Source organism: Marinicella sediminis, from assembly GCF_002000055.1.
In the GTDB taxonomy this organism is placed as follows: Bacteria; Pseudomonadota; Gammaproteobacteria; order Xanthomonadales; family Marinicellaceae; genus Marinicella; species Marinicella sediminis.
On sequence record NZ_MVBD01000010.1, the window covers coordinates 57,672 to 115,342 of the forward strand.

43 protein-coding genes (2 of these 43 cut by a window edge) are annotated in these 57,671 nt (G+C 46.7%); 17 read left to right on the top strand and 26 right to left on the bottom strand.

Going from position 1 to position 57,671, the window contains the following annotated elements:
• Positions 1–1,323, bottom strand: partial view of an FAD-binding oxidoreductase gene (locus tag B0475_RS13550; protein WP_077412414.1) — the 5' portion only. Its footprint begins 60 nt before the window's first position; 1,323 of the gene's 1,383 nt are visible here — the first part of the coding sequence; the start codon lies at positions 1,321–1,323; its stop codon lies off the left edge, out of view.
• 54 nt (positions 1,324–1,377) lie between these two features.
• Between B0475_RS13550 and serA the strand changes: the two genes are divergently transcribed.
• On the top strand, positions 1,378–2,610 hold the full coding sequence (gene serA / locus B0475_RS13555) for a phosphoglycerate dehydrogenase (RefSeq protein WP_077412415.1): 1,233 nt from the start codon (positions 1,378–1,380) through the stop codon (positions 2,608–2,610).
• 12 nt (positions 2,611–2,622) lie between these two features.
• Positions 2,623–4,377: a DUF885 domain-containing protein gene (locus tag B0475_RS13560; RefSeq protein ID WP_077412416.1), complete on the top strand. Its 1,755-nt coding sequence runs from the start codon at positions 2,623–2,625 to the stop codon at positions 4,375–4,377.
• Positions 4,378–4,461: 84 nt separating this feature from the next.
• Here B0475_RS13560 and B0475_RS13565 read toward each other — a convergent pair whose 3' ends face one another.
• The 3 genes from B0475_RS13565 to B0475_RS13575 all read right to left on the bottom strand — a co-directional run bounded on the left by B0475_RS13565 (position 4,462) and on the right by B0475_RS13575 (position 7,186).
• The gene (locus B0475_RS13565; RefSeq protein ID WP_232781895.1) at positions 4,462–4,671 is read right to left on the bottom strand and encodes a YgaP family membrane protein; all 210 of its coding nucleotides are present in this window, start codon (positions 4,669–4,671) and stop codon (positions 4,462–4,464) included.
• A gap of 137 nt (positions 4,672–4,808) precedes the next feature.
• Positions 4,809–6,323, bottom strand: a complete 1,515-nt coding sequence (locus B0475_RS13570; RefSeq protein WP_077412418.1) for a DUF5666 domain-containing protein — start codon at positions 6,321–6,323, stop codon at positions 4,809–4,811.
• The gene (locus tag B0475_RS13575; protein WP_077412419.1) at positions 6,320–7,186 is read right to left on the bottom strand and encodes a DUF6502 family protein; all 867 of its coding nucleotides are present in this window, start codon (positions 7,184–7,186) and stop codon (positions 6,320–6,322) included. Before B0475_RS13575 ends, B0475_RS13570 begins: the two co-directional genes overlap by 4 nt.
• Before the next feature lie 170 nt (positions 7,187–7,356).
• Between B0475_RS13575 and B0475_RS17825 the strand changes: the two genes are divergently transcribed.
• Both B0475_RS17825 and B0475_RS13585 read left to right on the top strand, forming a co-directional pair.
• Positions 7,357–8,961 carry a hypothetical protein gene (locus B0475_RS17825; RefSeq protein WP_198538295.1) on the top strand — a complete coding sequence of 535 codons (1,605 nt, stop codon included), beginning with the start codon at positions 7,357–7,359 and terminating at the stop codon, positions 8,959–8,961.
• A gap of 63 nt (positions 8,962–9,024) precedes the next feature.
• On the top strand, positions 9,025–9,360 hold the full coding sequence (locus tag B0475_RS13585) for a hypothetical protein (protein ID WP_157892964.1): 336 nt from the start codon (positions 9,025–9,027) through the stop codon (positions 9,358–9,360).
• A gap of 10 nt (positions 9,361–9,370) precedes the next feature.
• On the opposite strand, the gene B0475_RS13590 is transcribed toward B0475_RS13585, so the two are convergent.
• The 3 genes from B0475_RS13590 to B0475_RS13600 all read right to left on the bottom strand — a co-directional run bounded on the left by B0475_RS13590 (position 9,371) and on the right by B0475_RS13600 (position 13,615).
• Complete coding sequence (locus B0475_RS13590) at positions 9,371–10,855, bottom strand: DUF5666 domain-containing protein (RefSeq protein ID WP_157892965.1); 1,485 nt, start codon at positions 10,853–10,855, stop codon at positions 9,371–9,373.
• 4 nt (positions 10,856–10,859) lie between these two features.
• Positions 10,860–11,696, bottom strand: a complete 837-nt coding sequence (locus tag B0475_RS13595) for a DUF6502 family protein (protein WP_157892966.1) — start codon at positions 11,694–11,696, stop codon at positions 10,860–10,862.
• Between the two features lie 158 nt (positions 11,697–11,854).
• Positions 11,855–13,615, bottom strand: coding sequence for a S8 family serine peptidase (locus tag B0475_RS13600; protein ID WP_077412483.1), 1,761 nt, complete (start codon positions 13,613–13,615; stop codon positions 11,855–11,857).
• A gap of 350 nt (positions 13,616–13,965) precedes the next feature.
• Here B0475_RS13600 and rnt point away from each other — a divergent pair, with 350 nt between their 5' ends.
• Positions 13,966–14,583 (top strand): ribonuclease T, encoded by a 618-nt coding sequence (rnt, locus tag B0475_RS13605; RefSeq protein WP_077412484.1) that lies wholly within the window; start codon positions 13,966–13,968, stop codon positions 14,581–14,583.
• A 61-nt stretch (positions 14,584–14,644) separates the two neighbouring features.
• Here the strand turns inward: rnt and B0475_RS13610 are convergent.
• The 11 genes from B0475_RS13610 to B0475_RS13665 form a co-directional block, all read right to left on the bottom strand.
• Positions 14,645–15,999, bottom strand: a protein-coding gene (locus B0475_RS13610; protein ID WP_379876335.1) for an IS3 family transposase whose coding sequence is annotated in 2 segments (ribosomal slippage) — positions 14,645–15,661 and positions 15,664–15,999 — 1,353 coding nt in all. Because the reading frame shifts where the segments join, the coding sequence is not laid out codon by codon here.
• A 162-nt stretch (positions 16,000–16,161) separates the two neighbouring features.
• The gene (locus B0475_RS13615; protein ID WP_077412425.1) at positions 16,162–16,998 is read right to left on the bottom strand and encodes a sulfotransferase family protein; all 837 of its coding nucleotides are present in this window, start codon (positions 16,996–16,998) and stop codon (positions 16,162–16,164) included.
• 2 nt (positions 16,999–17,000) lie between these two features.
• Positions 17,001–18,230 (bottom strand): hypothetical protein, encoded by a 1,230-nt coding sequence (locus B0475_RS13620; RefSeq protein WP_077412427.1) that lies wholly within the window; start codon positions 18,228–18,230, stop codon positions 17,001–17,003.
• A 17-nt stretch (positions 18,231–18,247) separates the two neighbouring features.
• Positions 18,248–20,392, bottom strand: coding sequence for a hypothetical protein (locus B0475_RS17510; RefSeq protein ID WP_157892967.1), 2,145 nt, complete (start codon positions 20,390–20,392; stop codon positions 18,248–18,250).
• A 535-nt stretch (positions 20,393–20,927) separates the two neighbouring features.
• Positions 20,928–24,164, bottom strand: a complete 3,237-nt coding sequence (locus B0475_RS13635) for a choice-of-anchor Q domain-containing protein (RefSeq protein ID WP_077412430.1) — start codon at positions 24,162–24,164, stop codon at positions 20,928–20,930.
• 156 nt (positions 24,165–24,320) lie between these two features.
• On the bottom strand, positions 24,321–27,011 hold the full coding sequence (locus B0475_RS13640) for a serine/threonine-protein kinase (RefSeq protein ID WP_077412431.1): 2,691 nt from the start codon (positions 27,009–27,011) through the stop codon (positions 24,321–24,323).
• 7 nt (positions 27,012–27,018) lie between these two features.
• On the bottom strand, positions 27,019–27,552 hold the full coding sequence (locus tag B0475_RS13645; protein ID WP_077412432.1) for an ECF-type sigma factor: 534 nt from the start codon (positions 27,550–27,552) through the stop codon (positions 27,019–27,021).
• Positions 27,553–27,767: 215 nt separating this feature from the next.
• Positions 27,768–28,658, bottom strand: coding sequence for a 3-hydroxyisobutyrate dehydrogenase (mmsB, locus tag B0475_RS13650; RefSeq protein WP_077412434.1), 891 nt, complete (start codon positions 28,656–28,658; stop codon positions 27,768–27,770).
• Positions 28,659–28,673: 15 nt separating this feature from the next.
• Positions 28,674–29,780, bottom strand: a complete 1,107-nt coding sequence (locus B0475_RS13655) for an enoyl-CoA hydratase/isomerase family protein (protein ID WP_077412435.1) — start codon at positions 29,778–29,780, stop codon at positions 28,674–28,676.
• Positions 29,780–30,940 carry an acyl-CoA dehydrogenase family protein gene (locus tag B0475_RS13660; protein WP_077412436.1) on the bottom strand — a complete coding sequence of 387 codons (1,161 nt, stop codon included), beginning with the start codon at positions 30,938–30,940 and terminating at the stop codon, positions 29,780–29,782. The genes B0475_RS13655 and B0475_RS13660 overlap by 1 nt, the downstream gene beginning before the upstream one ends.
• 11 nt (positions 30,941–30,951) lie before the next feature.
• Positions 30,952–32,448 carry a CoA-acylating methylmalonate-semialdehyde dehydrogenase gene (locus tag B0475_RS13665; protein ID WP_077412437.1) on the bottom strand — a complete coding sequence of 499 codons (1,497 nt, stop codon included), beginning with the start codon at positions 32,446–32,448 and terminating at the stop codon, positions 30,952–30,954.
• Positions 32,449–32,771: 323 nt separating this feature from the next.
• On the opposite strand from B0475_RS13665, the gene B0475_RS13670 reads away from it, so the two are divergent.
• From B0475_RS13670 to B0475_RS13690, 5 genes are all read left to right on the top strand, one after another.
• The gene (locus B0475_RS13670) at positions 32,772–33,005 is read left to right on the top strand and encodes a hypothetical protein (RefSeq protein ID WP_077412438.1); all 234 of its coding nucleotides are present in this window, start codon (positions 32,772–32,774) and stop codon (positions 33,003–33,005) included.
• A 29-nt stretch (positions 33,006–33,034) separates the two neighbouring features.
• Positions 33,035–35,860, top strand: coding sequence for a golvesin C-terminal-like domain-containing protein (locus B0475_RS13675; protein ID WP_077412439.1), 2,826 nt, complete (start codon positions 33,035–33,037; stop codon positions 35,858–35,860).
• Positions 35,861–35,962: 102 nt separating this feature from the next.
• Positions 35,963–37,570, top strand: coding sequence for a cation:proton antiporter domain-containing protein (locus B0475_RS13680; RefSeq protein ID WP_077412440.1), 1,608 nt, complete (start codon positions 35,963–35,965; stop codon positions 37,568–37,570).
• Positions 37,567–39,336, top strand: a complete 1,770-nt coding sequence (locus B0475_RS13685) for a tetratricopeptide repeat-containing diguanylate cyclase (protein WP_077412441.1) — start codon at positions 37,567–37,569, stop codon at positions 39,334–39,336. The genes B0475_RS13680 and B0475_RS13685 overlap by 4 nt, the downstream gene beginning before the upstream one ends.
• A gap of 137 nt (positions 39,337–39,473) precedes the next feature.
• A complete protein-coding gene (locus B0475_RS13690) occupies positions 39,474–40,916 on the top strand; it encodes a GGDEF domain-containing protein (RefSeq protein WP_077412442.1) in 1,443 nt (480 codons plus the stop codon).
• A gap of 165 nt (positions 40,917–41,081) precedes the next feature.
• Here B0475_RS13690 and B0475_RS13695 read toward each other — a convergent pair whose 3' ends face one another.
• From B0475_RS13695 to B0475_RS13705, 3 genes are read right to left on the bottom strand one after another with little or no spacing between them, the layout of a single operon-like run.
• Positions 41,082–41,441 carry a hypothetical protein gene (locus B0475_RS13695; protein ID WP_077412443.1) on the bottom strand — a complete coding sequence of 120 codons (360 nt, stop codon included), beginning with the start codon at positions 41,439–41,441 and terminating at the stop codon, positions 41,082–41,084.
• 23 nt (positions 41,442–41,464) lie between these two features.
• Positions 41,465–41,857: a roadblock/LC7 domain-containing protein gene (locus B0475_RS13700; protein WP_077412444.1), complete on the bottom strand. Its 393-nt coding sequence runs from the start codon at positions 41,855–41,857 to the stop codon at positions 41,465–41,467.
• Positions 41,847–42,377, bottom strand: a complete 531-nt coding sequence (locus B0475_RS13705; protein ID WP_077412445.1) for a GTP-binding protein — start codon at positions 42,375–42,377, stop codon at positions 41,847–41,849. Before B0475_RS13705 ends, B0475_RS13700 begins: the two co-directional genes overlap by 11 nt.
• Before the next feature lie 610 nt (positions 42,378–42,987).
• Here B0475_RS13705 and B0475_RS13715 point away from each other — a divergent pair.
• Positions 42,988–43,878 (top strand): LysR family transcriptional regulator, encoded by an 891-nt coding sequence (locus tag B0475_RS13715; RefSeq protein WP_077412447.1) that lies wholly within the window; start codon positions 42,988–42,990, stop codon positions 43,876–43,878.
• Positions 43,879–44,023: 145 nt separating this feature from the next.
• Here B0475_RS13715 and B0475_RS13720 read toward each other — a convergent pair whose 3' ends face one another.
• The 3 genes from B0475_RS13720 to katG form a co-directional block, all read right to left on the bottom strand.
• Positions 44,024–45,355, bottom strand: coding sequence for a S41 family peptidase (locus B0475_RS13720; protein ID WP_077412448.1), 1,332 nt, complete (start codon positions 45,353–45,355; stop codon positions 44,024–44,026).
• A gap of 4 nt (positions 45,356–45,359) precedes the next feature.
• On the bottom strand, positions 45,360–45,794 hold the full coding sequence (locus B0475_RS13725; protein ID WP_157892968.1) for a MarR family winged helix-turn-helix transcriptional regulator: 435 nt from the start codon (positions 45,792–45,794) through the stop codon (positions 45,360–45,362).
• A gap of 443 nt (positions 45,795–46,237) precedes the next feature.
• Complete coding sequence (katG, locus tag B0475_RS13730) at positions 46,238–48,409, bottom strand: catalase/peroxidase HPI (protein WP_077412450.1); 2,172 nt, start codon at positions 48,407–48,409, stop codon at positions 46,238–46,240.
• 330 nt (positions 48,410–48,739) lie between these two features.
• Here katG and B0475_RS13735 point away from each other — a divergent pair, with 330 nt between their 5' ends.
• From B0475_RS13735 to B0475_RS13765, 6 genes are all read left to right on the top strand, one after another.
• On the top strand, positions 48,740–49,564 hold the full coding sequence (locus tag B0475_RS13735) for a hypothetical protein (RefSeq protein ID WP_077412451.1): 825 nt from the start codon (positions 48,740–48,742) through the stop codon (positions 49,562–49,564).
• Positions 49,565–50,341: 777 nt separating this feature from the next.
• The gene (locus tag B0475_RS13745) at positions 50,342–50,803 is read left to right on the top strand and encodes a DUF3429 domain-containing protein (RefSeq protein ID WP_077412453.1); all 462 of its coding nucleotides are present in this window, start codon (positions 50,342–50,344) and stop codon (positions 50,801–50,803) included.
• A 50-nt stretch (positions 50,804–50,853) separates the two neighbouring features.
• Entirely contained in the window at positions 50,854–51,597 is a 744-nt protein-coding gene (locus B0475_RS13750; protein ID WP_077412454.1) for a DNA-3-methyladenine glycosylase I, read from the top strand.
• 78 nt (positions 51,598–51,675) lie between these two features.
• Positions 51,676–53,139, top strand: coding sequence for a S8 family serine peptidase (locus B0475_RS13755; RefSeq protein ID WP_077412455.1), 1,464 nt, complete (start codon positions 51,676–51,678; stop codon positions 53,137–53,139).
• A gap of 34 nt (positions 53,140–53,173) precedes the next feature.
• A complete protein-coding gene (locus tag B0475_RS13760; protein ID WP_157892969.1) occupies positions 53,174–53,713 on the top strand; it encodes a hypothetical protein in 540 nt (179 codons plus the stop codon).
• A 112-nt stretch (positions 53,714–53,825) separates the two neighbouring features.
• Positions 53,826–54,269, top strand: coding sequence for a hypothetical protein (locus B0475_RS13765; protein WP_077412457.1), 444 nt, complete (start codon positions 53,826–53,828; stop codon positions 54,267–54,269).
• A 12-nt stretch (positions 54,270–54,281) separates the two neighbouring features.
• On the opposite strand, the gene B0475_RS13770 is transcribed toward B0475_RS13765, so the two are convergent.
• Positions 54,282–57,401 (bottom strand): efflux RND transporter permease subunit, encoded by a 3,120-nt coding sequence (locus B0475_RS13770; RefSeq protein ID WP_077412458.1) that lies wholly within the window; start codon positions 57,399–57,401, stop codon positions 54,282–54,284.
• Between the two features lie 2 nt (positions 57,402–57,403).
• Positions 57,404–57,671, bottom strand: the 3' end of a protein-coding gene (locus tag B0475_RS13775; RefSeq protein ID WP_198538296.1) for an efflux RND transporter periplasmic adaptor subunit. Its footprint extends 836 nt past the window's final position; 268 of the gene's 1,104 nt are visible here — the last part of the coding sequence; the start codon falls outside the window, past its right edge; the stop codon is at positions 57,404–57,406.

The window sequence follows — 57,671 nt, forward strand, 5'->3', positions numbered from 1 at the left end:
AGCCTGCATCAGCCGAATTTCCTCAGCAGATTTTGAATAAGGCAAAAATGGTTTTTTGATTAAACCAACACCGTGTTCAGCTGAGATGCTACCGGAAAACTGTTGAATCAAGCCATAAACATGGACATTGACCTGTTCACATTGGGCTTTGAATTCAGCGGTGTCCATGTCTGCAGGCTTTAATATGTTCAAGTGCAGGTTGCCATCGCCAATGTGCCCAAACCAAATGGTTTCAAAATCAGGGTATTCAGCAGCCAGAATGTCTTCCAACTGCTCCATGAATGCCGGCACCAAAGAAATCTTCACAGAAATGTCATTCTTATATGGCGTGTAATGAGCAATGGATTCAGAAATGCCCTCGCGGTATTGCCACAATTGAGTGGCCTGATCGAGGCTTTGTGCAATGATGCCATCATTGACCCAGCCAGATTCCATACCTGACTCAAAGACATCCATCGCAGCGGCTTCATTTTCATCAAACTCCAGCAGCACATAAAAGGGATGCAGCTCATCAAATGGATTGTCGAAACCACGGTGTGCCATCACCCGCTTTAGAGAACGGTCTGAAAAAAACTCAAAAGAGGACAAAACCAAAGATTTCCTCGCCAGTGCAAACACCGACATAATTGCCTCCAGTGAAGTCAAGGCCAACAGCATCACGGATTGATTGGGAGGCTGGGCAAGCAACTTAATTTCTGCTTCAATCACCACGCCCAAGATGCCTTCTGAGCCGATGAACAGGTGGCGAAAATCCAACCCACTGGCATTTTTCACCAGACCTTGGTTGAGGTGCAGGATTTCTCCGCTGCCGGTTACCACAGTTAGACCCAAGACATAATCACGGGTCAGCCCGTAGCGCAGCACGCGGATACCACCGGCATTGGTGGCGATGTTACCGGCAATATGACTGGACCCTGAAGAGGCAAAATCCACAGGATAGAATAATCCCTGATCTGCAGCAAACTGTTGCAATTGTTCGGTGATTACCCCGGCGCCAACCTTAACCGTCTGATCGATTGGATTGAAGTCGCTGATGGCATTAAAACGCACCATTGAAATCACCCACTCTCCACCGGTAGCAACGGCACCCGCACTGTATCCTGTGCGCCCTCCGGATGGGATAACCACCTGACCGGTTCGGTTGGCCAGCCGGATGATCTGTTGTACTTCTGCGATGTCATTGGGGAAAAACACCACCGACGCATCAGGTTGATGAAAACGGGTCCAGTCCTGACCAAATTGTTCCAGGTCACCGGGCTGCATGGACCAGGCCAGGCCGCTGAGTTCGGTTTCCAGTAAAGAAGACAGTTCGTTGGCTTGCATATCTGTTAAAATCCTGTTTTCAATAAAACATCACTGCTCAAAGGCGCAAAGAATATGACCAAATTGTCCCTAAGTAAAGAAAAAATCAAGGTAGTTTTACTGGAAGGTGTACACCCTGATGCCGAAACCTTGTTCAGACAGGATGGCTACCACAACATCCATATATATAAGAGTACGCCTGCTGATGATGAGTTGCAAAACATCCTCAGCGACACCCACATCCTTGGCATTCGTTCACGGACCCAGCTGAAAGGAGCCAATCTGGCGGCTTGCGAAAAACTGATGGCGGTGGGGACCTTCTGTATTGGCACCAATCAAGTCGACCTGGAATCCTGCACAAGCAAAGGTATTCCGGTGTTCAATGCTCCATTTTCCAACACCCGCAGTGTGGCTGAACTGGTGATGGCTGAAATCATTTTGTTGTTACGCGGTATACCTGAAAAAAATGCCAAAGCCCATCGGGGTCAGTGGCATAAATCAGCCCTTCACTCCAACGAAACCCGTGGAAAAACCCTCGGAATTGTCGGTTTTGGCCACATCGGCTCACAACTGTGCATCCTCGCTGAAGCCATGGGCATGCAGGTCAAATACTTCGACATTGAGAACAAACTACCATTGGGCAACAGCATGGCCGTCAGTTCTCTGGAGGATTTATTGCCTCAGGTCGATGTACTCAGTTTACATGTGCCTGACACCGAACTGACCCGCCAGATGATTGGTGCCAAAGAACTGGCCTTGTTACCCAAGGGGGCTTTTCTGGTCAATGCTGCACGGGGACTGATTGTTGACATTGATGCATTGGCAAACAGCTTGCGCATCGGCCACCTCAATGGAGCAGCCATTGATGTGTTCCCCGAGGAACCAGCCAGTAACAACGACCCTTTTGAATCACCTTTGCTTGAATTTGACAACGTCATTCTCACCCCGCACATTGGTGGCAGTACACAAGAAGCACAGGTCAACATCGCCAATGAGGTGGCTGACAAACTGATTAAATACTCCAATAATGGCAGTACCTCTTCCGCAGTAAATTTCCCCGAAGTTTCTCTGCCGGCCTTGCATGCAGATCTGACACGGGTGATGCACATTCACGAAAATAAACCAGGCATGTTGGAGCAAATCAACCATTCTTTCTCCAGTCAGAAAATCAACATTGCAGCCATGTACCTGCAAACCCTGGGTGAAATTGGCTATGTGATCATGGACGTCAACTGTGAGTCATCTGACCCCATCGTCAATCAACTCAAAGACATCGAGGGCACCATCCGGGTGCGGGTATTACACTGAAACAGGAATAACATGATAAAAATACACCCACTGCTGATACTGCTGGCCTTTTTGTTCAGCCAACAAGCCGACGCCAACAGAACCAGTAAACAACTACATAAAATCCTGGATGAAGTGATCGAAGTGCAGAAAGCGTTGAGCCCGCAACTGGCCGCTTATCTGGGTGATAAGTCCCGGGCTGGCCAGTTGGATGACCAGTCTGCTGACTTTTATCTGGAACAAAACAACCGTTTGCAACCCTTGCTTGATCAGCTGAACAAACTCAACAAAAACAAACTGAGCTTTGAAGATCAGGTTTCGCTACAGATGCAGCAGGCTTTTTTACAACAAACCCTGGCAGATAATCGCTACAAAGAGTATCAGATACCCATCACCGCAGAGGGCTCCTTTCACGTGAATCTGGCTACCATGCATCGCTATGCCAGTTTTAACACCGCTGAAGATTTCCAGTCGCATCTGCAAAAAATGAAGCAGATACCCCGAGTCATACAACAACACATCGATAACATGCGTGCTGGTCTGGAGCGCGGATTCACTCAACCTCAGGTGATCATTCAGCATTATCCTCAATTCATTCAAACCTATATCACTGAGGATGTCGAACAATCGACTTTTTACCAACCGTTTCACAAACAACCAAAACACCTGGATGATCAGGCATTCACTGACTTCCAGCAGCAAGCAAGAACCATCATCAAAGAGGCCATAAACCCAGCTTACCGCCAATTCAAAAGTTTCATGCAAGAGACTTATATTCCAGGAGCCAGAACGACCATTGGTGCACACCACCTACCAGATGGACAGGCATATTACCAACAACAGATCAAAGAGTATACGACCCTGGACCTGACCGCCGATGAGATCCATCAAATTGGCTGGCAGGAGGTAAAACGCATTCGACAGGAAATGGAACAAATCATTGCCAAGCTGTCATTTAACGGGAGCTTCGCTGAATTTTTACAGTTTCTGCGCACTGAGCCACGTTTTTATGCCACTACACCAGATGAATTACTGACCACCGCCCGCGACATTGCCAAACGCATGGACGGCGAATTGCCCAAATTATTTACCCGTTTACCCAGACAGCCTTATGCTGTGAATCCGGTTCCAGCGGGCATCGCGCCGAACTACACCACCGGGCGATATGTACCAGCTCCCCTTGACTCTAACCGACCAGGACAATACTGGGTTAATACCTACGCCCTTGAAAAACGTCCGCTGTATAACCTTGAGGCGCTCACTTTCCATGAAGCCGTACCTGGCCATCATTTACAGATAGCACTGTCCAAAGAACTGACACATTTACCCAAGTTCAGACAAAATGCTTATATTTCTGCCTTTGGCGAAGGCTGGGGACTTTATACTGAAAAACTGGCCAAAGAAGTGGGCTTTTATCAGGATCCGTATGCAGACTTTGGTCGTCTGACCTATGAGATGTGGCGCGCCATGCGGCTGGTTGTAGACACTGGGATGCATGCCAAAGGGATGAGCCGGGAAGAAGCCATTCAATTAATGGAAGACAACACCGCACTGTCTAAACACAATGTCCGTACTGAAATTGATCGCTACATTGCCTGGCCGGGTCAAGCACTTTCCTACAAACTGGGAGAAATCAAAATCTGGGAATTACGTCAGCATGCTGAACAGGCGCTGGGGACAGATTTTGACATCCGCACCTTTCATGATGCGCTGCTGGGTAGTGGCTCAGTACCATTGGATGTGCTACAGCAAATCGTTGAACGCCACATCAACACCGTTCATCAATGAAAAAAAAAACCACCCTGATGAAATGTTCATCAGGGTGGTTCACGGGAGTCAACAAAAGCTGACTGTGGGTAAGCGACATTCTGGTTACTCTTTCACCCCTGCTGCCTTAAGGATTTTAGCCAGCGGACAAAACCCTGTGAAACTGTATTGGAATAAATTCAGCCCCACAAACAATGCAAACCACAACCAACTGATCCGGGACAGATCAACCTGCCCCGTCAGATGAGCCAGGCTGAGGCTGAGGACAACAAACAGGCCGGCAAACATGTTCACCATTCTTGATACATTCATCATTGTGCTCCTTGGTTCAATGCGGTCATTGTATTAGATTCTTCTTATATTAGCAATGACTAATTTTACTGGCAAAAAAAAACGGCCACCCAAAATGACCGTTTTCATTGCTGCACAGAGCAGCAGTTCAGTTGACTGCTTTACTGAACATCAAAGGAACCCACAAAGATCACATCAGGCAAACTGGTCATGGTACCAATACCCAATGCACCGGTTGAACCTTCAGGCGTGCTCAGCGATCTGCCCTGAGCTGCATCTTCATCTAAAAACAGATTGCCGCCGGAAAGTACCTGACTGTTGTTCTCCCAGACTGCCAGTTCCATGCTGACTTCAGAGCCTACTTCAATTTGCGCAAAAAAGGCATTGGCATTGATCGGTTGTCCCGTACCATCGAAAAACAGACTGGTTGTGGCATCAACTGTGACACCCTGGATTTCGAGCATGGGTTGATTGACTGCGGTAACCGCACCATCGGCACTGACGTCAGTTTCATCGGCATTACCCCGATCTCTGACCCGGGTCATGAAGAACTGCCCCTGACGATCTGTGAATCCCCTGACTTCCACTTGAGCAGCAGCAGCCAACCCCTGGGAAAGAATGTTGTCTTCATCACGCATTTGGGGAGTGACCACAACAGTCTGACCCAAAATGGTGATTGATTCTTCAATCAACACATCTACAGGTTCAACCGGGGCTTCGAATTTGAACCGCACTTCAATGAACTCAACCACATCCGCAGAAATGTTACCGGTGATGGTATCCAGCAAGCCTTCAACTTCAACCTTCACACCCACATCAATGTCATCCGCTTCCCCATTAAGAAAGGTGGTGCCAGCATTGATGAGGATGGTTTGACCGGCAATCGTAAACAAGTCATTCATATCGAGGTCTTCAAAGTCAATAATCCCCTCAAGTGCAACGGGAATTGTGCCATCAGGCGGGGTAACCAACTCTTCTGGCACACAGGTGACATCTGTGACGGTGTTCAGGACAGAACCGGTGGTAAATACCGGGTCTGCCGTCGCAACGACTTCAACAAAATCTCCGTCAAGCAGGGTTCCATCACAATCAACCGGAGTGACAGCACCCATGTCCACAACCTGCTCCTGAATATTAAAGACTGAACCAGAAAGTTGACTCACATAACCTGACAATTTCCAGTCTGTTAATGGTTGATCAAGGGCCTCAACCCGGGTCACCATCAAAGCTCCGTTGCTGTCTATAAAGCCACTGATCTTGAAATCATCACCCAAAATGATGTCTTGTAAACTCAAGTCATCTTTGAAAAATGTATCTGCTGTTATCAGACCATCAATGTTGAAAATCCTGAAAGGATCGGTGGATAAAACCGGGCCTTTATGGGTATTGATCAGATTGATTTCTTCAAGTGTTCCCTCAGTCAGGGTCGGGTTAACATCTGCCGCCACACGATAACGGATTTTATAGCCTGTACCACCTTGTCCGCGTGTTCTTGGTACCACCACACCATCTTCCAGCATGACGGTATTCTGATCCACGGTGAAGTTCCTCTGATAATTGATGGTTAAACCGGTACCACCTTGTCCGGTAATCACAGGCTGTGGTTTTTCTGCCACTACATTGAGAGAAAACACCATCAGCATGATGGCAACTGAGTTGAGTATATGGCGATTCATGAGTTTACTCCGGTGAGTTGTGTATGGACTTCAGAAGACTGATCAACTGATTCCCCGTTATAAAAATAAAGCCCAACGCCCACGTAAGGAATCAGGTCATCCTGCTGGCTGTTGTCAGCATGTTGAATGAGGTGGGCCAGGTACTCATCCACTTCGTTGGCCAGCGACTGGCAACGGGACCTGACAAATGACTCAGCAATGTTGTAAAGACTGGCTGGTAATCCTTCATGATAGACAATGCGCTGAAATTTTGGCCCTGGTCGTTCTGGGTCTATGTTGTGATCGATGGTTTCCAGCAGGTATTGGGTTGAGACTCCCAGAAAATCAATTTTTTGAATGTCATCATCATCATTCTCTGTCAGGTAGTAGGGCTTGATCAGCTGCACTTGACCGTTTTTCACTTTAACTGAACCGGATAACAATAAATCATCCAGTATAGAACGGTATGTGGCACCACCGGAATAACGATCTACCAGGGTTTTGAAATCAGTTTCATCAGAAGACTCCAAAGGGATGATACTGGCATGTCCCTGAGGGTCGAGAAACGCTTCATCTTCAACCCATCCCGTGAGTACCCTGACCGCCCGATGCCACTTATTGGGTTGTTCATCTTCATCAAACAAATCTTTTTTGATTTGGATATCTACCTGAGTTCTTGATAATCCGGTTATGACGGACATTCTTGACTTGGTGGGCGGCTTTCCATTGATCCCAAAATGACGATCGGCAACATCCACATAAGTCCACCTGAGTACATCAGCTGCTTCATGGAATGGCACATTCAGCCGAAGCATGATCCGGACCAATGGTCTGAAAACCTGGATCAGCATTCTTCTGATGGCGTTGTTTAAGGTGTTTTTCATCGGCAATCCCCTGCTATTTGTGATCAATATAGCATCTTATGAATTTATTTGCAATATTTGTTGCATATATTTAAATTTTATTTTAATGTGTTTGCATTATTTGCAATTTTTATTTCAAATATACGCATACTTAACAGCATTTCACTGAGTCATTCAGTAGCGAGGAACACATGAGAACACGCACATTCAATCTATATATAATGATGGCACTGGCCTTGCTGGCCACTTTCAACAGTCACGCCAATGATTTGATCATCACCAAGAGCTTTACCGGGGGCTGGTATGACCCAGCCAAAGATGGTCAGGGTTTCTTGCTGGAAGTCATTAAAACCAACAACCAAAAAAGAGCCCTTGCCACCTGGTACACTTATGACCAATCAGGCCAACAACTCTGGTTGATTGGAGTGGGAGACATCAACGGGCAATCCATTACATTGACCATGGCCATGACCAATGGCGGTCAATTCGGTGATGCCCATGATCCAAATGCCATCACCCGCTCAGAATGGGGAACAGTTACATTCACTTTCACCGACTGTAACCACGGAATGGCCTCATGGAACCCCATCGTAGGCGGCTTCAGTGCAGGCTCTATGCCCATCGAACGCAACACAGCCATCAATAACCTCAATTGCACCGGAGGATTATTTGATGAATTGGGAGACACCTTAACCAGCACCGACATCACCACCCCACTGGTAACCACAGGTGTTGACCCTGATGCCAATGGCAAAACCAGGTACGAGCAGGAAACCGATCGCATTGATTACTCAGTTGAAATTGAAGATGTACCCATTGGATTATATGAACTGCATGTAGCCGGCATTTACAGGGGTGACATCGAAGTCAATGAAATCATTCCCGGAGTCACTGAAGGTGAAATTGAATTCAGAGATCCGGTGGAACCCGGCAAAATTCTATTGGATTTTGATCCCACAGGCCAGGAAGTAGAGATCATACAAAATGCTGTGGTATATTTAACCTCAGATACCACCGGAAATGGCGGTGGTAATAACAACACCAGTCCTGATGCACCTCCTTTTGGTAACAGTGAAACTGAAATCTATCTGACCAATCTGGGGTTGTTCCCATTGGGTGAAGCAAAAGCAGAACTGGAACAAAGGGCTGACCGGGTTGACTTTAAAGTGGAAGTTGAAGACGTGGACCCTGGTTTTTATGATTTCAGTGTTGACGGTGATGTCAAAGGCATCATTGAAGTGGTACAAACCGTAGCCGGAATAGAAGGTGAGCTGGAATTCAGAAACCCAGTAGAACCCGGTAAGTCTTTACTTGACTTTAATCCGCTGGGTGCACTGCTGGAAGTTTCTCAAGGTACACAGGTTTATTTCAGTGCAAACTTCCCAAGTGATCCAGGTTCTGGTGGTTCTGGTGGTTCTGGTGGTTCTGGTGGTTCTGGTGGCTCTGGTGGCTCTGGTGGTTCTGGTGGTTCTGGTGGCTCTGGCGGAAATGTTGAAATTGAAGTTGATTTTACCAACACCGGTCTGGATCCCGATGCCAGCGGATCCGTTGATTACGAAGTCAGATCAGATCGCAGGGATTTTAAAGTGGAAGTTGAAGATCTGGCGTTTGGAGAATATCAGTTATTTGTGGGTGGTGTTGAGATCACTTCATTCACAGTTAACATGGCAGAAACTGAACTTGAGTTCAGAGATCCGGTTGAGACAGGCAAGCTGTTGCTTGATTTTGATCCATTGAACCAGGTGATTGAAGTCAGACAAGGAACCGATACTTATCTCACCGCTGTGCTGCAATAATTGATCATGTGGACTGATTCGGAACCGCAGTTGCGAATCAGTCCACAGGACAGTATTTATGTCATGAATATTTATTCCGTTCAACAGAATCAAACCCAAACCAATGAAGAACCGGGGCTCCACCTGTGGATATCTATGGATATGTATTTGGGACAATGCCTGGATGATTTCTTATTCAAACTCCACGGGACTGATCAACTGGTTTGGATTCCACAAGAAGCAGTGAATACCAGTCCAAAAGAAGATAACCGGTACCTGATAACACTGCAACGAAAATCCATGTATTGTTGCGCCAGAATCAACATCAGCAATACCATTCGCATGTGTCTCGTTGACCAACACAGGGTAAGCGGCACTGATCTGCTCAATTACATGCAGAGTCCAGTGTGGTCAGCGTGAATCCAATACCTCAGTCAAATGAACCGATGAAAATCACATCAGGTATGCCACTGATGGTACCCACTCCTCTGACTCCAGTACCCCCCTGAGCCCTGACGTTTAATGATTGCTCTGTTGTATCTTCCGGCAATTCAATTAAGCTCAACAGACCTCCGGACATCACCCCGGTCAGCGCATCCAGTGAAGCATCTTCGAGTTCGACCTCAGCACCAGCCACAATTAAATTAAAAAATGCATTTGCTGTTAAAGGCAAACCATCCTGATCAAAAAGCAGTGAGCTTGTGGTATCAATCTGTACACCAAACACTTCCAGAAATGGTTGATTGATCATGCTGACTTCACCATTCAGACTGACTTCGTCATAATTAACCTGACCGAGGTTATTTATTTGGGTGATGTAAACCTCCCCTGCACCATAATCATACCCCCTGAACTGAATTTGTGTGGCTGTGGTCAAATTATTCAGCACACCATCTGGATCTTGGGTTTGAGGGGTTACCGTCAACACAATACCTGCAACCTGGAACTGGTTGCCTGTCTGATCTTCTGGTGTCACTGGAACGGTGAGGTTTACCCGAGGATCAATGAAGCGAATTTTATCTGCCAGCACATCTCCAGTCAGGTTATCAGCAGTCCCTTCTACCACCAATTGGATTCGTTCTTGCACATCCACGGCTTTACCCCGGATGTATATGGTTTGAGGACCCACGTCAATGAACTGTCCGGCAATGAAAAAATCATCATCTGATTCAACCAGGTCAACCACCCCTTCGATGATCACCACACCATCATCTTCCTCAGGCAATACCTGCCGTTCAACACAGCCAATCCCGATCACAGAATTCACCGGGTCGCCGATGGCGAAGTTGTCAACAGGTGATGCCAAAACTTCCACAAAATCCCCTTCCAGCAAAGCACCGCCACAATCAACAAGATCAGCTGGCTGATAATTCACCAGCTGCTGACCGATCGTGAATGATGAACCAGTTACCTGACTGACTGGTCCACTGAGTTTCCACTCATTGATGCTGTTGTCTCGTTCCAATCGGGTCATCAAGACCAATGACTCGGAATCAATGAAACCACTCACTTTGAGTTGATCGCCCAGTTTCAATTGATCCATGCTTAATTCATTATGCCAAACTGTTTTGCCCGTCATCAGGTTGTCTACATTGAATATCCTCAGAGGTGATAATGACACCACAGGACCTTTATATATGTTAATGAGATTGACTTCGCTTAAGGTCCCAGACAACAGGTTCGGGCTGGTTTCGGTCACCCGGTATCTGATCTTGTAACCGGTTCCACCCTGGGCTTCAGTTCCCGAAACCGGATCACCATCTTCCAGAAAGACCGTGTCCTGATCGACTTCAAAAGACCTGAGGTCGTTGATTTGATAGCCCGTTCCACCCTGCGCCCTGCTGGCATCGGTGGCTTGTGCAGATGATGCGCTTACAGTGAGGAAGAACAGGCAAAATAATTGTGTATTTTTCATGGTTTTATAAAGGATTGTCATCATCATCGGCTTTGTAAAAATAAATACCCACTCCTATGTATGGCACCGTTTCCTGGTCTTCTTCAAGATCAGAATGCTGAATGAGGTGTTCAATGTATTCATCAATGTCGTTGGCCAGTTCCTGTGATTTTTTCCGGGCATAAGATTCTGCCAGGTTAGCCAGTGACTTAGGCAGCTTATCGTGTAATACGATGCGTTGAAACCGCGGAGCATCTCTCTCCGGATCGATGTTATGATCAATGGTTTCTAACAGGTATTGAGTTGACAGCCCGAGAAAATCAACATTCTGCATGTCATCGGGGTCATTTTCAGTCAGGTAATATGGTTTGATCAGCTCTACATTCTGCCCGACATCCACCACCACAGCCCGTGCCTGTAATAGCTCATCAAGTATTGATTTATAAGTAGCTCCACCGGAATAAGTCTCGACCAGGTTCTTGAAATCAACACAACTGTCAGATTCTATGGGAATGATTTTGGGCTTACCATATTGATCCTGATAGTTCTTGTCTTCAATCCACCCTGTCAAAACCCGTCCGGCCCTGTGCCATTTTCGGTGGCTGTTGTCAGGACTGAACATATTCAGCTTTAACTGTTGATCAACCTGTACCCTTGACAAGCCGGTGATCACAGCAATACGGGATTTGGTCGGTTTCTTGCCATGCAAACCAAAATACCTGTTTGACACATCCACATAGGTCCACTTCAAGATATCGCTGACCACATGAAATGGTACGTTTAACCTGAGCAGAATCCGTACCAATGGCCGGAAAATCTGAATCAGCATTTTCTTAACGATGTCTATCAATTCTGCCGTCATAGCAACTCTGTGAATACCCCTTTGATGTGCCCGTTATTGTAAAAAAGCTACCAAACTATAATTGATCCTGACCAAAATAGTAAGAATAATTTCATCTAAATAAAAAAAACCCCGCCGAAGCGAGGTTTTTCCACCTTCCCCCAAATGTTATGTACCGGTCAGAGGGTAATCTCGTTGGTACATACGGATGTTGAGCCTTCTTCACAGACCTGGAACGTATAAGAGGAGTTCTTGTTCACAGAGTATGAAACAGACCCATCATTGTTGGTGGTGTTGTTATACACACCGTTGATATATACATCAACATTGGTTGTGCTGCCACCAGTCCATGACAGGTTGGCCTGACGACCACCTTTCGAACGATCACCATTCAGTGCCATCTCACCGGTTGGTGGCTCAGGATCGGTACCACCGCCCTGACAACCATTGGCGGTCAGATAATCACTGGCGTCTTTGGCTTTCACAATACCGTAGCCGAAATACACGTCTTTACCAGCGGCACCGGCATCAGCTGCCGATTGTTTCAGGGCATCCCTGATTTCCTGACCGGTACAAGTCGGGTGATTCGACCAAACCAAGGCTGCTACGCCAGCCACAGCAGGTGTGGCCATAGACGTACCACTCATATAGCCATAATCACTGGCTCCGACTGAAACAGTAGCTGTTGAAGCACCCACTAAGTATGTACGGTCTTCCAAAGCAGCACCCACAGCAGGGATGCTGGTATTGTTGGGATCACCTAAAGTACCATACAGCATACCAGGTTCATTGTTGATGATGATAGCACCCACACCGCCAGAGTTTTCACAGTTGGCCACTTTGTCATGAAATGAGATGTTGCCACGATCGATCATACAAATCTTACCGTTGGCGCCACCATCAGTGGCTTCAGCGGTACCCATGAAGTACGTTGAACCACTGGCAAAACCCAGATTCTCCATGGCCGATGAAGCCACTCCAGCACCGTCAGCAGTGGCTGCAGACAAAGTTGCCATACCTGCTGGGTATGTGGATAAAGTATCCACACCGCCTGCAGTGACTTCAACACAGATGTTTTCATCATTGCGAACATTTTTACCACGACCAGTTTCACAGCTTGGGAATTGAGAAAAATCAGCGATGTTGTTATCGGCGTCATTGGCACCGATCATCATCACTGATGAATATCCAGCAGGATATGAACGGACAGAGTTACCATCGTTACCAGCAGCTGCCAGGACCAGACCACCGTTGGCGATGAAGGAATCAAAAGCATTTTCTTCAACCGAATTAGCGCCACCGCCACCCAAACTCATGGTGATGATGTTGGCCCCGGCATCGGTACATTTTTGTGCGGCATGGGCCAGATCTGATGAATAACCCCAGCCTGCTGCATTGAATACTTTGATGATGTGCATGGGTACGCCAGGGGCCATACCGACCACGCCGACGTTGTTATCTTCAGCACCGACTGTTCCAGCCACATGGGTACCATGCGGGCCACCATTGTCGAACCAGTTACCTGTACCCGGATCATTATCTCCAGTGATAACGCTCCAATCAAAATCATTGTTAGTGGCATCCAGACCTGAATCAATCACACACACTTTTTGTCCTGATTGCAGGTTAAGCTGGTCAGCCTGAGACTGATACACTGCATAAGGTGTCAATTGTTGCAATGTGGGATCTCCCGCGTCATCGTTGTAGACAGACAATGCATAACGTATGGCATCGGCTTCCATTTTCTTGAATCCACCTTTACCACGCATGGCGCTTTTACCATTTTCATCGAGTTCAACAGCAAACCAACCGTCACCTTCAACCAACACCTGGTGGCCGTTTTTCAGACCTTGTCCATTGTTGTCGTAGGAAACAATCATACGCTCGGCTTGAGCGAAAGTACCCAGTGCCAGCATGGTAGCGACACAGGTTTTCTTCATCGTGAATTTCATTAATTAACCTCTCTCTATATTGAATTGAATGCGGTTTTGAAGCGTTGTTATGGTTGTTGTTTTCAAAACGGCATATGGGGTGCCTGTTAAGGCCGGAAGTGATTAAATCAATAAAAATTCTAAATTTCAAGCGATAATTGCCAATTTTGGAATATTTTTTACATTTTCAGACGTATAAACGTTCATCTGATGGATAAGAAAAGCTAATCCGAAACCAAATGGCCTTTCAGACGTCCGTATGACTGACTCAATAGTGAATGATTGCTTTTCAAGTCAGCCGGCTTTCATTATTCCCATGGGTCTTTTACAATAGACCCTTTCTGCTTTTTCAGGACACCATGCCCACCATCAAAGACCGATTCAGAGGATTTTTACCCGTCGTTGTAGACGTAGAAACCGGCGGCTTTAATAACCAGACCGATGCATTGCTGGAAATCGCTGCAGTCATCATTGAAATGAATGATGAGGGCCTGTTGATACCTGGTGAAACCGTCAATGCCTATGTCACCCCGTTTGAGGGATCCAACATCGATCCCAAGGCGCTGGAAGTCACGGGCATTGATCTGAATCATCCGCTGCGGGTGTCGCAAGAGGAAAATGCGGCGCTGGGGAAAATCTTCACCCCCATCAGAAAAGCCATCAAAGACAGCAGTTGCACAAGAGCCATTCTGGTCGGTCACAATGCTCACTTTGATTTGGGGTTTGTTCACGCAGCAGCTGATCGTGCCGGTATCAAACGCAACCCATTCCACCCATTCAGCTGTTTTGACACTGCCACCCTTTCGGCGCTGGCTTTTGGACAAACCGTACTGGCCAGGGCGATCAATGCCGCGGGCATCAAATGGGAATCAGAACAAGCGCATTCAGCGTTGTATGACACCGAAAAGACCGCAGAGCTGTTCTGTCATATTTATAACCATGCCCACCACACCGGCATGTACATGCCCAAAACCTGACCATTGAGCAGTCGCCGCAGCTGTACGTCTTCAAATCATTTTGGACCAGTAGTCAGTTAATTTAAGAGACAGATTGGTTCACTTTGTTTAAGTTATCATGGTGTAATTGTCGCCTCAAGGCGATGGTGTTTTGTTTGATCAGTTTTCTTTGTTTCAATACCTCCTGACCTCTGCCGTAATAGACATCAGCCGGTGTTAAATTATCCAGGGATTCATGATACCGTTCATGGTTGTAATACTGCACAAATCGCTGCATTTGGTTTTTCAGTTCGCTGGGCAAATAATAATGATCAAGCAGTATCTGATTTTTCATAGATCGGTGCCAGCGTTCGATTTTACCCTGGGTTTGTGGGTGATAAGGTCTGCCACGGGTGTGGCTCATGCCTTGGTCTTTGAGGTAATCAGCCAGTTGTCCAGATATGTAACATGGACCATTGTCGCTGAGCAATCGAGGCTTGTGGTCCACATGAACTTGATCTAGCCCTGTGAAGGCCAAAGCATCGTCCAATGTATCGGTCACATCAGATGCAGCCATGGTGGTACACAATCGCCAGGCAACGATGAACCTGGAGTAATCATCCAGAATGGTAGACAGGTAATACCAGCCCCAGCCAATGATTTTAAAGTACGTAAAGTCAGTCTGCCACAGTTCATTGACCCAGGCACTGGGTTGGTCAAATTTGTCACCTGCCTGCATCAGGATGTAAGCAGGGGATGTGATCAGGTCGTAAGACTTCAAAAGCCTGTACATGCTTGATTCTGATACATAATAGCTCATGGTTTCGGTGTACTTGACCGCCAGTTCTCTGGGAGAAAGGTCGGTTTCATCCAGGGCCATCTGGACCATGGCTTGTTGGTGTTCCTCGCTGATTTTGTTCCATACATGGCCCGGTTTAGCGGGCTTGTCAAACAAGCCCGCTAAACCGTCTTTCACATAACGCTCAAGCCAGCCATAGAACGTGGACCGATTGATGGACAGTCGCTTCAATGTTTGGCGAACAGAAAGATCAGAATCCTGGACCAATTGGATCAACTCATACTTCTCAGACGCTGAGTATCTCACGTATCGTCTCCACAATCGCCAATCAAGCTTTTTTTAAGCAGGCGATTTTCCAGCACACTTTCAGCCAGGGCTTCTTTCAATGATTGGGCCTCACAGCGAAGGGCTTTGACTTCCCCGGTGTTGGCTTCACGCACCGTGTCACCAGCCAAGCGCTTCTTGCCTGCTTCAAGGAAGTCTTTGGACCAACGGTAATATAAGTTGGAATTGATGCCTTCACGGCGGCACAAGGCCGCAACGCTTGTCTCGCCACGCAAGCCTTCGATCACAATGCGGATTTTGTCTTCTGCTGAATAATGTTTGCGGGTACGACGACGGATGTCTCTTACTGTTTTTTCTGCTTTACTTTTTGTCATTGTTTGCTCCTGTTTCTAGAGTTTACAATGAACCGAAAGTGTCTCTTAGTTAATTAGCCCATTTGGTCCACATGGTGCTGACGGGATACATCGAGAACAAAAGAAGAGTCTTAATTAACTGGTATTGATGGTCGATTAATATCATATTTGTCAACAGAGACATTAAGGACTAAGCAAACCAGGATAAAAAAGTTTATAGTACCATTCGAATTCTTTGGTTATATCGTTTCCAATTCTTGGTGTGACATCATGTAACGCAGGTGGTTTAATCGAATCATAGGTTTTGTGTGGGTATTTAAACCGATAATAACTGTCACTTTCATGCTGCTTAACCGAAAGCTTATTAGGGTCAATGATGTAATTATCAGCACCTAACCAATGATATACTTCTTGCATTACTCGTATGGGTTCATTCATCAAATCCTCAAAGATGATGTAATAGAGGTTTTTTTGAAGCTGAACAGAAACATCTTGAAGTTGGCCAATGAGTCGCAATGGCCGTCCAACAACTCCTTGTGGAGAAAATAATTTATCGGCTCTTTCATAACTGGTTAAATCAGCCATGTCATCTGGAAAGTCAATCAGAGAAGTTTTCTGATGGCGATTTTCAATCGATGCAAAAATTTGCCTTAGATCACGGATGCAAACAACCATTTTAAAATTTGGATCCAAATGGCTTAATGTTTCTAAACCATTGAGCCAACTGCGGTTTTTATCAACAACCATAGATTTGTCCGTTTCTTCAAACCAACCATTAATAAATCCACGGTAGGAATTGGTTAATCTTTGATAGACCAAATCATAATCTACGTCTAACTGGGATAATAAAAATGGATCATCACTCATACGAGCACGCATACCTTTGATCGTATTTGCTAAAGGTGAAGAATGGCCAGTGCTGTAAATATCAGGATGTTCACCTAAAAGCTGACACATTAAGGTTGATCCAGATCGCGGCAAACCCGCTACATATATGATATTTTTATGAATACTTGCCATATTTAATCCTCAAACCCGTTTTTAAATATCGGACATTCTCCATCTAAGCTGCCTTGTATTCGATTGCCTAAGTCAAAAACATCATCTGTGTTAGCACCATTGTTATCTGTGTTATCGGCTGAGTTATTAGTGAAGGACACGCCACAGCCTGATACGGTTGCTAATTCAGATGGCATACCTTGATTATTACCGTTTGAATTGTTTGTTGAGTGAAGAATAAAAATGCCCCCGCCTAATCCTTTTGCAGTACCATCACTTAATGCTGTACTGTTACTGATGGTGACATTCTCCATCCTTAAAGAACCGCTACGAACAAATACAGCACCGCCTAATCCAGCTGAATAGCTCAATCCAGCTGCATATCCTGCTGCACCATCCGCTAAACCGGTTCCACCACCTGCACCAAATCCTCCGTATCCGCCATAAGGATCAACATAACCATAACCGTAACCTTGACTGCCTTGACCACCACCTCCACCAAAGCCACCACGACCACCAAAATAGCCTGAGCCACCACCGCCACCAAATCCACCTTGTTGCCCATATAATGTTGCATAACCGCCAGTTCCAAACATGGCATCATTGTTTTGGTAATTACCATAGCCACCATAACCACCTATGGGTTGCATGGCATCACTGTCACCAAATAAACCACCACCACTGTTGCCAGCCGCATTACCGAACATGCCGCCACCGCCATTGGCATAATTGGTGACAACAGAACGGTCACCGCCAACTGCAACTGAGTTATCAATGGTGACATTGTTTAATTTGACATCACCATCATAAATAAACAAAGAACCACCCATGCCAGCGCCTGGTGCGCCACCAGTCCCTCCAGTATTACCGCCTTTTGCACTTGAATTTGCCAATGTAATGTCCTTAATTTGGACATTACCAGATTTTACAAACAAAGGTCTAAATGCATTTAACCCACTTATTGTTCTTACCATTTGATCACTCTGCAAAGTAACATCTGAATCAATTAGACGCTTCATTACTCCACTAAAACCAACATTGGTGTTTAAGATAATCGTATCATGACCCGGGTTGCTATTGGCATCCAAGATGGCTTTACTCAAAGTACCAGCCACTAAACCTGTACCATCATCAACGGCTTCGGTCACCGTAAATTCAGCTGCTTGCAAACCCAAAGGCAAACAAGCAGTGATCGCACTGAACAAAACTTTGTTTTTCAATTTAGAACCATTGTTTCTGTTTTCACTTGTCATTTTTATTCCCCTAAAATTTATTCAAACCCATTTTTAAAAATTGGGCAATCTGTCATGGTTATCCGACCACCCTGATCGAACCAATCATTGTTGTTATTAGACGTGCCTGCTGAGGTAGAAGCTAAATTGTTGTTGAATTGAACATCGCAAATCTCAACATCTGGCAATTGGTCAGGCATACCTTGGTGATTACCATTTTGATTGCCTAAATCATGCAAAACAAAAACAGCGCCTCCAAAGCCAGCCGCTGTACCACCATCGGCTGTGTTGTTGTTAAAATTTGAACCTTTGATGGCTACCTGACCACTCCTGATAAAAACAGCGCCACCCATGCCTGCACCGTCATCAGTGGCGCCGAAACCAGGGTTATCTTCACTGCCACCGCCAAATCCTCCACTACCTACACTTCCTGGCTGAGCCTCATGATTACCCCCGCCTCCTCCAAAGCCGCCATCACCACCGGATTCTGCGTAACTTAAACCTCCGCCACCACCAAATTGACCATTTTCACCAAAAAAATTGGCTTCACCACCATCTCCACCATTTCCAAAAGAGCCATAATAACCTCCATAGCCAGCCCCAAAAAAACCATTCGCAGAAGCAAATAAACCACCGCCTCCACCAAGACTGGTGCCACTACCAAACATGCCTCCACCGCCATTTAGATTAACTACTCCCGAACCACCAATGGCAGATGAAAAACTGAAATGGGAGTCTTCAATCGTAACAATACCTTCATAAATAAATAAACTGCCGCCCATACCAGCTCCGCCGGAATGGCCATCTCCGCCTTTGGCATAGCCGTTAATCATGTCCACTCCTTGAATGGATACAGTGCCTGACTTAATAAACAGGGGTCTGTATTGATCGTTACCACTGATGCTTCTTCGAGTGCCATCGCTTTGGATGGTCACATTGGAGTCAATCAAGCGTTTCATCACACCCGTTATGGTCACATCGGTTGCCAAAGTAATGGTGTCATCACCGAGTAAGGCATTGGACTCTTTGATCGCCCAACTGAGGGTGTTATCAGTCATGCCTGTGCCATCATCATTACCGACTGTCACGATTAAATTTTGTTCCAGTGGGCAAAGCTGGGTTAAATCTTCAGCCAAGTCACCTAAGTCAAAGACATCATTGTCATCATCGGGTACACCTGATGAACCCGATGCAAAATTGTTGGCAAATGTATTGCTGCAGCCTGTGACACTGGCGAGTTGTGCTGGCATGCCTTGATGGTTACCGTTGCTGTTGGTGGTTGAATGCAACACAAAAACACCACCACCCAGTCCTTTGGCTCCATTGTCTGCCAACGCAGCATTGTTATTGAAATTCGAGTTGCTGATATGTACTTGACCTGCTCTTATGAAAATTGCACCTCCCATCCCTGCCGACGCACTGTAGGAAGCTCCATAGCCCGGAATGCCACTGTTGCTGCCATAAGAGCCCGCATAAACTGCACCCGCTCCAAAACCACCATTTCCAGCCACGTTATTACCAATGGTATCAGCGCCGCCACCACCAAACCCACCATGTCCTGAAGGCCAGCCGCCACCACCACCAAAACCACCGCTTTCAGCTGGTATATTACCCGTGTAATCACCGCCAGTACCAAAATCCGGGGTGGTGTTTTGATAGTTACCATTCCCCCCATAACCACCATAATTACCACTGCCTGAAGCAAACAGGCCACCACCGCTGTAATTGCCAGCATGACCCAACATGCCTCCACCACCTCGTGTGTATGTACCGGATAAATCATCACCACCAAGAGCAATGGAGGTATTAAAATCAACGTTGTTGATGCTGACATTACCGTCATAGATAAAAAGCCCTCCTCCCATACCGGAGCCTGGAGCACCAACACCAGAATCCCCACCTTTGGCCAGTCCATTATCAATGTTCATATTTTGCAGGGTAACCGTGCCGGATTTTATGAACAAGGGCCTATAAGTTGCATTGCCGTTAATATAGTGGCGATTATTGCTGTCGGCACTTTGGATGGTCACATTTGAATCAATCAACCGTGTCATTACACCATCTGATATGACATCAGTGTCTAATATGATGGTGTCATCGCCAGGTGTTGTGTTGGCTTGTGCAATGGCCCAACTCAGGGTGTTAACCACATTGCCTGTACCATCATCATACTGTTCACTCACGGTAAAATTTGCAGCCAATAAGGAACAGGGCAAGCACATCGAAATGGCACTGGCTAACAGACTTCTTTTTTGGGCTTTATTTGAGGTTTCTATTCTTTGACTCATTTGTTTCACTTGATGGTAAGTAGATGCTTTTATTCGGTTACCCTTCATAAAGCGAAAAATTTACATTCAAGTGTCAAAAAATATTTTTTTATTCCACACTGAGGAGCGTTGCTGAGCCATACGACCCACCGAGCGGTTTTGGCAGCGCAGGCAATGAGTACATTTTGATTTTGTAAAACAAAAGAAGAGGTGTATGAATGCCTTAGCGCGTGCATGGAATCAAGGTGATTTTCCGAATGAGATTCAGGATCAGAGGCTGAAGACTTGTTGAAATATCCTGATCCAAGCTCGGAGCGGAAGCGTACACTTAAAGGGATAAAGGTGCTAGAGTCGAGTCCGGAACGGAGACCGAAGACCCAAAGACAAACAATTTTATGCCAGCCCCAAAAGCCGCTGAGTTAACAGCACGCTTTTGGAAGAGCTCGGCTGGTTATTCAAATCCGTTTTGGAAGATGATGTCATTCTGACTTTCAAAAGCACCGATATCCCGTGCTGCTCCATAAGTTACAAAGCCTCTTTGATCATGAGTTGTGGCGTTCATATCACCGCCATCAATACCATCACTGCCTGATAGCAGGGCATGAGTCTGAATGCAACTGCCATCTGTCAAAGGCGTGGCGCAGCCGTTGTCCAGCAGTGGCCCGACACTGAGGGTCATGGACTCGGTGATGCCGGCAGTTGTACAGTCATTTGCATCCTGATCTGACAGGTTATTATGACCGAACACATCGCCGCCGCCAAAATATGCACAGTCTGCAGTGGTGCTACCTGTGTTGTTATAGAACAGAGAGTTGTTCAGGGCGCTGATGGTACCATACTCATTTCCAACTGCCCCACCAAAATCGCCAGTTACATTATCTGAAAAAGTGCTGTTGTTTATTTCAGTAATGGTTCCAGTATAATTGTAAATTGTCCCACCACTACTACCTGTATTGTTAGAAAAAGTACTGTTGTTTATTTCAGTAATGATTCCTTCATTCCAGATTGCTGCAGCCCCAAGAGCCTGATTTGATGCCAGCAAGCTGTTATTGACAGCTAAAGTACCTTCATTATAAATCGCACCCCCAAAAGATAAACCTCCAAAACCATCGACACAACTGTGTTTTAATGAGATGTTTTTCAGATCAAGATTTCCAGTACTGGAAATCCTTAATAAGCGAAACTCACTGGTATCAAGTGTATTATCATTGTTACAGGTTAAAGAACTGTTTCTTTGCAGTGTATGTCCCATACCATCAAGGATGATGGCGGAGGTGATGGGCGCTGTGGCTGTGTGGCCATAGGTTGTATGGTTTTCATAGAAGCTGTTGTAGGTGATATCAGCATCAAGATTAATGGTGTCTGTGGTTCCTGTATTTGCATTGGCACAGATAATCGCCTGGTTGAGTTCAGCTGTGTTGGATACTGTTTGTGTAAAAATCATGGTAGTATCTATACCCAGTTGGCTACATTGTTCAGTTTTAGATAAATACTCATAAGCACCGATGTCACGTTCATCAATGGCAGCAAACCCTCGCTGATCGGTTGGGTTATCAACCAATGCACCTGATTTAATCGCCTCACTACCTGTCAACAGGGCATGAGTTTTAACACAACGACCTTGAGAAAGCGGTGTAAGACAGCCGTTATCAGCCAGCGCGGCAACGGAGGCAGTGGTTAATGTTCCAACATTGGGACAACCACTTGAAGAACTATCAGAAAGATTGTTGTCACCATTGAATGTTCCTGTTCCTGCACATTCTGCAACGAACATGCTACCATCGGTGGATTGGTGTAGCAGGTTATTCGCTAAATACATATTCCGGCTGCTGAAAATCACACCACCACCATCAGGAACCGCATTCCCTGAAAATGTACTGTTAATGATTATTCTGGGAACTATGCTGGGAGAGTCGTTATTCCACAAAGCGGCCCCCTCGACAGTTGCCACATTAGTACTGAAGGTTGAGTTGGCTATACTGGTGATTTCCCCATTGGCATAGATGGCGCCTCCCTTTCCTGACTGGTTGGCATAAAAAGTACTGTTTATGATGCCATTAATGGCATTGATTTCATTACTGTGCTGGGATTCATCCAGAGTATAAATACCACCGCCGACCAGGTAGGCCTGGTTGTTGTTTAAACTGCTGTTTGAGATGCGTAAGCTTCCATCTGCAAAATAGATACCGGCTCCGATGCCATCATGGCCTGCACCATCAGCACAACCATTTTCCAGGGTGATGTTGTTCAATTCTACATCACCTCCAGTGTCTATCAACATCAGGCGAAATTCACCAGCATCACTGGTGCCATCGTTATTACAGGCATTGCTGTTGGATAAGGCATAACCCTGACCATCAATAACCATTTCGGAGGAGATTGTCGCAATACCTACCGGACCCAAAGGAAAATCAGCGGGAATACCTGTCATGGCATTATCAGTATAGGCAGTGCTTAAATTGATGTCGGCTGATAAATTAATGGTATCTGAAGCAGGTCCGTTAACATTGGCACATTCTATGGCTGTATTAAGTGCATCTGCACTGGCAACTGAAGTGGTAAAACCATCACCCAAACCCAATTCGTTACAAATTTCTGAATCTGCCAGATACTCAAAAGCCCCTATATCCCGACTGTTACCAAAAACAGGAAAACCTCTCTGGTCATGAGTTGTGGCGTACATATCGCCGTCATCTCTGCCATCACTGCCTGGTAACAAGGCATGAGTCTCTATACAACCGCCATCTGCCATTGGAGTCACACAACCGTTGTCAGCCAAGGAGCCAACATTTAAGCTCATGGACATGGTAATTCCAGCATTTGTACAGTTATTTGAATCTTGGTCAGACAGATTATTGCCACCTGAAACCGAGCCAAAGTTCAAATTACAATCTGCATTGGTGCCCGTATTATTATGGAATAGTGAGTTGCTCAGAGTTGTGATGGTGCCATTACTGTAAATTCCCCCACCTCTAGAAGCTGTATTTCCTGAAAAAGTGCTGTTGTTTATTACAGTGATGGGGCTAGTATTGTAAATTGCCCCACCATTTTGAGATGCCGTATTGCCCGAAAAACTGCTGTTGTTTATTTCAGTAATGGCACCTTGATTCTCGATTGCACCAGAATATTGAGCCTGGTTTGATGCCAGCAAGCTGTTATTGATAGCTAAAGTACCTCGATTATGAACCGCTCCCCCAAAAGATGGGTTACCATCACCACCAGCACAACCGTGTTTTAGAGCGATGTTTTTCAAATCAAGATCTCCAGCACTGGAAATTCTTAACAAGCGAAACTCACTGACATCAAGTGTATTATCATTGTTACAGGTTAAAGAACTGTCTCTTTGCAGCGTATGTCCCAAACCATCAAGGATGATGGCAGAGTTGATGGCTGGTGTTCCTGTGTGTCCATAAGTCGTACTATCGTCATAGTAGGCCGCCAGAGTGATGTCAGCTGTGAGCTGAATGGTGTCTGCACCTGAACCGGCAGTACAGTCTGTATGTGTTCCGGCATTATTATTGGCATTGATAATTGCCTCATTGATACTGCATACGCCATCAGAGGCTACTGTTCCATTGCTGCCATCTACTGTAATTGTTGCTGCTTGGGTTAAGCCTGTCAGCAGCAGTAAAAAAATAAAGCAATAAACAGTTTTGCGACCAGTTCTTATGTCACTGTGGTTAATCATTTTGGTTCTCCCAATTAAACATACAGGTGCCAACAAACACCCCACCTAACTCATAAAGCGAGAAAATTACTTATAAGTGCCAAATTGTTTTTTAATTGAGTTTGCCAGCGATTTGACGGTGACCCATAATGATGTTTTGAAGAGGTATTAAGGCAGCTATTGTATTGCGATTTCAACCAATAGATGGATTCGCTTTAGGCCCTCTGAGTCAGGGTTGTAAATATCAGTTGCATGGTTTTTGGCTGACAACAATAATTGCTTGGCCATTTCATTGAGATCACACTTTATTGCCATTTGCCCCAACCATAATTCGTGGTACATTCGAAGCCAGCTTTTTTCAGAGATTTTTTCCACCTCGGCTTTTAATCTGATGATTTCTGCTTCAGCTGTTTGACAAGCGCTTGATACATCCATACCTACCTGATTGGCCAGCTGGACGATTTCTGTACTCAGTAAATTCTTGTTCTTTGACTGATAAACTGGGATGACTTGACTGAGTAATTCCTCAGATTCAACATGCCTGCCCATTTTGGCCAAAAGCCGAGCCAGATTGAATTGAGAACCAGCAACTCGCATTGGATCAGCACTGAAATACAGTTGTCGCAATTTCAGCGACTCTCGATAAAACTGTTCCGCGTTATTAAACTCCCCCATATCTTCATATAAAAACCCTAAATTATTGGTGACCAAAACATAACTAAGATTGTTCACACCTCCAAATTCCTTGTGCATATTGATGGCTGATTCAAAATAATTTTTAGCCGTTTCGAATCGTCCAGTGTCTTGATAGATAAACGCCAGTTCACCATACAATCGAGCCAAATTGGGATGCGTTTTATCGAACAGCTTATTGCCAATCTCCTGGGCCTCTAGGAATGTGTTTTCCGCTGCTGCGGTTTGATTATTGCGGTTTAATTGCGCTGCCTTGTTTATCAATCGATTGAAATATTTTGGATGGATTTTGCCATGGTCTTTTTCACCATGATGAAGTGCTTGCTCAATGTATTTAAGTTTCTGTTGATTGTCTTTGCTGGTGAATGATAATTCATTGTAAATCCTGCCTAACAACTCATGGTCTTCGATGTTTTCATCTTGAAGTTTTTGCAAAGTGATCAAAAGCATTTCTTGTGCTTTTTCGCCTTGTCCCATACTGCCTTGCCAAGTTGCCATCTGACTGTGGTGCCAAGCCAATTCAACTGGGTCACTCAACTGTTGACTGAGTATATCAGCTGATTTGGCATATTTTTCTGCCTCCTGTGGATCATTGCTTAAAACAGAAACCACCGCCAATTGACCCAGCGTAAAAACTTGTCCAGACAGGTCATTATTCGCAACATAAATGGGCAATGATTTTTGATAGTATTCAATGGCTTTTTTACTGTCTCCTAAATGATGATGAATGCTTGATATGGTATTAATTAATTCTGCCTTAATGATCGGTTGATCATTTAATCCATATTCAAGCAAGCGCTCTGAACTGGCTAATACATCTTGCAAGCTGATGTCTTCGCCCCGGTTGGCCAATGGAGATGCTGATTCCAAAATATTAACCAGAAAGTCTTTGGTGCGATTGGCGATCCTGGATTGTTGTTGGGCTTCTTTCCTGGCAGCAATTTCCAGATCTCTTTGCTGGCTGATTTGTTGTTGGCTGTTATACATCACCAGGGGTAAAGCAATCAAAAAGAACAGCACAACTGCTGACAATAAAGTCACTGCTGGATTTCTTGAAACCAGTTTTTTAACTTTATACCAGGCACTGTCACCCACTGCCAAAAGCGGCTTGCCATCTAAATAGTTTTTTACATCCTGTGCCAAAGCCGAAACGGTTGGGTACCTGCGGTGTGGTTCTTTGCGAATTGCCATCATGATGAGGTTATCCAAATCACCCCTCAATTGCTTTTTACTGTAGTTCCTGTTGAGTTTTGGTAACAGCTCGACATGACTTGGGATTGGGGGTGTTTTTTCGGTAATTTCATGAATTAATTCGCTGGGAACTTCCGAAACCACAGCCTGTGCACGTTGACCCGTTAACATTTCATACAGCAACAAGCCCAAAATATAAATATCTGTTGCGGTTGAAATTGGAGCACCTGTGACTTGTTCGGGGCTGGAATATGCCAGCGTCATGACAGGCACAGTTTGGGTATCCACTGAGTTGGATGCCAGTATTTTAGCAATGCCAAAATCAAGTAATTTCACCACCCCATCCTTGGTTACAATGATGTTGTTAGGCTTGATATCTCGATGCACAACCAAATGAGAATGAGCATAGCTTATGGCATCACAAATTTGTAAAAAAATATGTAAATACTGCTTCAAATTAAATTGGTGTTGTTTGCAGTATTCGAGCAGTGGCAGGCCTTCTACCCACTCTAAAATCATGTAAGGCCGAGGACTTTTTGAATCATCAAGCAATTCACCACCACCGATGAGCTGGGCAATGTTGTTATGCTTTAACTGTGCCAACAACTCCCTTTCATTCCTGAATCGCTGTAATTCCTTATCATCATGTATCGGTTTTAGAAATTTAATGGCCACCTGATGCGCAAAATCATCTTGATTACGTTGTGCCAACCACACCTCACCCTGACCACCTATGCCCAGAGGTTCTGCTAATTTATAAGCATCGATCACTAAACCAGCTTCTATAGGCTTGATTTCCAGGCCAATGTGTACTGAATCGATGATTGTACCAGTGATGGCGACTTCATCCACATTGATTGCCAAAAGCCTTTTTACTTTGGTTTTCACCTCATCTGGAAAATCAGACAGATCGACTACTGATTCCCGTTGATCCGCTGGGTATTCAATCGCTGTTTCAAATAATGTCTTGATTTGTTTGTTCATCGAATCATTAGTTCTTGCTTAATTGCTGATTCAGATAATCGCCAATATAAGCTTTGGCAAAATGAACTTCTCTGGCAAAGGTCGACATTGATACATTCATGAGATCTGCCACCCGTTGCCTGGTAATGCCAACGAAATAATACAACTCAATGATTCTTGCGCTGCGTTCGCTGACAGTTGAAAGGTCATCAATGGCATCACTGATGGCACTGAAATCCAAGATATTCTGGCCAGCCACATCTAAGCCTTCAGTGAAATTAACCTGATCAAAACCACCACCGTGTTTGACCGATGATTTCCGCCTTCCATAGTCAACCAACAGTCGGCGCATTTGACGCGCCAGTACGAAAAAATAAACGTCTTCATTGGACATTTCCATATCAGACTCGGAAATCTTCAGATAGGCCTCATGTACCAAATCAGTGGCCGACAAGGTGTGTCCCTTTCGTTCATTCAGCATCAGTTTGTTGGCGATGCTTTTAAGCTTTTGATAGACAGATTCATTTAAGTTCTGATCACCTGCCATTGAGTGTCTTTTCATTGAATACCTGTGATTGGTGCCATAGAAATCATAACTTATCTATCATGAAAAAATCCAAAATATAAACACAGAGTTTTTTTATGAAGAATAGCTGTACTGACTTTAAGAGACCAGTACATCCTCTTTTTTTATGAAGTTTTTCTTTACTCAATTTAAAAGCCCCTGGATTTTGGGGCTTTTTAATCATACTTATGGTGTGACTGAATCCAAGTAAATCAATGCTTTTGAAGCAGCTGCAGGATGCTGGAGAAGTCCTTGCCACCGGCGCCACCGGCCTGGTGAATCTGATACAACTGTGCGGCCAAAGCACCCAGCGGTGTGGCACTGCCCGATTTGGCGGCCAGTTCTTGTGACAGTCCCAAATCCTTACTCATCAGATCCACCATAAAACCACCCTGATAGTCGTTGCTCGCGGGGACATGTGGCATGACATCGGGATAAGGGTTATAAACCTGTAAAGACCAATTATTGCCCGAGCTGGCTTTCATGATTTCCGACATGACTTTGGGGTCCAGGCCTTGTTGAGCACCCATGTTCAGCGCTTCAGCAGTACCGATCATGTGGATCGCCAATAACATGTTGTTACAGATTTTCGCCACCTGTCCTGCACCGGAAGCACCGGCATGAAAAATGTGTCTGCCCATCGCACTGAGCACGGTTTTGGCCGCTTCAAAATGCGCGGCTTCTCCACCACAAATAAAGGTCAGGGTGCCGGCTTCTGCGGCAGCGGTGCCGCCTGAGACCGGCGCATCAATCATGGCGATGCCCTGTTGTTGGCAGGCTTTGGCCACCGCCCTGGCATCATCGGCTGCAATGGTCGATGAATCGATGATCAGTACGTCTTTACTGATGTCTTTGATCAGACCTTTGGCTCCCATGTACAGGGACTTGACGATTGCCCCATTGGGTAGCATCGAAATGATGACATCGGCGTCTTTAACCGCTGACTGCGCATTGTCTGCCGTTTCAGCACCGGCCTCTTTGAGGCTGGCCATGGCGCTTTTGTTGAGGTCATAAACAGTGACCCTGAAGTCTTTTTTCAACAGGTTTTTGGCCATGTGACCACCCATGTTGCCCAAACCGATGAATGCTATGTGTTGTGTCATATCAGTACCTCTTATTTAATTCAATTGCGGGGGTGTGAAATAGGTTTCAAGTTGTTCAGCGCCGATGTCATCCACGCTGTTCACGCTCCAGCTGGGTTGTCCGTCTTTATCAATCAGCAGCGCCCGAATACCCTCTGCCAGATCGGGATGCATGGCACACTGAGTGGAAACCACCAGTTCCATGGCAAAGACGTCAGATAAACTCATGTGCCTGGCCCGTCTGATCTGTTCCCTGACCAGGTGCAGGGTCACCGGACAACCATTCAACAATGCTTTGGCCGCAAATGACAGCCATTTGTCATCGGTTTCCAGGTCTTTGAATTGTTGCACCACATCACGCAGTGAAACCGGCGCCATCAATTCATTGATCAGTTCATAATTGACCCACAGCTGGGATTCATGCACCCGTTGTTCCATTTCAACCGACTGGATGGCGGCGGTGATGCCGGCATGGGTGCCGTCTGATTCCAGAATGGCCAGTTGTAAAGCACCCAGATCAGCTGTTGAAACGGCGTGATCTGCCAGTTTGGTGAATAACGCATCAGCTGCATTCATCCGTGCACCGGTCATGCCTAAAAATTCAGCACAACGGCCAGGCATGCGATTAAAAAACCAGGATGCCCCAACATCAGGGTACAAACCAATGGTTACCTCAGGCATGGCGATCATCGATCGTTCTGTGACAATGCGGTGCGAACCACCCACAGCCACGCCCAGACCGCCACCCATGACAATACCATCGGCATAGACCATCACTGGCTTGGAATAGGTGTGAATGGTTTCGTCCAGGCGATATTCCCGGGTGAAAAATTCATGGGCTTTTTGTGGGATTTGTCCGGCTGCGGTTTCTTTCATTGAATGATACAGCATCACCACGTCACCACCCGCACAAAACGCTTTGTCTCCAGCACCTTCTATCCATACCGCTTTGACTTGCTCATTGGCAGCCCACTCATCAAGCGTAGCCTGCATGGCATCAATCATATTGGTGGATAAAGCGTTGAGTGCTTTGGGGTTGTCCAAAACAATTTTGCCCAACAAACCAAAATCAGCTTCGACCAATTTGGTTTTGATGTGTTCACTCAGCCCGTGAGGCTGTTCTGTGGTTGACAGTTCCGACATCAGATGATGACCTCTGTGGCGCCTTCCTGCAGAATCTTGCGGGCAATGATCAAGCGCATGATTTCATTGGTGCCTTCCAATATGCGGTGTACCCGGGTATCGCGAACATGCCGCTCCAACGGGTATTCCTTGATGTAACCATATCCACCATGTAATTGCAGGGCTTCATCACAAATCTGGAAACACACATCGGTGGCAAATCGTTTGGCCATGGCGCAATAAGCAGTGGCCTGAGGATCTTTATGGTCAAGCTTGTGGGCTGCCAACCGCACCATTTGCCGGGCCGCAATCAGTTCCGTCAGCATATCAGCCAGTTTGAACTGCAGGGCCTGAAAAGACGCCAGAGTTTTACCAAATTGTTTACGTTCCAGCATGTAGCTTTGTGCTTCATTGAGGGCAGCCTGAGCCGTTCCCAAAGAGCAAGAGGCAATGTTGATCCGCCCACCATCCAGACCTTTCATGGCAAATTTAAAGCCTTCGCCTTCCTGACCAATCAGGTATTCAGCCGGAATTGTCACATCTTCAAAAGTAATCAGCCGTGTGGGTTGTGAGTTCCACCCCATCTTGTCTTCTTTTTTACCGTATGCAATACCATCACTGTCAGCCGGTACCATAAAACAGGATACCCCACGCGGACCGTCTTCACCTGTACGGGCCATGACGATCAGAACATCGGTTGAACCGGCACCAGAGATGAAGGTTTTACTGCCATTAAGCAGATAACCATCTGCAGACTTTACCGCTGTGGTTTTCAAGTTACCGGCATCCGAGCCATGACCTGGTTCTGTCAGACAATATGAGGCCAGCAACTCGCCTGAGGTCAACCTGGTGCCCCACTCTGTTGCCAACGCCTCACTGCCAAAAGAAGTCAGCATCCAGGCACACATGTTGTGGATGGTCAAATAGGCTGTGGTGGATGTACAGTGTTTAGACATTTCTTCAAATATCAACGAGGCATCCAGACGGCTCAACCCCAGACCACCATAGGCCTCGGGTGAGTAAATGCCCAGAAAACCCAGCTCTCCAGTATTTTTGATTACCTCAACCGGAAAAAAACTGTCCTCATCCCATTGAGCCGCATGGGGTGCCATTTCGGCACTGGCAAACTCTTTGGCCGCATCAACAAATGCCTGTTGGTCTTCATTCAATTCAAAGTTCATGGTGGCACCTGTTATAAGTTAATGGTTGCATTGGGCGCGGCATCATCCGGAATATCCGACTCAAACCAACGGGCCGTGACGGTTTTTGTTTCTGTGTAAAAACGCACCGCTTGCTTACCATAAGCATGCTGATCACCATAAAAGGATTTTCTCCAGCCAGTGAATGAAAAGAACGGCAGGGGCACAGGAATGGGGATGTTGATACCAACCTGCCCGACTTTGATGTCATGTTGAAATTTGCGCGCTGCTGCACCTGAGGAAGTGAACAGTGATGTACCGTTTCCATAAGGATTGTCATTGATCAGCTCAATCGCTTCTTCCAGGGTCTCAGCAGTCATCACACACAACACCGGACCAAATATCTCTTCCTGGTAAATGGTCATGTCGGTGGTGACATTGTTGAACAAACTGGGGCCCAACCAATTCCCATTGGGGTACCCTTCCACTTCCAGGCCTCGGCCATCCAACAACAGCTCAGCACCTTCTTCCACACCTTTGGCGATCAAGGCTTCCACCCTGGCTTTGGCCTGAGGTGAGATCAATGGACCGTAAAAAGATTCTGGCTTTTTCCAATGACCGGGTTTCATTTCCGCCATTTTACCTTTGATCTCATCGATCCAGTCTTTGGCTTCACCCACCAACACCGCGACAGAAATGGCCATGCAGCGCTGCCCGGCAGCTCCACAGGATGAGCCAGCAATGTTATTGATTACCTGATTTTTGTTGGCATCCGGCATCACCACCATGTGGTTTTTGGCTCCTGCAAAAGCCTGTACCCGCTTGAGGTTGTCGGTGCCGGTTTTATAAATATGTTCACCCACTGGCACTGAGCCAACGAATGAAATGGCTTCAATGTCATCGTGGTTCAAAATCTGGTCGACCTGGTCTTTGCCTCCGTGCACCACTTGTAATACATCTTTGGGGAAGCCTGCTTCATAGAACAACTCCGCCAGTCTCATTGGGGTGTTGGGGTCCTGCTCGGACGGTTTCAATACAAAGGTGTTGCCACAGACAACAGCCATTGGGAACATCCACAATGGAATCATTGCCGGAAAGTTAAACGGCGTGATCCCCGCGCAGACGCCCAGGGGCTGAATCAGGCTGTAGGTATCGACTTTTGAAGCCACATTTTCAACCGTTTCACCCATCATCATTGAAGGGATGTTAGCAGCATGTTCTGCCACTTCAATACCACGCCATACATCACCTTTGGCATCCTCAAAGTTTTTACCGGTCTCTTCGGCCAGGATTTCAGCCAGTTCATCATGATGCGCTTTCAGCAGATGTTGAAAGTTCAGCATCATCCGTGCCCGTTTGGTGACTGGTACGTCTTTCCATGTTTCAAACGCTTTTTTCGCTGAAGCAATGGCCTGTTCCATTTCATCTTCGGTGGCCATGGGTACCTGGCAAATCACTTCCTGTGTGGCCGGATCGGTCACATCCAACCAGTCAGCGCTTTGGCTGATCACTGATTGACCATCAATAAACATAGAGACTTTACGTGTCATAGAGTTACCTTTCGTTTGTAGGCGGGTTTTCACCCTGTGCCTGTGTGCAAATCAGCATCCAATACGCGCTCAATTGCTGAGCGTCATCGCGGTGCATGAAATTCAATCTTAAGAATGTTGTTTTGAGCCCAAGCAGGATGTCCCCCTGCGAAGCCAGTCGTGTCGATGAATGGCTTGCTTTTTGGGCAGCGACATTGTACCACCAGACAGGGTAAAATTCATGTGATGCAGTCGGAATTTACGGCAAAAATCACGCATTTTGTACCATCATACACAACAAGATTTGTTAGAATCAATGAACCACCACAAACAATGATTCAGCCATGCCAAACAAAAAAATGCTCATCTCCCTGTTCACCATCACAATCCTGACTTCTTGCGCCACTGATCCGATAGATCCACTGGACCCCACGCAAGGCGGAAAAGCCGGGTTGCAACCTCAGTGCCCGATCGGCTATGAACCGGTTTACAGCACCGAAATAGTCATCAAATCGACCGATGATGATAAAAAAACCGGCAAAGCCCAACGCACCTTCAGGTGTGAACCCATTCGTTGATGATCAAATGATGTCCTGACTGATCATTTATGCCAGCTGTCAAAACACAACTGTTGCTACTGGTGACTGCCGCACTGCTGTCAGGCCAAACCACCCAGGCTGCCATTATCTGGCAACACAGTCAATGGCAGCACACTGAATTACAGGCTGACTCCGGGCTCACCGAGCAGGTCAACACGCTGTTGAAACGTTCGCAGAACCGTCACAATCAATCATTGTTGCCTGCTGACAATCAGGTAACTGACACCAAAATCCTTGACCAGGCCCTGATCATCACCGTTCAGATAAACCATCATTTCAAACAACACATGCTCAACGAGTCCTGGTTAGAGCAGGTCAGCCGCTTATTGGATCTGAATCTGGATCAGCTGGCCCCGGGGATCCGTCAGATTCACCTGAACACCACCATTGATGGGCGCAGCGTTTCTCTGCCGAGTCTGCTGCACATCACACCAGTTCCAGATAAACCTGATGATCGAGTCAAAACCAGACGCAAAGCAGCTGGCCCGGTAACTGACCTGAGTGATAAAACACTGTTCATCTCTCAGGCCCATGGCTGGATTGATTATGATGACTTCCGCGAATGGTCCACTCAGCGCGGCATAACCCATGACATCGTAGAAGATTTTGTCAATGCCGAGGGCATCAATCAATACCTGCTGGATTATTTCAGCCTCGCCGGCGCTGAATTATTCACCCTCAGAGAACGGGATCTCAATACGCAGATGGTGATTGTTGACAATGAAGATGGTTTGAGCAACCCCACCAATGGCACGTATCTTGAAACCGGCGATGCCGGGTTATTTGGCGACAGTGGTGCCAATGGTTTTAAAAATTTTCAGGCCCCTTACAGCGACACCAATGATCCGTTCCGGGACAATGGAGGCACCGACCGCATCATCACCACCAGCCCAACAGAAACCGCCACTGCAGTTTGGCGGCCCGTGATCAGCGAGGCTGATGAATATGATGTGTATGTGTCCTATTCCGGTGTGGGCAACCGGGCCAGTGATGCCCGCTACACCATCCGCCATGGAGGGATTGATACCACTGTGCTGGTTGATCAAACCAAACACCGCTATGTGTGGAATTACCTGGGCCGGTTTTATTTTGCTGCCGGCGGTGACCATGCCATTACCCTGAGCAATCAATCAGCAGAGCCAGGCACCAGCGTTTCTGCCGATGCCGTGCGGCTGGGTGGTGGTATGGGTGATGTGATTGGCCACAACAACGGCACCCTCAGTGGCCATCCACGCTGGGAGGAAGGCGCACGCACCTGGACGCAATTTCAAGGAGCCAGTCAAAGCGTATATCAGGGCGGCGATGTGACCGCACGTTCGAGGTTTGCTGACTGGGAACACTACAGCGTGGAAGACTCTGTCTATGTGTCCTGGCATTCGAATGCCGCCACCGGCAATGCCCGTGGCACCAGTTCCTATATTTACTCGGCCAATCCACCAGATGGCACGTATGACATCACCCAGGCCCATCCTGGATCAGCGAATCTGCAAACCGCCATTCATGAAGAATTGATCAATGACATCCGTGCCGGCTGGGATGCCAACTGGAGTGATCGTGGCAAGCGATCGGCCTATTTTGGCGAAGTTAACCCCACCCACAACGATGAAATGCCTGCCGTGTTATTGGAAATGGCCTTTCATGACAATGCCGATGACGCCGACGCCCTGCGCCACCCCGGCTTTCGAAAACTGGCCGCCCGGGCCATTTATCAGGGCGTGGTCAGGTATTTCGCTGAACGGGATGGCATCAACATAACCCTCTTGCCAGAACCACCCAGCCATTTGCAGGTCACCTCACCAGCCAGCGGTACTTTGCAGGTCCAATGGCAGGCACCGCTCACCGACAACCAGGACCTGCTCGGTGATGCGGCCGATGACTACCTGGTCTATCTGTCAGCCGATGGGAAAAATTTTGACAATGGCACGGTGGTTGATGGCTTGTCACTGACCCTCGCAGACCGTACCCCGGGTGAAATGGTTTTCGTTAAAGTCAAAGCCCGCAATGCCGGCGGACGCTCGCTGGACAGTGAAACCCTGGCCACCCGCATCAGTTATCAGGGTGAACCCCGGGTGCTGGTCATCAATGGCTTTGACCGGCTTAATTCAGGTCAGCTGATTTTACAAAATATGCCAGACATTGGAGGTTTTGTTGATCGCATGTACCTCTCCCAAATGAACACCTTCGATTACATCATCCAGCATGGCACAGCGCTGAACGAGTCAGGTGTGGGTTTTGACAGCATCAGCAATGAGCTGATCGAGGATGCCCTGTTTACACTGAATCCTGTCAGCCACCTGGCGGTGTTTTGGATTCTGGGAGAAGAATCCAGTCTGGGAGACACCCTGAACAACGCAGAACAAGCCGCATTGCAGAGCTACCTCAATGCCGGCGGCAAATTGTTCATCAGTGGTGCTGAAATTGGTTGGGATCTGGATTTTCTGGGCTCAGGTGCAGATCAGGACTTTTACCACAACACACTGATGACTGCTTATGTGGCCGATGATGCCAACACATTCAATGCAACAGGAGTGAGCGGGTCGCCTTTTGCCAGTTTGAACAGCCTGGACTTTGATGACGGTACCGGACCGGCTTACCGGGTGGAGTTTGCCGATGTGCTCAACCCACTCAATGGCGCAGCCAGCTGTTTACAGTACAGCACCGGCGGCGCGGCCTGCACTTTTGTAGATACCGGCACCTATCAGCTGATTCATTTGGGCTTTCCTTTCGAGACCATTACCCAGTCCGCCATGCGTGATGAATTGATGGCCGAAACCCTGAATTACCTGGCCATCCCATATTTCTCAGATGTGATTTTTGCCAACAGCTTCGATTGATCAGCAAACTCAGCTGATTGGCAGGCTGACTTGTTGCCATTAGATGTTATGATGTCCTCAGACTAACCAGTATTATTCAAACCAACAGGAACAACGAAAACGATGGATTTTGCCTGGGTCGCACTGGCCCTCAATGATTTACTATGGATCGGCGTGGCCTTTGCTTTCGGCCTGATCGCCAAACGTTTTGGTCTGCCACCATTGGTGGGCTTTTTGATCGCCGGTTTTGTGCTGAGTTCACAAAGCAACATAGATGAAAGTTTGCTGAAAAAAATGGCCGATCTGGGCATCACGTTGCTGCTGTTCACCATCGGTCTGAAAATCCACTTGAAAAACATCCTCCGCCCTCAAGTCTGGGCAGTGACCCTGATACACACTTCTTTGGTGGTATTGCTGATCGGCGCATTGGTGCTGTTACTGGCTTTGACCGGGTTGACACTGGTGGCTGGATTCAGTGTACAACAGGCCGCGTTACTGGGCTTCGCCCTGAGCTTTTCCAGTACCGTTTTTGTGGTCAAAGCACTGGAAGAAAAAGGTGAGATTGACTCCTTACATGGCCGTCTGGCCATTGGCATCCTGATCATTCAGGACATCCTGGCGGTGATTTTTCTGGCGGCCTCAACCGGCAAAGTACCCTCTGTCTGGGCCCTGACCTTACTGCTGTTGATACCCTGTCGACCGGTGCTGTTCAAGATTTTTGACTGGGTAGGTCGTGGCGAACTGTTGATATTATATGGTTTGTTGCTGGCCATCGGTGGCGCTGAAATCTTCGAATTGGTGGGCATCAAAGGTGACCTTGGCGCGCTGATTCTGGGGGTGATGATTGCCTCACACCGCAAAGCCGAAGAGCTGGTTAAAACCATGCTGGGTTTCAAAGACCTTTTTCTGCTGGGTTTTTTCCTCTCGGTAGGCCTCAGCGGAGTACCCGGCAGTGAAACCATATGGATGGCTTGTCTGCTGACCCCATTGATCCTGCTCAAGGGCGGGTTGTTTTACTCCCTGTTTCTGAAGTTTAACCTGCGAGCCCGCACGTCCCTGCTGTCCACCATCAATTTAAGCAACTACAGTGAATTTGGCCTCATCGTGATCGCCATTGGCGTTACCAATGCCTGGATTGAAGAACAATGGTTACTGGTTCTGGCCCTGGCCATTTCTTTTTCATTCGTGATCTCCGCCATGCTCAGTGCCCAAGCCAATAACCTGTACACCCGTTACCGCAGGATACTGAAGAAAAACCAAAGCGATAAACGCTTGCCTTATGATCAATTGGTTGATCTGGGCAAGGCCAAAGTAGCGGTGATTGGTATGGGGGCCGTTGGAACCGGAGCCTATGACCAATTGCTCAGCATGCATCAAAACGCCATAGTGGGCATCGATATCAATGCCCAAACTGTGGCCAACCAGGTGAGTGAACAACGCCATGTGATTCTGGGTGACCCCAGTGATGCCGACTTTTGGGACCGGGTTAACCAATCAAAAGACCTTGAACTGGTGTTGCTGACGCTACCTACTTTCAATGCCACCATGGCTGTGGTTGAGATGCTCAAAGAATCCGGCTATACAGGCCAAATCGCCGCCACTGCCAAATTTGAAGATGAAATGAACGAGTTACTCCAGGCCGGGGTCGACACGGTGTTCAACATGCACACCGAAGCCGGTGCCGGTTTTGCCGCTCATGCCATGACTCAGGGTACCAGCCAAAAAACATGAGGGCACATTTATCCTTTACGCAATTCCTGATCACCAGACTGTGCTTTTTATCAGTCCTCTTTGCAACACCTGCCTACTCCAAACCACCTACCGAGTTGCTCGACATTGATGAACTCATTTACCAGGAACAATCGGAAGCACTGCTGCAGATAGAACAACGCCGGCGGATGGAACCGGATGAGTTGACCTCGATTTGGCTGAGTGTTTTGGAAGCCAAGACACTGTATCATCAAAATCGATTTGCTGATTCCCAATCGTTATTGATCAATGCAGAGTCTGCCAGTGAGGAGCTCAACGAACCTGAGCTTAAAGAAATGATTTTGCGGCTAATGGGGCAGAACTTCTATCGGATGGGCGGCTTTGATCAGGCCATGAACCACGCTTTGAAAGCCCAGCTCATTGCAGAGCAACATCAACTGGGTTGGGAGCAGGCGCAATTGACTAACCTGATAGCCGCCATTCATTTGCGCTCTGGAAACCATCAACTGGCCCTGAAATATTTCAAACAAGCGCTGGCTTATTTCACCTCAGTAAATGCCAAAATCGATGTTGCAAAACTGAACAATAATCTGGGAGCAGTTTACATTGAAACCAAGCAATTTACTGAAGCCAGCAGACACCTTGAACACGCACTGGTGCTCGCCGTCGAACTGGATCGCCCAACAACATTGGTATCGGCACTGGTGAATAAAATTGAATTGTTTGTCAATCAACAGCTCTATGACCAAGCAATCAGCACCTACCAAACCTGTCTCAGTCATGCTGCTGAAACCCGCTTGAGCAGCTTTGAGGTTTGGTGTCTTGAGGCCGGCGCAGAACTCTTTCAGCGTCAAGGCCGTTATTTACAGGCCATAGAAGTTGCCAATCGGGCCTATCAAATGGCCGGTGAACAACAGTTACATCAATCACAGATTAACCTGGGAAAACTGTTGGTTTCACTCTACTCTGAAACACAACAATTTCAGCAAGCTCTGGACATTTCAGCAGCCAACCTCGACCAGGTTGAATCAATCAAAGATCAGGTGTTAAAACTCAAATTGGAAGAAGTCCGTGCCCTGAATGATGTGGCCAAAACCCAAGCTCAGTTGAGATTTGAGCGACAACAAAACAATTTACTCGAGCAAAACCAACGACTGACATGGACTGGCATCATCATTTTGCTACCGATGCTTGCGCTGGCACTCTTTTTACTGAAAATCAAACAACGTCTGCTCAAAGACCTCAATACCCAACAATTGGAAACCCATAACGCCTTAAATGCCATGAAGGAAGCCAAAGACCTCAATGAGAAACTGGCACGCACCGATCCGCTGACAGGGCTGCTAAATCGTCGGGCTATGACACGCATACTGGATGATTTAGCACTTGATTTCACACATCATCACCTGCTGATGATCGATGTTGACGATTTTAAAAAAATCAATGATCATCGTGGACACTCAACGGGTGATGAAGTGCTTACCAGTTTATCAAACACCTTAAAACAGCAGTTAGGGGAGCACGCGTTGGCAGCCCGTTGGGGTGGGGAGGAATTCCTGGTATTGCTCGGTCCTTGTGACAGATCCGCTGCCAAATCAATCGCCGAAGAATTACGCAAAACAGTAGCCAATCAACAGATTGGTAACCCGGCCATGAGCATTACCATCAGCCTTGGGCTGTGCCACGGCACGACCGGGGATGGTATTGATCAATGGATTCACCGAGCAGATCAAGCATTGTATTGCAGCAAAAATTCTGGCAAAAACTGTTTGTCAGTCAGTCCGTAATTTAGGTCAGTAATTCATTCAACGCTCATGGAAACAATTCACCACAGACGATCATGAGTTAATGCCACTGATAATAATCCATTCGATGATTAAAATCTGGCCTATAATCAAAGATCACTCTTAGGACAGCATCTACAGTGAGTCATTATCAACCCATTGCATTCAAACCTTGGGACTACCTGATTCAGGGTGGCCCTAACAGGCGGTTTATGCTGTACTGGTTACTTGGTTGTTTGCTGGTGGTTCCCAGTGGAATGCTGACCCGGGTTTTTGAATTAACCGGTCTCACTTTACAGATCTTTGGACTGGATGTTCACATCACCGTTTACTTGCCAATGTTGCTCTGTCTTCCGGTGTGTTTGATGTTCGGTTATTTCTGGGCCGCCATCCCTGCCTATTTTTCAACTTTTCTGGTTGCCATCATCGGTGACATGCCATTGGGCTGGATCCTGCTGTTCTCATTTGCTAACCCCATTGGATTGGCCATGTTGGTACTGATCTACAAAATGGCCCCCGTTAAACATGATTTGCATGGGCTTAACGCAGTTTTGGTCTTCACGGTTGCGGCCTTTTTGTCTTCCTTGTCCGGATCAATCGGTTCTTTCATTTGGACCTATACCAATCAGGTCAATATGCATGATTTTTTCAGGGTATGGCAGGGCTGGTGGCTTGGCGGTTTCATTCAGGCAATGCTGTTTTGTGCCCCCATTTTATACGTATTCAGCGAACCCGCCTCGCGCTACAAAAACCAAAGTTTTCCAGCGGCTGTGGCCAACCATAACAGCAGAAAAACCGTCAGATCCGCGATTGTGCTGATCACTTTCGTACTGATAGGATTTACCTGGCTTGCATTTCAGGTAGGTGTCATGAACATCAAAGATCACATCAATCTGATCAATGATGTCCAAATAAAGTCTGAGCTGCTCACCGCGTTGCAAGTCATTGAGTTTCCAACCATGATTTATGTGATCATCCTGGCCCTGATTGGTTATTTCGCCTTTTACTTTATCAATTATTGGACATTGCGACTGGAAGGGGTGAATCTGGCACTGAAAGAACAGAATGATCAATTGTATCAGTCCTCCATTACCGACAACCTGACACAAGCTCACAACCGGACCTATTTGTTTGCCAAACTTCCTGGCATCATCACACGAATGAAAAACCAACAAGGTAAGCTGGCCATCGCCCTGCTCGACCTGGATCACTTTAAACAGATCAATGACCAATATGGGCATCAGGCCGGAGATCAGGTGCTGAAGACTTTTTCTGCTTTGGTCGCAAAAACAATCAACTGCGATCAGTTGTTTGCCCGTTTTGGTGGAGAAGAATTCATCCTGGTGGTACCGGATTGCCACGAACAACAAATGCACGCCATGGCCAGAGAATTACTTGAGGGCTGTAGGGATATGGTCACCCAGAGTGACCGTGGAACCATTCATGTCACCTTCAGCATGGGTATTTTTGTCACCGCAGATTATCAACGGCCATTGGACCATTTGATCGAACAGGCAGATGTGGCATTGTATGAAGCCAAAAAAAATGGCAGAGACCAATATGTGCTTTCTACTGATCTGTGACTCAAGCTGAATCGACCAGCCTCACTTGCTGCACAGCCCTGGCCAATGCACCCTGACACGATCAAAGGCATCATCAACCAACCCTATCTCTGCGCTTAACACTCACGCACAAAAAAGCCAACTGAATAACTTCAGCTGGCTTTGCTCAATAACGATGTGCGCCTGTCAGACCGTCAGATTTTCTTCTATGTTTTGCACTTTTCTGCGGGCTAAGGCCAAATTTGACTTTTCTTTATCCAGCACCAAATACAGAAACAATCCCTTTTGAGATGCCATTGGACGAATAATATGATATTGGCTATCCAGGGTGATTAAAATATCTTCAATGGATTCACCGATGCCCAGAGACTTCATGGTTTTGAGTTTGGACTTTACAACTTCTGAGTTACCTGCTGCGGCCAACTCCATATCTACGCCGGCACCCTCTTCTCCCAGGACCATGCCTGAACTGGCATCTACCAGTGAAGTACACAAGGCGCCGTCTATACTCATGACTTCGACTAAACTGCTTTTAATATCTGACATACTTTTTCCTCATTGTTTTGTTTTTAAACTGCTGATTGATCAGCAGGAATGGTGGAGATGGCTTCTGCCAGTTTTTTGGCATAATACCGTGCTTTACCCACGATGAGCTGTGGGCCTGAAATGAAACACAACACAGCGTCTTTACCTCTGTACCGTGTTTTGAGCAGTACCATGTTGCCATCGGCAGATTCAATAACCGTACTGATCAGTTCGGTATTCATCAATTGACTGGTAGCTGCATTGCTTAAAGAGGTCAGCGAGCTGCTCACAGCAGACAACTTGTCATCTTCGGACTGACCATCTGTTGAAAAGGAATGGTATGTAAATCCATCTGCAGATGACAGATTGATTTTGTTGACATATTCCGCTTGCCTAACCGTTTTGCCAATCAGGAACTTCAATTCCTCATGTTCCATTATTGGTTTCCTCTAATAGTATTAATGTTCTGAATATCAATTCTGCATTCTCTTTGAGATTGGCATTGATTGAATAAATGGGTAAAACCAGATTCCTTTTATTGAGGATGTTTTTGATGTGCTTTTTTGATGTTTCACCCTTGATTAAATCCGAATGGGTGATACCGATTAAGCAAGGGGTGTCTTGCTTGATGGCAAAGTAATCGAGAAGGTACTCAAGTTCTTTGATGGATTCAGTGGAATTGTTTTTGATGAGTATGACCACAGCCCACAATCCTTGTTTGACGAAATCCCACATGAATGAGAATTTCCTTTGCCCTGGCACCCCATACAACCCGAGCTTCAAATCCTCATCAATTCTGATTTCACCATAATCCATACCAACCGTCGTCAAGTCCTTACCAATATCGATTGATGATTTGACATCTGTATTGATTGTCTCGGTGTTACTTAAGTTTTTGATCAGAGTGGTTTTTCCTGAACCCACTGAACCAATAAACGCTATTTTTTTATGTATCACAACGCATACTCAAAAGAACATGGCTTTCAGCCGGTTACTGATGTTTGAAGACAATATATTCAATATCCCAGAGCCTGTCTGGCTATTGACCGGGTCACTGATTGTGATGATTTTCAACATATTGCATACATAGATAAAATGATTGATGACCGGTTCACTGCAATTGGAAATGAGTTTCAATTGATCATATGCAATGGGTTGCTTAACCAGATATGCACTTAAAATAATGTAATCTTTAGGGCAACCTACAAACCCAAAATCCGGCCACTCTGTCAAAGATAAAATTTTATTCTGATACTTTATCTTTTCAGATGTAGCTGTTCGGTTGTTCCAAAGGTAATTCTTCAGATCAGACATTTAACACTCAGGTAACTTTGTTTCACACCACAATAATCAGCCAATACTGATATTGCACACACATACATTCAACCCACCTGGTACCGTTTGAGTAACGCTTTATTATTCAGCGGTGACAATTTACCAATAGACAACAATGAGAATGTAAAAAGGGTGGGGAGAATTTACATTAGTTTTTCCTTACACACATGAGAATGTTATATGATTTCAACACTTGTTTAAACAAACATCCACGGACAACTGTATACCAAAAATGAAACAATCAAACATACCCCTCAATGACATGTCTTTATTCATTGAAGTTGGCAGGGCTTTGAGCTTTACCAAAGCGGCTAAGACAACCGGCATCCCGCATTCAACATTATCCCGGAGGATTAAAAGCCTCGAAAAATCCATTGGATTGCGGTTATTCAACAGGACAACCAGGAAAATCGAATTCACTGAGGCAGGAGAGATGTATTATGAAAAGTGTAAACCCCTGATAGATGAAGTAAAAATTGCCCATGAGCAGCTGAATGGCTTTCAATCGAAACCCAAAGGCTTGCTGAGGGCCTTATTACCAGTCGATCTTGCCACAACGTATATTGCCCCATTGATGCCTGAATTTTGCAGAAGTTACCCTGAAATCACATACGACCTTGAACTCTCCTCTAAAAGCATTGACCTTGTCAAAGATCATTATGATTTAGCCATTAAAGTTGGTGAACTGAATGACTCAAATATGATCACACAGCTGATTGGCAAACTTCCTTTGTACCTGTATGCATCTCCTGACTATCTACAAAAACAGGGTGAGCCCAAAACACCAGAAGAATTAGAGTCACGGGAATGTCTGACCATTATTTACAACACCTGGACCTTGTACAGCAACGGTCAATCCCGACAAATAACACCCACAAGCCGTTTCAAATTGAACAATCTGGGAATGATGCGACAGCTCATCGCCATAGGTTTGGGAATTGGGCTGCTACCAAAAGAAGTTGCCCGCGCTGATGTAGAGCAAGGTAGATTGGTGAGAATAATGCATCCTTGGCAAGGCATGGATGCTCCGGTATATGCCATCACAGAATCCAGATTGATGCCTCAAAAGTCCCGGGTATTCATTGATTATTTACGCAGCAAGTTAAGCCAACAAAATGAATGATTTTCAAGCAGCGCGTATAGGGCTTTGAAAGTCAGCATGGATGTTTTGACAACCAATACCGTCTTCATGATACAGAAAAAGCCAGCTCACTTGCGCAAGCCGGCCTCTCCTGGACTTCGTTGGGTCAAAGAAGGGATCTGAGCGGTCAGTCCCGTGGGTTTTTATCCTGTCTGCCATTGTCATAATGGCCAATAAGAGCCACAGTTGTGGCATTGTTCATTTCAAACTGTATCCTGAAATAGGGAATGTCGGCAAACATAAACCAGTGGTCACCCATTGGTATCATTGGCTGTTTGGTGCCACCGTCCCGCTGGTAAATCAGCTGGTTGTTTTCCAGGCTGATACTGCGGGGCCCATAGGTGCCTACATAGACCTGTTGCCCTTCTGCGTCCAGTTGCACTGGATTGGCCCGGGCACGTAAACCGGCAGATAACCACTGATAGCTTGCCTGTGCCCGCTCATCGTCATTGTTAGCCACGAGGTTCTCCAATGCCAGCAGATACGCTTTATCAAGGGCATCGGCCTGCGGCACTTCAATATGTGGCGTGACTCCGGTTCCTTCCCAGTTGGTGTTGGTCACCGGGTTGATGGCACGACCGGTTGGCACCCACACCTGATAGCGGTCAGTTGCTGTGATGCGCCCGCCTGGATGAGCACCGCCACCGGTGGTCTCGCCTACCAGTGTGGCCCTCTCCAGATTCTTTAGGTTGTAACTGAATTCTTCTGCGGCAGAAAAAGTGCGGTCACTGGTCAATACATAAACCGGGGTGTCCGGGTTACGCTGACCGTCCACATGGGGCAAGGTCCAGGTTTGATCATATTGTTCAGTAGCTCGCCGGTAAAAGGTATTCAAGTGAACCGGCTCAGGCCCAAACAAATAACTACTGATGAGCTGAATCATTTGTGGACTGCCGCCGCCATTTTTACGTAAGTCAATGATCAGTGCATCCGTATTACTCAGAAATTTCATGGCAGCTACTGCGGTTTCACCAGCGTATTCGGTACCCTGAAATGACCTCAGGTCGAGGTAGCCCACATTGCCCTCCATGATTTTCACCTGTTGAAAACCAAAGTTCACCAGGCGGTTACGGGCGACCATGTCTTCATACAACTCCCTTTCCTGCTCAGGCGTTATGGCTTGTCTTTGCCGGGCAATTCCCTCAGGGTCAAAAATGACCCGAATGTGCTTGTCCTGACTGACCTCAACTAAATCATCGGTCAACTGTTGAGCAAACACACGCACATCATCGATGGCCTCATATTGACCTTTTTTTGCGTTTCGACTGATTTTTCTGGCCATTTTGTCTGCCACATCAGGGAATATATAATGGTCCTTCAGTTGCTGACCAATGGCATTGACCACAGCCAGACGCTCAGTTTTCTCGAGTGGCGGGTCCGCCGGCTGAGCCTGAACAAAAGAGCCATTAAAGATCGTCAGAAGACAGAATATGTAAACACAAGTCGGAATTATTTTCATGATTTTATTGACAGTTGTTGATGATTTTATTGAGGGTAATGAAGAGTTCTTTGATTTCTTTTTCACTGATACCCGCTAAGGCATCCTGACGGTTGTTCAGGATGATGGGTTTAAGTTCTTGCAGGGTGTCATGCCCTTTATCTGATATGTTGAGTTTAAACTTTCTGCGATCTTGTGGATTAACAGCACGGCTGAGGTATTCATTTTTCACCAATAACTCGATCATTCTGGTGATTGAGGCATGATCCTTGAACAACCAACTGGCCAGGTCTTTTTGTGCCATTTCGGGGTTTACTTCCAGCAACGATAAGATCAGCAATTGATCGACAGTGATACCGGGCAACCGGGCTGACAGATTCTTCTGAGCATATTGCCGGTAGGTTTTGATCGCCTTTTCTATGCTGTAGAAAATGGTTTGTTGTGGGTCGATTTTGTCCATGCAGAACAGTTTAACGTGATTTAATTGATATATCAACATTATGCCTGATATTCAACCCCTCGCCATGCGCCAAAAGTCACTATTAACAAAGGAAATTAAAAAACCGGAGCCTGATTTGGCTCAGGACGTGAAGCTGTGATCCTGGGGCACCGATCTCCGATCCTGTCTCGGTGCTCACTCCAGTATCCATACAGTCGTCATTCATTTTTTGCCAAAAAGAAGTGAAAGCGGCCTCGGCGATCATGTCGTGTGATCAAGCGCTGGACACCCTGATTCGCTATCGCTCACGGCTTATCGATCATTCCATTTTGGCTTCTTGACTTCGTCAAACCGCCATATCTGCATGATCTGCCTAACCAAGTCGGCGGGTCGAGCTGATCATCTGCGCCCCTATTGAAAATGAAGCCATACCGACGAAATGACGGTATGGCTTGGCAAGCGTGTTAAATCAAATCAAAACGATCGGCATTCATGACTTTGCTCCAGGCAGAAACAAAATCATCAACAAACCGTTGTTGGTTATCGTCCTGTGCATAAAATTCAGCATAGGCCCTGAGGATGGAATTGGAACCAAAGACAAGGTCAGCGCGGGTGGCCGTCCATCGTTGATCACCGGTTTGCCTGTCAACCAACTTGTACGTTCTTTTACCCGTGGGCTTCCACTCAAAAGAAATGTCAGTCAGGTTGACAAAAAAATCGGTGGTTAACTGACCCTTGCGGTCTGTAAACACCCCATGTTCACTGCCCCCATGATTGACACCCAGCACCCTCATCCCACCAAGCAGAACGGTCATCTCCGGGGCTGTCAAACCCAGCAATTGAGTCCGGTCCAATAGCAGTTCCTCATCATTGACCACATAATCAGCTTTCACCCAATTACGGAATCCATCATGCAGTGGTTCCAGTGGTTCAAATGATTGCACATCAGTGTGTTCATCACTGGCATCGCCCCGACCGGGTGAAAAAGGCACAGAGGCTGAAAATCCAGCGGCCTTGGCAGCTTGTTCAACACCGACATTACCTGCCAATACAATGGTATCGGCCAAGCTGGCACCTGCAGAATCAGCCAATGGTGCCAATACGTTTAATACCTTTTGCAATCGCTCTGGCTCATTACCTGCCCAGTCTTTTTGTGGGGCTAATCTGATGCGTGCGCCATTGGCACCACCACGATGATCAGAGCTTCGGTAAGTACGGGCACTGTCCCAAGCAGTGGCTATCAGTTCATTGACACTCAAAGCTGAGTTGGCAATGGCAGATTTCAATGATTCGACATCATAAGCGGTGGCGCCGACAGGAACCGGATCTTGCCAAAGCATGTCCTCTGCAGGTACATCTGGACCAAAGTATCTGGCTTTGGGGCCCATGTCACGGTGAGTCAGTTTGAACCATGCGCGGGCAAAAACCTCTGAGAAGTAGTCAGGGTTGTTATAAAACTTTTCAGATATTTTGCGGTATTCAGGATCAACCTTCATCGCCATGTCGGCATCAGTCATGATGGGTATGGTACGTTTTGCCGGATCTTCTGCATCAACCGGCATATGACTTTCATCGATATGAACCGGTTGCCATTGCCAGGCCCCTGCCGGACTCTTTTTTGACACCCATTCATGACCCAACAACATTTCAAAGTAACCGTTGTCCCATCGTGTGGGTTGGCTGGTCCAGGCACCTTCCAACCCACTTGTGACCGCATCACTTCCCACCGACCGGCTGTTGTGATTGTTCCAGCCCAGACCCTGTTCTGTGATGTCAGCACCTTCAGGTTCCGGCCCCAATGCGCCGGCATCACCATTGCCATGACACTTTCCTACGGTGTGACCACCGGCAGTCAGGGCCACGGTTTCTTCATCATTCATGGCCATTCGGGCAAAAGTTTCTCTCACATCACGAGCTGTTTTCAGGGGATCCGGTTGACCATCTACACCTTCAGGGTTGACATAAATCAGGCCCATCATCACTGCTGCCAGGGGGTTCTCCAGCTTACGTTCACCAGAATAACGGCTGTTGGGATCATCACTGGTGGCCAACCATTCTTTTTCAGCACCCCAATAGATGTCTTTTTCAGGATGCCAAATATCCTCACGGCCAAAAGCAAATCCCTGGGTTTTCAGGCCCATCGACTCATAGGCAATGGTGCCGGCATAAGCCAATAAATCTGCCCAGCTCAGGCTGTTGCCATACTTCTTTTTTATTGGCCACAATAATCGCCTTGCTTTATCCAGATTGGTGTTGTCGGGCCACGAATTCAACGGTGCAAAACGCATGTTGCCAGTTCCTGCACCACCCCGGCCATCTGCCACCCGATAAGTGCCTGCAGCATGCCAGGACAGGCGAATCATCAGGCCTCCGTAATGACCCCAGTCTGCCGGCCACCATTGCTGACTGTCTGTCATGAGTGCGTGTAAATCTGCTTTCAACGCATCAACATCCAGTTTTTTCAATGCCTCCCGGTAATCAAAACCAGCTCCCATAGGATTGGTTTTACAGTCATGCTGACTTAAAATGTCCAAATCAAGGGTATTCGGCCACCAACTTTTGTTGGCATGACTGGCACCTGTGGCAGCTCCGTGCATAACTGGACATTGGCCAGATTGTGATTCATTGTTGCTCATGTGATTCTCCGTTGTTAATGTGTTTTTTAGGGAGACAAAGTGAGTTGCGCGGAGCATCTGACTATATCAACCCTGATGACTTCATGTTACCGCGGTATTGGCGTCCTGTATAACAGTTTAATTACATTGCATCATTCTGTTTTATCAATAACGATACATGCTGCAAAAGCCGTGACCATTTTTGCCAGGAACGACTGACATCACTCATTGCAAAAGGACTGACTGAACCAGTGTGTAAAAAAAGGTTAAAAACACCTGTTTTTTTCCAGACAACTGTGTACTTCGGATAACTCATGTTAAACTACCGTAAAAACCTGCGGTAAAACCACCATGACGCTCGACCAACAAGCCAAAATCAATCATACATACGATGGCCACCAACTGGCTGAACAGTATTTTGAAGCCCTCAGTGGCTTTTTCTTTGAAATGGATATCAATGGGCAAAAATTTGTTGAGAGTTTTGTGGCTGCGTACATCAAGCATGTAGATGCCGAAACCAATCGCGTCAGCGATGTCATCATGAACACCGGCTTCACCAAAACAGTCATTGAAAACACCCTGAAAGGGGTTAAAAAGAATCGCCAGTTTGCCATCAAATCATTTTTTGGTGAAATGATTGAAGAGGTCAAAAAGATCTGTTCCAGGAATGAACAGATGACCATGAAAATCAAAGGCACACAAAGGTCTTTCACCAGCGTATTTTATCGCCTTGAGCCTTCAACCAAGCAGTTGACCTCACAATCATTCCTGGACTACATGATCAAACGCGGCATCATTGAGCGGGTGGATGACAACACCATCCGTTTTGTTCGCGCCGTGCCAATCAATCACGTCAACACCAAAGAAAAAATGCTCAGCCTGTTTACCAATGTGATGGAGCGTTTCACCCAAACCCTGATTGGCAACTATCAGGCCACAAAACCGGCTGATGAAAATTTCCAACAAACATACAGATCTTGGCACATTGATCCCCAAATGCACAATGAAGCAAGACAGGCATTAAAAAAATTATTAAGGACGCAATGGCTGGAAATCCAACAGTTGATTGACAGTTATGAAGTGAAAACGGAATTTGAAAAAAATCGGGTTGAACAGTCTGGTGCTGAACTGGGTGTTTCAACCTTTGTGTATCACAACAATCCAAACGAGGAATAAATCATGAAAAACTTTAAATTGACAGGCCTTTTTTTTGCTTAACCACCGCAACTTTTTCATACGCTGGCAACGGTGACGGTTCCGGCGGCGAACCCCCTCAAGACCCATCTTCTTCATATCAAACATGCCATACCATCCTCGGCAACGGTGACGGTTCCGGCGGTGATGACTCATCCGGTAGCAGCACTGAAGGCAACGGTGATGGCTCGGGTGGAGATGAACAGGTAAACCAAGAAAACACCATGCAAATGGCCGCATTTTATGCGTGTATTAATAATTAATAAAAAAATGCACAAATCTACCGCAGAAAATTGCGGTAGATTTTTTTCCATTAAGCGTTGACAATAGGAATCGTGTTGAGGTGTTCGGTTATTCAGGACATCGAAACCAAACTGAAGAAGATGAGGGGGACGGTGATTTCAAGTGTGTGTGATAAGTGTGATGTGACATCACCACCCTCCTCAACTTGCCGACCATATTAACATGTTTTCATGAATGAATCATGAACATTCGTGGTTTTTCGTGTACAACAGTTTTTTCTGATAAATCACATTCCTGGCAATTAAAGCATAACAGCAACACTGCCGGCCCTGTTTTCTGACCGACCCATTCATCAACCTTGATATCATGCCAATGACAACCTGATAAACGGTCTATGATTGCCAACATGACCTGTAAGACCTTACGGTCGAAACAACGGACACAGGAGCAGGTTCCTGAATCACAAATTTCATTTAATCGACAACTTTTTGACACTGCTGTGACTATCCTTGCCACATGAGAACGCCCACTTTACCCCATTGGCTCACTTACCTTGGTGCCTTGCCTTTTGTATTGGCTTTATTGATTGCCTGTTATGGCCAATTTGGCTGGAGTGAATTCTGGATTTATGAAATCCGCTTCAGTCGCTTCAAGTCATATACAGTTGGTCACACCTATGGTGCTGTTATTGTGGCCTTTCTTGGCGGTATACAGTGGGGCATATCATTACAGCACCCCAATGACAGACAATATTTCATGGCCAGTAATGTTTTGGCATTGACTGCCTGGTTCAGTTTGTTCATGTTTGCCAGCTTTGCAGGTGTCATGATGATTACCCTGGCATTCATCTTGGCCTTGTGGATCGACCGCCACGCTTTTCAGGCTGGCGCCATTCCTGATTGGTTCTGGCAGCTACGTAAACGAATCAGCCTGGTGGTTATCGCAGCACTTGCTGGCTTACTACTGATCAATGGCTGATTGGTTGTATATGTGGCATACTGCTGCATTTACTTTGACCTCACTGTGACATGACCCGCCAATTTTCCAATTTTGCAGACATCTACACCCTGGCAGCCTCCCGAAAGGGCGGTGAAGAGGCGTTATTGGCTTTGTTACCCGACGTTCCCACCACAGAACAACTGGCACAAGTCAGCGATGATCGGTTTTTGGCCATGATGTGCAAAGCCATTAATCAAGCTGGTTTTAACTGGACCGTGATCAACAACAAATGGCCCCAATTCGAAGAAGCCTTCCATGGCTTTGATGTCAACCGACTGGTGTTCATGCCACCTGAACAATGGGAAGCTTATGCATCAGACAAAAGGGTGGTCCGGAACTGGACCAAGATCAAGGCGGTGATGGAAAATGCCGGTTTGGTCCACTACCTGGCCGCAGAACATGGCAGCTTTGCCCGTTTCATTGCTGACTGGCCTGAATCTGATCAAATCGGTTTATTGGCTTATCTGAAAAAGCATGGTTCCAGACTGGGTGGCAACACGGGTTATTGGTTCCTGAGGTATGTCGGCAAAGATTGTTTTGTGACCACCAGAGATGTGATAAAAACTGTTCAACAGGCTGGCCATGACATCCACCATCATCCAACCTCAAAAAGAGACCTCACTCAGGTACAGGAAGCATTTAATCGCTGGCACCAGGAAACCGGAATGCCATATACTCACCTGAGTAAAATTGCCGGTTTTGCATCAGGAGAAAATCATCCCGTGGATCAGTTACAGCGAAGAATAAACGTCACAAAAAGCAAATCAGATTGATTCAACACCGTACTGTTGATTGTCTCCATCGGGCATCTGAGCTATGATCATGACTTTTCCCGGGCTACCGTTGATATTATGAAACACACCTTACTCTATTTGACTGTACTGATCAGCACAGAAGTCACTGCGCAGAACTGGCAAGGAAAAGCATCTCAAACCCTACTGGACCAGCTGACGCAGACAGAACAGGTTGAGATGCTGGTTACTTTTCATGCACCAAAGGTCCCGTTGAACAGTGGTTCGTTCAACAACCACACGGATCGTCTTCAACACCAGGTTTCTGTGTTAAAAAATCAGACGCGCCTGGCTCAACAGCAGGTCATCAAGCACCTCGAGTCGCAACAGATCATTTACCGCTCATTCTGGATCAACAACAGTTTGCTGGTGACTGTCAACCAACAACAAATGGCTGAGATACTGGAGTTTGATGAAATTAAATCAGCTCACAGCAACCTGCCTCATCAAATCAACATACCAAACGCCAATGGCTCAGCTGTCAAAAGCATCAATGGCATCGAATGGAATGTCAGCATGGTCAATGCCCCACAGGCATGGGGGTTGGGGCACACAGGTCAGGGAATAGTTGTGGCTGGCCAGGATACTGGCTATCAATGGAATCATCCAGCCATCATCAATCAATACCGTGGCTGGGATGGACAAACTGCTGACCACCATTACAACTGGCATGACAGCATCAACAACCCCACCGTAAGTTGTGGCAGCGCGCCTTGTGATGATCATGGGCATGGCAGTCACACCATGGGTACCATTGTGGGCGATGATGGCGGCAGCAATCAGGTGGGTGTGGCCCCTGATGCACGCTGGATTGGTTGCCGCAATATGGATGTCGGCAATGGCACACCCGCAACTTATACTGAGTGCTTTCAGTGGTTTATGGAACCCACAGACCTGAATGGCAACAACCCTGACATCACCAAAGCTCCCCACATCATCAATAACTCCTGGGGCTGCCCGGGTTTTGAAGGCTGTACAGAACCAGATGTCTTGTTGAACACCGTAGAAAACGTAGTAGATGCCGGGATACTGGTGGTGGTTGCCGCCGGAAATGACGGCTCATCCTGTCAAACCATAAACACCCCTGCTGCCATTTATCAGGCCAGTCTAACGGTTGGCTCGACCACCAGCAGCGATGTGATTTCGGGTTTCAGCAGCCGTGGGCAAATCACGGTAGATGGTTCCAATCGCATCAAACCCGACCTCTCTGCACCTGGCAGCTCTGTGCGATCAGCCAATAATTCCGGAAGTTATTCAACCTTCAGTGGCACCAGCATGGCTTCTCCTAACGTTGCCGGTGTTGCTGCACTGGTGATGTCTGCCAACCATCAAATGATTGGCCAGCCACGAATGGTTAAGCATATATTGACTCAAACCGCTGTGGCCAAAACGACCAACCAGGATTGTGGTGGGGTCGATGGCAGCAGCATTCCGAACAACACATATGGCCACGGCAGAATTGATGCTTTGGCAGCAGTCAACTATGCCCGGGATCTGATTTATTACCATGATTTTAATGAATGACAATAGCATGACACAAAACACAGAATTCCAAACCATGACAACAACAAAAAAGTCGCATTGGTTCATATGGATATTGGCTTTTCAGCTGCCAATGTTGCCAGCAGAATCTGCGGTCACTGAACAACAGAATGACAAACCACTCACTTCACAACATAAGGAGCAAGCTGAATGGCAGTCATACCAACAAAAACTGGGCGGCTTTTTACAAGCCTTTGATGCAGTCAAGATTCAGAAAGCCAACAAAATCAAAGAACAGCTGATGCCGGCCATGCAACGCGAAGTACAACAGCTGAATCAACAGATTCAAGACATAAAGAAACAACTTAAATTAGCCAGCGAAGTGGAAGATCCGGAACAGACTCAAGAATCGCAACAGTCACTTCATGAACAACTGAAAGCACTGAAACAGAAAAACACACGCATGTCTTTCATTTACAAACACCTCAAGGCTTATCAGTTTCAGGCACGCAATATCAAAACCGCCGGGGTGGTCAGAAAAGACATGCTACTGGAATTTGCAGAATTGATGAAGTCCGGCCAGAATGGCAAGGAGTCCGAATCAAACAAGCCTTAGGGCGAACAACCACCTGATCAGCCATCTGCAACTGATCAGCCTGACCAGTGAGCTGCTCTGTTGAATTAAATGGTGTAAGATGTGTTGATCAGCAAATTCATCACACATTACCATGATCAGACAAATGACCCCTTATGAGCTGCTGGATCTGGCACTTTCATTAAGCACCCGCATTGACACCCATTGGGCTCTTTTTATCAGTGTCCATCTCGCATTGATAGGCGGCCTGATCTATGTGGACAGACCTTTGTCCAAACGGGAAAAAGCAGGTGCCATAATGGTCTACACAGGCTTTGCCTTGATCAATTTCTACATGATGAAAGCCCAGGCTAAATTTTTGGCCAGTGTCTATGAGCAAATTGACCAAATCAAAGACCAACCCTGTTGTCAGGACAACGCAGTGGTGTCACACATTGCCGGTCTGAACGCTGTGAATGCCAATGACATGCTGATCAATTCAATCATCATTGTACATCTGCTGATGCTGCTGGTCATCCTGTTAACCATAACCTTTGACAAGCAAGTCAGTGCAGTGAAGTCGCCTTCGGGTGACTGAAGCCGAAGGCATTCAGTCGTTGTCATCCAGCAAGGCTTCATTGAATCGATATTCATTGAACTTAACCCGGTACAACAAGCCATACATCACCGGAATGAATAACAAGGTAATCAAGCTACCGAATAACAAGCCCACCATGATGCTCACAGCCATACCTTCCCACATCTCACCTCCACTGAGGTATAAAGGAACCAAACCAAGAACGGTGGTGAATGTGGCCAGCAGTATCGGTCTGAAACGTTGCAGGCATGCCACCACGATGGCATCCTGGACCAATCTGCCGGGTACCTGACGCTCGATGCCAATCCGGTCCAGTAACACGATGGCATTATTGATAACGATGCCTGCCAGAGAGATCACCCCCAGAAATGGCATGAACCCAAATGGTTCACCAAACGTCAGTAAACCAATGACCACGCCAATGACCCCCAAAGGAATGGTCATCAGCACCATGCTCACATGACGCAATGAATTGAATTGGATCACCAACAACAGAATGATGATGAATCCGGACAAGGGTAAATAGGAAACCACCGAACCCATGCTTTCAGCCGATTGTTCAGCGTCACCACCCAATTGATGACTGTAGTTTTCCGGCCAGACACTGGTTTGCTGTTCTTCCAGCCACGGTTTCATGATGGCCGTGATGGCTGATGCATTACCGCTGGCGGTCAATTTACTGGAGATGTTGATGGTTCTGATCAGGTCCAGGCGTTTTATCTTGGAATACTGCCACTGAGGAATGATGTTTGCCACCTGTAACAAAGGCACACTTCGTCCTGTAGACTGGGCATAGACATTCAGGGTTTCCAGTGACGACAGGCTTTGTTGCTGATTCACATCACTGCGCATTATGATGGGAATGGTTTTGTTGTCTTCGCGGTATTCTCCGGTTTTGAAGCCATCGAGCACTGTTTTCAATGACGTGGCAATGTCCTGGCTGGTCACACCTGCTGATTGTGCCCGGTTCTGATCAATGTCAATCAGGAACTTTTTGCTTTTGGGCCCCCAATCGTCTTTTACGTTTTTGGTGCCGGGCAGCTGAGACAGTTTGAGTTTGATGCTTTCCGCAATGATCGCCAATTGGTCAGGATCATCTCCTGAGACTTTGATCTCAATCGGTACTCCTCCGCCACCACCGGCAAGCACACCAACTTTGACTTCTGCGTTGGGAAAGCGCTCAAAACTGAATTCATCGAGGGCTTCAATCACCCTGTTATTCACCATAAACGAAGATGTGTTGATCAACATATGTGCATAACTGGAATCAGCCTCTTCCTGCGCATACCCCAAGTCATATGACTCAGGCCCCTTGCCGATGTATGATGACCAATCCAGGATGCCTGTAGTCCGACCATCTTCAACCAGCCATTGTTCTTCCATGTATCGTTCGAGCTCAGAAACCACTGCTGTGGTGGACTCAATGCGTGTGCCTGCAGGCAGATTGATATCGACGGTCACCAGGTTGCGGTCACTGTCAGGAAAAAACAAAAAGTCAATATAACGAAAACCGGAAAGGGCCGTGACAAAAGCCAGCAGAACCAGGCCGATCACTTTCAGACGATGATGCAAAGCCGCCACAATCAGCAACTGATACATTCGCTTCAGCCTGAGAATGATGCGATCCACCAAACCCGGTTGCTGATTGGGATCGATCTTCAAAAACAGATAACAGAACAAGGTTATCACGGTAAGTGCAATCACCCACGATGATAACAAGGCGATGGTGATCACCACAAAAATAGGCCCAACAATATCACCCATGGTTGTTGGTGACATATAAAAAGCCAGAAAAGCAGCCGAGGTGGTCAAGGTTGAAATCAATAAGGGCATGATCAGCTCTCCGGCTGAGTCCACGGCAGCCTGCAAAGCACTGGTTCCCCGTTCCATTTTCACCATGATGCTTTCGGCCACCACAATGGCATTGTCCACCAGCATACCCAAAGCCATGATCAGCGCCGCCAGGGTCACCTGGTTCAGTCCGGTATCAATCATGCCCATAATCATCAGGGTCATGATGGTCACAATGGGAATCAAACTGGCTATGATCAACCCGGTACGAAAACCCAGAAACAACAGCATCACCAATAACACAATAGTGATCGACTGCATCAGATTAATCACGAAATCATCAATCTTGACTTCAATGTATGTGTCCATTGATGACACCCTGAATAATTCCAGACCCACCGGTAGTTTTTGTTGCCATCGATCGATGGTTTGATCGACCGCTTCTCCCAGATCGATGACATTGGCCAGGTCTTTGAGGTTGATGTGTAAAGAAACTGCCCGTTGTCCATTGTAACGAACCACTTGCACTGGCGGGTCAATGTACGATTTGGCCACCATGGCAATGTCACCCAATTGAATCAGTTGACTGCCACCCTCACCCACTGGGATCAACATGCTGCGGATGTCACTCACATCATTGAAATTGCCGGTTGGCTCAAGAATTATCCGCTCATTACCCAGGTTAATCTGCCCGCCTGAACTGACAATATTGGTGCTGCCAATGAAATTTTTAAGCATGTTGGCCGTCAGACCATATTCATTCAGTTTGGCGTTGTCGAATTCAACGAACACCCGCTCCTCTTGCAACCCTCCCATCGCCACTTTGGCGGCTTCAGGGATTTTGATCAAATCATCTCGGATGTCGTCGGCATAAGATTTCATTTGTGCATAACTGAAACCGTCTGAGGTCAGGCCAACCACGATGCCATAAACATCACCGATGCCATCATCATTTAAATCTGGATTGACCCCGTCGGGTAAACCTTCGATGTCTTCCAGTTTTCGGCGTAAACGATCCCAGACACCCTGCATGTCTGCCGCTTTGACTTCATCTTTCAGGGTAACAGAAACCACCGACAAACCTGTTCTGGACGTGCTGGTCACTTCTTTCAGTTCTGGCAGTTCCTGAGCCACTTGTTCAATTTTATCAGTGACCAATTGTTCCACCCGTTCCGGGCTGGCACCAGGAAAAGATGACACCACCGAAGCCACCCGCACTGTGAATGGCGGCATGCTGTCACGTGACAATGTTGAGTAAATGGCCATACCCATGACAATGATACTCAGCAAGACCACCCAGGTGATGCGGTTTTGTTTGATTGAAAGTTCGGCAATATTCATGTTCAGGGTAATTCCGAAAGTTTGACGGCTTGCCCATCGAGCAAAGTCTGTAAACCAGCGGTGGCAATCAACTGACCGTCTTGCAAACCAGCCAGCACTTCAAAACCTTCGCTGGTCAGAGAACCAATGCTGATGAGTTGTTTTCTGGCCACATAGGCATCACCCTCTGGAACCAATAAAAACACAAAGCGGCCTCTGGCATCTTCACCCACGGCACTGGCTGGCACCAGCAATTTAGGTGAAGTTGATGCGCGGGCATCCGATTGTTGG

What these genes read in the sequence shown, in the direction of transcription:
- B0475_RS13570 (WP_077412418.1), bottom strand. Translation starts at nt 6,323, where the DNA reads ATGAATCGCCATATACTCAACTCAGTTGCCATCATGCTGATGGTGTTT.
- B0475_RS13655 (WP_077412435.1), bottom strand. Translation starts at nt 29,780, where the DNA reads ATGTCGGAACTGTCAACCACAGAACAGCCTCACGGGCTGAGTGAACAC.
- B0475_RS13770 (WP_077412458.1), bottom strand. Translation starts at nt 57,401, where the DNA reads ATGAATATTGCCGAACTTTCAATCAAACAAAACCGCATCACCTGGGTG.
- B0475_RS13720 (WP_077412448.1), bottom strand. Translation starts at nt 45,355, where the DNA reads ATGAAAATAATTCCGACTTGTGTTTACATATTCTGTCTTCTGACGATC.
- rnt (WP_077412484.1), top strand. Translation starts at nt 13,966, where the DNA reads ATGCCCACCATCAAAGACCGATTCAGAGGATTTTTACCCGTCGTTGTA.
- B0475_RS13585 (WP_157892964.1), top strand. Translation starts at nt 9,025, where the DNA reads ATGAATATTTATTCCGTTCAACAGAATCAAACCCAAACCAATGAAGAA.
- B0475_RS13640 (WP_077412431.1), bottom strand. Translation starts at nt 27,011, where the DNA reads ATGAACAAACAAATCAAGACATTATTTGAAACAGCGATTGAATACCCA.
- B0475_RS13560 (WP_077412416.1), top strand. Translation starts at nt 2,623, where the DNA reads ATGATAAAAATACACCCACTGCTGATACTGCTGGCCTTTTTGTTCAGC.
- B0475_RS13670 (WP_077412438.1), top strand. Translation starts at nt 32,772, where the DNA reads ATGCCAAACAAAAAAATGCTCATCTCCCTGTTCACCATCACAATCCTG.
- B0475_RS13600 (WP_077412483.1), bottom strand. Translation starts at nt 13,615, where the DNA reads ATGAAGAAAACCTGTGTCGCTACCATGCTGGCACTGGGTACTTTCGCT.
- B0475_RS13675 (WP_077412439.1), top strand. Translation starts at nt 33,035, where the DNA reads ATGCCAGCTGTCAAAACACAACTGTTGCTACTGGTGACTGCCGCACTG.
- B0475_RS13695 (WP_077412443.1), bottom strand. Translation starts at nt 41,441, where the DNA reads ATGTCAGATATTAAAAGCAGTTTAGTCGAAGTCATGAGTATAGACGGC.
- B0475_RS13750 (WP_077412454.1), top strand. Translation starts at nt 50,854, where the DNA reads ATGACCCGCCAATTTTCCAATTTTGCAGACATCTACACCCTGGCAGCC.
- B0475_RS13635 (WP_077412430.1), bottom strand. Translation starts at nt 24,164, where the DNA reads ATGATTAACCACAGTGACATAAGAACTGGTCGCAAAACTGTTTATTGC.
- B0475_RS13745 (WP_077412453.1), top strand. Translation starts at nt 50,342, where the DNA reads ATGAGAACGCCCACTTTACCCCATTGGCTCACTTACCTTGGTGCCTTG.
- B0475_RS13755 (WP_077412455.1), top strand. Translation starts at nt 51,676, where the DNA reads ATGAAACACACCTTACTCTATTTGACTGTACTGATCAGCACAGAAGTC.
- B0475_RS13665 (WP_077412437.1), bottom strand. Translation starts at nt 32,448, where the DNA reads ATGACACGTAAAGTCTCTATGTTTATTGATGGTCAATCAGTGATCAGC.
- B0475_RS13725 (WP_157892968.1), bottom strand. Translation starts at nt 45,794, where the DNA reads ATGGACAAAATCGACCCACAACAAACCATTTTCTACAGCATAGAAAAG.
- B0475_RS13575 (WP_077412419.1), bottom strand. Translation starts at nt 7,186, where the DNA reads ATGAAAAACACCTTAAACAACGCCATCAGAAGAATGCTGATCCAGGTT.
- B0475_RS13595 (WP_157892966.1), bottom strand. Translation starts at nt 11,696, where the DNA reads ATGACGGCAGAATTGATAGACATCGTTAAGAAAATGCTGATTCAGATT.
- B0475_RS13685 (WP_077412441.1), top strand. Translation starts at nt 37,567, where the DNA reads ATGAGGGCACATTTATCCTTTACGCAATTCCTGATCACCAGACTGTGC.
- mmsB (WP_077412434.1), bottom strand. Translation starts at nt 28,658, where the DNA reads ATGACACAACACATAGCATTCATCGGTTTGGGCAACATGGGTGGTCAC.
- B0475_RS13735 (WP_077412451.1), top strand. Translation starts at nt 48,740, where the DNA reads ATGACGCTCGACCAACAAGCCAAAATCAATCATACATACGATGGCCAC.
- B0475_RS13660 (WP_077412436.1), bottom strand. Translation starts at nt 30,940, where the DNA reads ATGAACTTTGAATTGAATGAAGACCAACAGGCATTTGTTGATGCGGCC.
- B0475_RS13680 (WP_077412440.1), top strand. Translation starts at nt 35,963, where the DNA reads ATGGATTTTGCCTGGGTCGCACTGGCCCTCAATGATTTACTATGGATC.
- B0475_RS13565 (WP_232781895.1), bottom strand. Translation starts at nt 4,671, where the DNA reads ATGATGAATGTATCAAGAATGGTGAACATGTTTGCCGGCCTGTTTGTT.
- B0475_RS13765 (WP_077412457.1), top strand. Translation starts at nt 53,826, where the DNA reads ATGATCAGACAAATGACCCCTTATGAGCTGCTGGATCTGGCACTTTCA.
- B0475_RS13615 (WP_077412425.1), bottom strand. Translation starts at nt 16,998, where the DNA reads ATGGCAAGTATTCATAAAAATATCATATATGTAGCGGGTTTGCCGCGA.
- B0475_RS13760 (WP_157892969.1), top strand. Translation starts at nt 53,174, where the DNA reads ATGACAACAACAAAAAAGTCGCATTGGTTCATATGGATATTGGCTTTT.
- B0475_RS13590 (WP_157892965.1), bottom strand. Translation starts at nt 10,855, where the DNA reads ATGAAAAATACACAATTATTTTGCCTGTTCTTCCTCACTGTAAGCGCA.
- serA (WP_077412415.1), top strand. Translation starts at nt 1,378, where the DNA reads ATGACCAAATTGTCCCTAAGTAAAGAAAAAATCAAGGTAGTTTTACTG.
- B0475_RS13700 (WP_077412444.1), bottom strand. Translation starts at nt 41,857, where the DNA reads ATGGAACATGAGGAATTGAAGTTCCTGATTGGCAAAACGGTTAGGCAA.
- B0475_RS13620 (WP_077412427.1), bottom strand. Translation starts at nt 18,230, where the DNA reads ATGACAAGTGAAAACAGAAACAATGGTTCTAAATTGAAAAACAAAGTT.
- katG (WP_077412450.1), bottom strand. Translation starts at nt 48,409, where the DNA reads ATGAGCAACAATGAATCACAATCTGGCCAATGTCCAGTTATGCACGGA.
- B0475_RS13645 (WP_077412432.1), bottom strand. Translation starts at nt 27,552, where the DNA reads ATGAAAAGACACTCAATGGCAGGTGATCAGAACTTAAATGAATCTGTC.
- B0475_RS17825 (WP_198538295.1), top strand. Translation starts at nt 7,357, where the DNA reads ATGAGAACACGCACATTCAATCTATATATAATGATGGCACTGGCCTTG.
- B0475_RS13715 (WP_077412447.1), top strand. Translation starts at nt 42,988, where the DNA reads ATGAAACAATCAAACATACCCCTCAATGACATGTCTTTATTCATTGAA.